We start from the raw sequence: 54,856 nt of genomic DNA, 5'->3' as shown, positions 1-54,856 counted from the left end.
CATCCAGATCGACATGGGCGAGTTCCACGATCGCTTCACCGCGTCGCGGCTGTTCGGTGCCCCTCCGGGCTACGTCGGCTACGAAGAGGGCGGCCAGCTCACCGAGAAGGTGCGCCGCAAGCCGTTCAGCGTGGTGCTGTTCGACGAGATCGAGAAGGCCCACCAGGAGATCTACAACAGCCTCCTGCAGGTCCTCGAAGACGGCCGCCTGACCGACGGTCAGGGTCGCACCGTCGACTTCAAGAACACCGTGCTGATCTTCACCTCGAACCTCGGCACCAGCGACATCAGCAAGGCAGTTGGCCTCGGCTTCACTTCGGGTGGCGGCGAGAACAACTACGAGCGGATGAAGCTCAAGGTGCACGACGAGCTGAAGAAGCACTTCCGCCCGGAGTTCCTGAACCGTATCGACGACATCATCGTGTTCCACCAGCTGACGCAGGAAGAGATCGTTCAGATGGTCGAGCTGATGATCGGCCGGGTCGGCAAGCAGCTCAAGGCCAAGGACATGGAGATGGAGCTGACGCCGAAGGCCAAGGCACTGCTGGCCAAGCGCGGCTTCGATCCGGTGCTCGGTGCGCGACCGCTGCGTCGCACCATCCAGCGCGAGATCGAGGACCAGCTCTCCGAGAAGATTCTCTTCGAGGAGGTCGGCCCCGGTCAGCTGGTCACCGTCGACGTCGAGAACTGGGACGGCGAGAGCAACAACACCGAGGACGCGAAGTTCACGTTCGTCGGTCGGCCGAAGGAATCGGCCGACTTGGCCGAGGCCGCGGCGACTGCTTCCGAATAGCCGGTAACGCAACAGAAGGGCCTTCCCGCTTGTCGGGAAGGCCCTTCTGTTTTATTCGTTGTCCCCGCCCGTTGCCGCAGTGGCGTCGACGGCTGCCGTGTCGCCGGAGCGGCGTGCCGCGGGCCAGACCCAGTCACGTACGGCGGGCACGTCGTCGCCGTGCTCGCGGGTGTACTGGCGTGCGGCCAGCCGGGCGTCGACCATCTGCTGTCGTAGCGTCGCGCACGTCGACCCGAGCTCGGGCACCCGATCGATGACGTCGATAACCAGGTGGTAGCGGTCGAGGTCGTTGAGCATCACCATGTCGAACGGCGTCGTCGTGGTGCCCTCTTCCTTGTAACCGCGGACGTGCAGGTTCTCGTGGCCGGTCCGACGGTAGGTCAGCCGGTGAATCAGCCAGGGGTAGCCGTGGTAGGCGAAGATTATCGGCTTGTCGGCAGTGAAGATGGTGTCGAAATCGCGGTGGGACAGTCCGTGTGGATGCTCGGAATCGTCCTGCAGCCGCATGAGGTCGACGACGTTGACGAACCTGACCTTGAGGTCTGGCAGGTGAGTACGCAAGAGGTCTACCGCCGCCAGCGCCTCGAGAGTCGGCACATCGCCCGCCGCTGCGATCACCACGTCGGGATCGGAACCGAGCACCTCGTTGCCTGCCCATTCCCAGATACCCACACCGCGAGTGCAGTGCGCAATCGCCTGATCCATGGTGAGGAAATTGGGTGCCGGCTGCTTGCCCGAGACCACGACGTTGACGTACTGGCGAGACCGCAGGCAGTGGTCATACACCGACAACAGGGTGTTGGCGTCCGGCGGCAGGTAGACCCGCACGACGTCTGCGCTCTTGTTCACGACGTGGTCGATGAACCCCGGGTCCTGATGTGAGAACCCGTTGTGGTCCTGGCGCCAGACATGGCTGGACAGTAGGTAATTGAGGCTCGCGATGGGACGGCGCCAGGGAATGTGATTGGTGACCTTGAGCCACTTGGCGTGCTGGTTGAACATCGAGTCGATGATGTGGATGAACGCCTCGTAGCAGTTGAACAGACCGTGCCGGCCCGTCAGCAGATAGCCTTCGAGCCAGCCCTGGCACTGGTGTTCGGAGAGCATCTCCATCACCCGGCCGGCGCGCGCCAAGTGCTCGTCGACCTCGGGTGCGATGAACTCGGCGTTCCACTGTTTGTCGGTCACCTCGAACACCGCTTGCAGCCGGTTCGAGGCGGTCTCGTCCGGGCCGAAGACGCGGAAGTTGTCGGGGTTCTGCCGGATCACTTCCGTCAGCCATTGGCCCAGCACCCGCGGAGCTTCGGAGACGCTGCCGCACGGCACCGGCACGTCGACGGCGAAATCGCGGAAGTCGGGCAGTCGCAAATCTCTCAGCAGCAGTCCGCCGTTGGCATGCGGGTTGTCGCTCATCCGGAGGCGGCCTTCGGGCGCCAGTTCAGCGATCGAGGGGAGCAGCCTGCCGTCGTCGTCGAACAGTTCTTCGGCCCGGTAGGACGCCAGCCAGTCGTTGAGCACCTGCAGATGCTCGGGTGTATCGCGGGCATTGGCCAGCGGAACCTGATGTGCGCGCCATGACCCGGTGGTCTTCTTGCCGTCGATGTATGCCGGTCCGGTCCATCCCTTGGGGGTGCGGAACACGATCATCGGCCAGGCGGGCCGCTGCATCTGATCGGGATATTCTTCCAGCGCAACGGTTTTGATGCGGACGATCTCGTCCATCACCTCATCGAGCAGGGTGGCGAACCGCCGGTGCGCGTCCTCGTGATCGGTGTCGCCGTCGGCCACTTCGAAAAAGAACGGCGTGTGGCCGTAGCCGATCATCAGTGCCCGCAGCTCGTCTTCCGGGATACGTGCGAGCACGGTCGGATTGGCGATCTTGTAGCCGTTCAAGTGCAGGATGGGAAGCACCACACCATCTTTGGCCGGATTCAGGAACTTGTTCGAGTGCCAGCCGGTGGCCAGTGCGCCGGTTTCCGCTTCGCCGTCGCCGATCACGGCGGTCACCAGCAGGTCGGGATTGTCGAAGGCCGCGCCGTACGCGTGCGAGAGCACATACCCCAGCTCCCCACCCTCGTGGATCGAGCCGGGGGTTTCCGGTGCGACGTGTGACGGGATACCGCCGGGAAACGAGAATTGCCGGAACAGCCGGCGCAGTCCCTCTGCGTCGCTACTGATGTCGGGGTAGATCTCGCTGTAGGTGCCCTCCAAGTAGGCGTTCGCGACCAGCCCTGGACCGCCGTGGCCAGGTCCGGTGAGGTAGATCGTCGACTGGCCCCGAGCCTTGATGACGCGGTTGAGGTGGGCGTAGATGAAGTTCAATCCGGGGGTGGTGCCCCAGTGTCCGAGCAGCCGCGGCTTGACGTCCTCGCGGCTCAGCGGAGTGCGCAGCAGGGGATTGTCGAGCAGATAGATCTGGCCCACCGACAGGTAATTCGCGGCACGCCACCAGCGGTCGAGCTGGGCCAGCGTGTCGTCGTTCAACGGAGCGTCATCGACTGATTTCCATGAGACCGGCTGCACTGTCATCAAACGTATGTTGGTGCCCACCCGAAAACAAGCGAGGACCTCCGGCCCACGACTCGGCGAACTTCGTGTTACGCCGGAAATTACGCCGGGAATCGCCGGATTGTATTTCCGGTTCCACGTGGAACCGCCGCAGTGTAGATTCCTGTGCGTACGACGGCGCATGGAAGCCGGTGAGAATCCGGCACGGTTGCGCCACTGTGAGCCCTCCGCGGCGAGTCAGATCTTTCGCCGTCGTGCAGAACCGAACAAGTTGGGGCGCGTGACCCCGTAGGAGGTTTGACGATGACGAGTATTGCGGTTTCCAAGCCGGGTGTATCGACCAAGGCGCTCTCGGCCACTCGGGTGGCAGTGCTGCTCGGTGTGACCATCTTTCTGGCGATGCTGGCGTACTACCTCGTCGGCATCGACGAGGGCATGATGTCGATGTTCGGCAAGACCGTCGTGGTTCACGAGTGGGTCCACGACTCGCGGCACTTCCTCGGCTTCCCCTGCCACTGATCCACGGGACTCTTTGTGGAAATCCGCGTCATCGGGCGCGGAGCCCTCGCCGGCCTGATCGCCGGCATCTTGGGGTTCCTGTTTGCCTGGATTTTTGCTGAGCCCACCATCGACAAGGCCATCGACTACGAGTCCGGCCGCATGAATGTGCTGTCGACCGTCCACACGGCCATGGGACATCCCGTCGAGCCGGACGGGCCCGAGCTGTTCAGCCGAGCCATTCAGTCCGGCGTCGGCGCGGCCACCGGAATCATCGCGTTCTCGGTCGCGATGGGCGCCCTGGTGGCCGTCGCCTATCTGGTGCTGCATGGCCGGTTCGGTGTCCGGCCGAAGGTGCTGGGCTGGACCGTCGCAGGTTTCGGCTTTCTCGGCGTCTATCTGCTGCCGTTCGTGAAGTATCCGTCGAACCCACCGGCCGTCGGTCACGAGTTCACGATGGAGGCCCGCGGCTTCCTGTACCTAGGCATGGTGTGGGGATCGTTGACCCTGCTGGGGCTCGCGGTGTTCACGGCGCGCAAGCTTTCCGGCAAGGTCGGCTGGGCGCGTGCGGTCGCGATCGCGGTGGTCGGGTTCTTCGTGGTGTACGGCGGGCTGTTGGCGGCGCTGCCGTCGCTGGGAGACCTGTCGGCCAACGTCGAGCACGCCGGCGAGTTCGGCTTCGCGCGCGCGGCAACCGAGACGCCGCAGCCGATCACCAACACCTTCCCCACTCCGGTGACGGTCGACGGCAAGGCCTACGCCCCCGGCCAGCTCATCTATCCGGGCTTCGACGCCGACCTGCTGTGGAAATTCCGGTGGTACTCGCTGATCGACCAGGCGTTGATCTGGGCGGCCATCGGGCTGGTGTTCGGTGGGCTCGTCGAGCGTTACCTCGGGGGCACCAGCAAGACGGTGCCGGCGACCGATGTGGCAGCCGCCTTCTGACGATCGCGGTCGTTGCGCACTACAGTTCGACCCGTACCGACAGCGAAAGGTTGCAGCATGCTGGTTGTCACGACGAATGACCTGCCCGGGTGGGAGATTCAGCGCGTCTGCGGTGAGGTGTTCGGCCTGACTGTGCGCTCTCGCAACGCCTTCGCGCAGATGGGCGCCGGCTTCAAGGCGATGTTCGGCGGGGAGTTGCAGGGCATGACCAAGAACCTGGCCGAGAGCCGCAACGAGGCCATGGGCCGGCTCATCCAGGAATGTCAGGCGCGCGGCGGCAACGCCATCGTCGCGATGCGGTTCGACACCACCGAGATCGGCGATGTCTGGACCGAGATCTGCGCGTATGGCACTGCGGTGCAAGCGGTTCCGGTCACCGACGCGGCTCGCTACACGGCGCAGCAGTTGGGCTACGGCGGCGGACCGGGTGGTCAAGGCGGCCCCGGCGGCCCGGGCCCGACGGGGTAGTCCTCTCGGGGCCCAGATCTGGGCAATCACCCGACCGCTTGGGGATTGAGCTAGCCGTCGTGGGCCGGTCCGGACTACTTTATTGACGTAGCCGTAGTATTTGATTGTTGCCGAACCGGTTGGTTCGGGTCTACAGTCGGTTTCCGAACCAACTGACTTGGGAGGCTGTTGTGGACGCCGATACCGCCCGTGCTCGTTTCACTGAACTGCGGGGCCAGGCCCATGTCGATCCGGCCGAACTGGACGAAATCTGGGCCTCGCTGGACACCGTCAGATCGGCAGAGATCGTGGGGCACTGGAAAGGCGATGAGTTCGACACTGGGCACAAGATGAATGGCCAACTCCAGGCGGCGCGGTGGTACGGCAAGTTCTTCGACTCGATGAACGAGGTCGAGCCCATCGTCTGCTATGACGAAGCGGGGCAACTGTTTTCGAACCGCGACCTGAGCCGTGGGGGCGCGTCGTTGTGGGACATCGAGTTTCGTGGCGAGGTGACCGGCACCATGGTCTACGACGGACAGCCGGTGTTCGACCATTTCAAGCGGGTCGACGACGACACCCTGATGGGCATCATGAACGGCAAGCGGCAGCGCACCGACGACAAGCTGTTCTACTTTCTTCTCGAACGCGACCAGTGAGGTAGCTGGCTGTTACCCTGTTAGGCGCTATGAGGGCGGCCGGGCATGCAACACGTGAGCGCATCATGGCGGCCGCCAAGGCGGAATTCTCCGCCCTCGGATTTGCCGGTGCCCGGCTGAATCGCATTGCTGCCGAAGCCAACGCCAGCAAGGAACGGCTGTACAGCTACTTCCAGAGCAAGCAGAACCTGTTCGAGGCCGTGGTCGAGCAGTGGATTCAGGACGCTCCGTACGACGCGATCTTCAAGCCTGACGACGTCCCGGCGTACGCCGTGGCGCTCTTCGACTACATGGTGGCCGATCCCGTCGGGGCCCGTTTGCAGCGCTGGATCGAGCTGGAGGCTGCCGACGGGATGTTCGGTGACCACGTGCTGCGCCGCATCTTCCAGTCCAAGCTCGACCGGATCGCCGAAGCCCAGCACAGCGGCATCATCGACGCGTCGTGGCGACCGATGGATCTGCTGGTCCTGCTCAACGACATGACCTACGCGCTCGCCGCGGGCGGTTTCGGTATCGACCGCATCGTCGATCAGCCGATGTCCCCGGAAACCGCCGCGGTGCGTCGGGCCGCCGTCGCCGAAGCTGCCCGCCGGCTGGTTCGGCAACCCGGCGGGTGAATGACCACCTGGCCGCCTTCGGCCCTTTCTTTGCCATTGTGCGGCAGCAGGATTCGCCGGCAGAGCCGTGGCGGCCGATGTCAGAGCTGGCTGACCATCCGGACACGCTCGCCGCTCGCGTGCAGAAGGTGCGGCATGCACTGATGGGCAACGGGGAACCGGAGACTCGTGTCGCCGCGTCGGTCGCGCATCTCGGGCTGGTGGCGCGGTTGATCGCGCCGATGATCGGCGCTGCCGCTCTCGGTGAGCCGGTTTCGTGGTCGCTGGCCGACCTGGCCTGGCAGGACGAACTGGGCGGGCCGTACCCGCTGGCGGTGACGGCAGCGGATAACCCGGGGCCGCCCGCCGTCGACGCCATCACCGAGGCGTTCGGACCATTCGGCGTCAGCCAGAAAGTGCTGTGGGGCAACGTGGGATCAGCGGCCAACAGCGCAGCCCAGCAGGTCGGCCGGGTCCGGCAGGACTTGGCCGAGATGGCTCGACACGCGGCCGACGCGGTGCTCGCAGACCCCAGGGTCGACGGCGGCGCACTGCGGTCGGGGCCGGCTTTCCGGCGTAACAGCTGCTGCCTGATCTACAAGTTGGCGGGCGACCGGGCGGCATGCTGCGGCGACTGTGTGCTCACCGCACCGGAATCAGGTCGAACGCCTGCTTGACGATGCTCAGCAGCCACTGCGCCGCGGTTTGCCCCTTGAACGTCGGCCAGGTCAGCTGAAAGTTCACCACCCACGGCTGGCCCGTGTGGTCGACGGCGTACCAGCTGAATCCAAGGTCACCGGGCAGATTGCCGCCTTTGGAACCGAGGTACGGCCACTTGGTGCGGTCCAGGTCGATGCCGGAGACCTTCGACATGATGTCGCGTACCGGTGCTGCGGGCCCGACAGCGGCAGCCTGCACCGCGACGTGCTCGCGGCAGATGTCTGCGGCGCTGCCGTACCACTCCGCCCCGATGCTGGATGCAGGCGTGCGCGTCCGGTACGGATCCGGCTCGTAGGGGCGGGAACTCACCTGCTGCAGCAGTGCGGTGCGCTGGGCCTTGGTGCCGTTCTTCCACTCGTCGCGGACATCGGGCTTACCCCAGCCGATGGAGAACAGCTCGTGCATGGTCGGGTAGGGCGTCAGGCTCGCCGGATCGTGGTGCCCGGCGACGACCAGAGCCTGATCGACCGCGGCCGGTCCCACTTTGTTGATCAGCATGTCGGTGGCCATGTTGTCGCTGACCGAGATCATCTGCTGCGCGGTCTCGCGGACCGTCACCTGCGTACCCGGCGCCAGGTTGTCCATGCCGGCCGAACCGAGCTTCTTGCCCTCTGCGGTGACAGTGACCTTGTCGTCCCAACTGAGGGTGCCGGCTGACACCGCTCGCGCAACCGCAAGCAGCACATAGATTTTCATGATCGACGCCAGCGGCATCGGCTCGTCGACGTTGGTGCCGGCGACCTTGACGCACTTGCCGTCGACGACCTTGGCCACCTGATACGAGTAGTGGGCTCCGGACTTGGCGATCTGCGCATCGACGTCGGCCCATGACTTGACCGGCGGCGGACGCAGCGAGACCTCCATACGGTCGACGGTGCCCTTGCCGTCGACGTGCAGCTGGATGTCCTGGTTCACGCCATAGGAGTTGCTGACGTGCAAGGTCGACTGCCCGGCGCCGATGTCGATGCCGGTGAGCTTGAACGGCCGGTCCCACCAGATCCACTTCATCCGGTAGGTGATGTCGTCCACCTGGTCGGGCGCGGCAAGGGTCTTCACCCCGGCCGGCTCGATGGACCAGTCCGAGTTGAGCATGTCCATCGTCTGCCGGGACCGCATGCCCTGCGGGGTGCTCATGTCGATCAGCGCACCATAGGCAGCGCTCGATAGCGGCGGGGCGGCGGCGGGCGTGCTGCAGCCACCCAAGACGACGATGACTGCGCCGGCCGTGGCCAGCGCAGTACGGGTCTTACGCCTGCTGGCCCGAACCAGCAACGTCCAACACAACCTCGAATTCGAGCAGGGATGCTCCGGTGGCGACGGGGTTGGCCCGCTGCCCGGCATGAGCCTCGACGGCCGGGCCGGTGGCCCAGGCCTGGAACGCCTCGTCGGACTCCCACTGCGTCACCACGAAGTAGCGGTTCTCGCCCTTGACCGGGCGCAGCAGCTGGAACCCGAGGAAGCCGGGCTGGCCGTCCACAGCGTGGGCGCGGTTCGCGAACCGCTTCTCCAATTCCGGGCCGGCGTTGGGCGGAACTTCGATCGCGTTGATCTTCACCACAGACATGTGGTTCAGGTTACCGCGCTGCCCAGCCGTGCCGGAGGCGCGCAATGGGCACAGTGCGGGAGGGCCCGCCCTCGCAGGCAATATAGGTCTATGACGACGGACCTGCTCACCGCCCGAGGCGGCACCGGCGAGCCGATTGTGCTGGTGCACGGACTGATGGGCCGCGGGACGACGTGGGACCGGCAGTTGCCGTGGCTGACCGATCTGGGCGAGGTCTACACCTACGACGCGCCGTGGCATCGTGGCCGTGGCGTCCACGATGCGGAGCCGACCAGCACCGAACGGTTCGTCGCCGACCTGGCCGACGCGGTCGGCTCACTGGGGCGCCCGGCGCGGATGATCGGGCACTCGATGGGCGGGTTGCACAGCTGGTGTCTGGCCGCGGCCCATCCGGAACTGGTCACCGCTTTGGTGGTCGAGGACATGGCTGCGGATTTCGTCGGCTTCACCATCGGTGCCTGGGAACCATGGGCGCACGCCCTGCCGGTCGAGTTTGATTCGGAACAGCACGTTCTCGACATGTTCGGCCCGATAGCCGGCCGCTATTTTCTGGAAGCGTTCGACCGCACCGAGACCGGCTGGCGACTGCATGGCGAGGCCAGTCGCTGGGTGGCGATCGCCGCCGAATGGGGCACTCGCGACTACTGGCAGCAGTGGGCCGCGGTGCGGGTGCCGACGCTTCTCATCGAAGCCGGCAACTCGGTCGCGCCGCCGGGGCAGATGCGCAAGATGGCCGAGATCGGCTACCAGACAACGTATGTGGAAGTGCCTGGAGCCGGTCACCTCGTGCACGACGACGCTCCCGACGTCTACCGCCGCGCGGTCGCGGATTTTCTCGCGTCCGTCTGACTATTCGAATCGGGAGCGCACCGCGGCGAGGTCGTGCTCGGCGCGGGCCAGGTCCCGGCTGTCGCCGACTCCTGTCCACTCTCGGCTGTCGCCGACGTCGGTCCAAGCGAAATTGCCGAAACCATTACGCGCACCGGGATTTCGGGTGATGGCGCTCAGTGCGGCGCCGAGTGCGAATGGGGCGACCATGATCGCGACCATCGCGAGCAAGGTCAGGACGGTGTTCATACCGATAATTGTCAGATCGGCGGCAACCGAATAAACAGTGGCAGTTCGGACGGTAATCGATAAAATGCTGCCATGATCAAGAGTGTCTCGGTCCTGGTGATGGACGGGGTGGCGCCGTTCGAGTTCGGCGTGGTGTGTGAGGTGTTCGGTATCGACAGATCGGCCGACGGCGTACCGAACTTCGACTTCAAGGTGTGTGGACCGGAGGCCGGACGGCCGGTACGGACGGCAGTCGGCGCGTCACTGATCCCCGACCACGGAATCGACCAGCTCCTGGGGGCCGACCTGGTGGCCATACCGGCGGTGGCGGGTCCCGACTATCCGCAGGCGGCGCTCGATGCCATTCGCGATGCCGCGGACTCCGGCTCGATGATCCTGACCATCTGCTCGGGAGTCTTCGTCGCCGGCGCGGCGGGCCTGCTCGACGGCCGCGCGTGCACCACGCACTGGATGCATGCGGACAAGCTGGCCCGCATGTTTCCCACCGCTCGCGTCGATCGCGATGTGCTCTTCGTCGACGATGGAAATCTGATCACCAGTGCGGGCACCGCCGCGGGTATCGACGCCTGCCTGCATTTGGTGCGTCGCGAATTGGGTAGCGAGATCACCAACAAGATCGCCCGTCGCATGGTGGTGCCGCCGCAGCGCGACGGCGGTCAGCGTCAGTTCATCGAGCAGCCGATCCCGGTGCGGTGCTCGGAAGGTTTTGCGCCCCATCTGGATTGGATTCTCACCAACCTGCGTCAGCCGCACACGGTGGACAGCCTGGCCAAGCGCGCCAGCATGTCGGGCCGGACCTTCGCGCGGCGTTTCGTCGAGGAGACCGGACGAACCCCGATGCAGTGGGTCACCGACCAGCGTGTGCTCTACGCCCGCAGGTTGCTGGAGGAGACGGACCTCGACGTCGACCGGGTGGCCGACAAGGCCGGATTCGGTACCGCGACCCTGCTGCGGCACCACTTCCGGCGCGTTGTCGGCGTCAATCCGTCGGATTACCGACGGCGGTTCTCCTGCCCGCTCGGGCTGGCATCACAACAGGGTGGCTAGCCCTGCGGGCGGCACTGCACGTTGACGTACACGGTGTCGAACTGGCCGGAGTCGATCCGCTGGCCCCTGCCGTCGAAGTTGCTGCCGGACAACCCGTGCACGTCGGTCACCGAGCACGCGGACAGCGGCCCGGAGGTGCTGGTGTTGACCTGGACGTGATAGCCGCGGGACTGCAGCTCGTGGATGGTGTCGACGGCCGAGCCGCCGCCGGTCGGCAGCGCAGACGCGGTGGCCGGGGCGAGGGCCGCGGCGGCCATTGCGGCTGCGGCGGCTCCGGCAATGACGAGGCCGCGACGACGGTTGTTTGCCTTCTGTTCACCTGAAATTCGGTATGCGGTCATGCTTCAGTTCTATCCGAGGATTTCGGCATGTGGTAGCGACTCATGCCGTTCTCATTGGAACGGGCCTGTTTCCATGCCGTTCTCACGTAAACGGAGCCCGGCCTCGCCCGGCGGTCAGTCCGCGCGCTCACCTTCGCCGGCCAGCGCGTACCGGTCATCGGCGGTCTGCTCGACCAGGCCGTCGACCAGCAGCGAGTCCAAAGCCCGGTCACGCTGTGCGGTGTCGGTGAGCCACGCCACGTCCAACTGGGCGCGGGTCACCGGTGTTGCGCTGCCGCGCAACACATCCAGCAGCCGGCCCCGCACCTGGCGGTCGGTGCCGGCGTATTTCTGCACCGGCCGCGTTGGTGTGGCGATCTCGGGGTGCCCGGCGCTCCGCCAGGCGCACGTGGTCAGCGGGCATATGCCGCATTTCGGTGCACGGGCAGTGCAGACGATCGCGCCGAGTTCCATCAGTGCCGCCGAAAACACATGTGCGGTGCCATCTTTCGGCAGCAGTGCGGCGACGTCGTCCAGGTCACGGGTGCGCGCCGGGGTGTCGGCCACGCCACGCACCGTGCGCGCGACCACCCGGCGCACGTTGGTATCGACCACCGGAACGTCCTGCTGGTAGGCGAAACATGCGACGGCCCGTGCGGTGTACGCACCGATGCCCGGCAGTGTCAGCAGGGTCTCGATGTCCCGGGGCACTTCGTCGTCGTGCTGGGTGGCGATGACTTCGGCGCATTCGTGTAATCGCTTGGCGCGGCGCGGATAGCCCAATTTGCCCCAGGCGCGCAGCACGTCCGCGGCGCCGGCCGCGGCGGTCGCGGACGGGGTGGGCCAGCGGGCGATCCACTCCCGCCAGATCGGTTCGACCCGCGAAACCGGGGTCTGCTGCAACATGAACTCGCTGACCAGGATTTGCCATGCGGTCACATCCGGGGCGCGCCACGGCAGGTCGCGCTGCGCCGTGCGATACCAATCCAGGAGCTCGTCGGCGGGTATGAGAATTCGCCCTGAACTCATTGCGCATCCACTATGCGAGCAGGGCACAATGGGCGACATGCCCAACTCGAACCCGATAAGCGCCTGGAAAGCACTCAGAGAGGGTAACGATCGCTTCGTTGCCGGCGAGTCGCTGCACCCCAGCCAGAGCATCGAGCGCCGGACCGAGCTGGCCGGCGGGCAGAAGCCGACGGCCGTGCTCTTCGGTTGCGCCGACAGCCGCGTCGCCGCCGAGATCATCTTCGATCAAGGGCTCGGCGACATGTTCGTGGTGCGTACCGCCGGCCACGTCCTCGATTCCTCGGTGATCGGGTCCATCGAGTACGCAGTGGCGATCCTCGAGGTGCCGCTGATCGTCGTGCTGGGCCACGACAGCTGTGGTGCGGTGCAGGCCACCATCACCGCATTGGACGACGGCTCGGTGCCGGGCGGATTTGTGCGGGACATCGTCGAGCGGGTGACGCCGTCGATCCTGGTCGGCCGCCGAGAGGGACTCACTGAGGTTGACGAGCTCGAGGCCAAGCACGTCAATGAGACGGTGCGCCTGCTGAGCGAACGGTCCAACATCATCGCCGAGCGCCTGGCGTCGGCGAAGGTCGCGATCGTCGGCGCCACCTATCACCTGGCCGAGGGCCGCGTGACCAAGCGCGACCACATCGGCGACATCGGCGAGTAGTCGGCCCGCCGACGTGGCGAGTAGTCGGCCCGCCGACGTGGCGAGTAGCCAGAGGTCCAGTTCACAGACGACACGCCGCACCGGGTCAGGGCGCACCAGGTTTCGTGCCCTTACCGTGACAATGTGCCCGATCTAGAGCCGCATGGCCCGCTGCCATCCCAGATCTATTGGCGACGGCGGATGCTGGCCATCGGTGTCGGCGCGGTCGTCCTGCTCCTGGTCGTGATCATCGGGGTCGTTGTCTTCAGCAACAGCACGGGCGATTCCAAACAGTCTCAGCCCTCCGCGAAGACGTCGACGTCCGCGACCCCGCTGCCGGGTGAGACGCCCGGGGTCAAGAGTCCGATCGTGCCGCCGCCCGGGAACGCGCCGCCGGCCCCGACACCCACCCCGACCACGGCGGTCACCCCGCCGCCCGTGCTCAAGGCCGGTGACGACTGCCCGGACAGCACGCTCGCGGCCAAGGGCATCACCAACCAGCCCACGTACGTGATCGGCGACCAGCCGAAGTTCACCATGGTGGTCACCAATATCGGCCTGGTCGAGTGCAAGCGGGATGTCGGTGCCGCGGTGCTGGCCGCCTACGTCTACTCGCTGGACAACAACCGGCTGTGGTCCAACCTGGACTGCGCGCCGTCGAACGAGACCCTCGTCCGTGCCTTCAAGCCGGGCGAGCAGGTGACCACCGAGGTGACGTGGACCGGCATGGGCTCGGCGCCCAACTGCCCGTTGCCGCGGCAGGCGATAGGCCCGGGCACGTACAACCTGGTCGTCCAGCTCGGCAACCTGCGGTCGGCTCCGGTGCCGTTCGTCCTGTCGGAGGCGCACCAGCCCGGGCCGGGTGAGCCGCCGGCCGGTGAAGCCCCGGCGCCGGCTCCTGCTCCCGCTCCGGCCGCACCTGCGCCCGGCGAGCCGACGCTGCCCGGCCCCGCCAACTGAACTCAGGCCAAGCGGTCGGCGATAGTCGACTCGGCGAGCAACGACAAACCCTCGCGGATGTGGCGGGCCCACATGGACCCGATGCCTTCCACCGACTGTAGGTCGTCGGAGCTGGCGGCCAGCAGGCCCTGCAACGATCCGAACGAGCGCACCAACAGATCGACGTGCGCGAACTGCAGGCGAGGGATGCCGGCCATGGCCCGGTAGCCCCGTGAACTCATCGCCGAATCCTGCGCCTCGGCAGTCGACGGATAGCCGAAAACCCTTGCGAGCGTGGTGAAGTCGAGCAGTTCATTGTCGCTAAGTGCGTCGAGCTCCTCGAGCGTGGCGGTCACCTGGTCGGCGGTCGGCGGGTCGGGGTTGGCGTGGTAGTCGCGGACGATCAGTTCGCGAGCGGCATCGTTGTCGCCGACGAGTTCGTCGAGCTGCAGCTTGAGCTGACGCCCGTCGGTACCGAGCTCGACGACGTCGGCGTCGATCTCGAGGCTGATCCGGCGGACCATCTCCATGCGCTGCACGACGGTCATGACGTCCCGCAGCGTCACGAAGTCCTCGATCTCGGCCATCGACAGCTGCTTGCTGACCTCGTCGAGGCGGAACTTGTACCGCTCCAGCGTGGCGATGGTCTGGTTGGCGCGGGACAGGATGGTGGCCGATTCCGGGACGACGTGCCGCTCACCGGCCACGTACACCGTCACGATGCTCATCGAATGGCTGACCGACACCACCGGGAAACCGGTCTGGATGGCCGCGCGCTCGGCGGACCGGTGCCGGGTACCGGATTCGTCGGTGGGGATGGAGGGATCGGGCACCAGCTGGACGTTGGCCCGCAGGATTCGGGTGAGGTCGCTCGAGAGCACCACGGCGCCGTCCATCTTCGACAGCTCCCGCAGCCGGGTCGGCGCGAAGCGGACGTCCAGCGGGAAGCCGCCGTCACAGATGGACTCGACACTGTCGTCGTAGCCCAGCACGATCAGCCCACCGGTACGGCCGCGCAGGATGCGCTCCAGCCCGTCCCGCAGGGGGGTGCCGGGCGCCAGCTTGCCCAACGTCTCGCGCAATGTCGGTCGGGCCAGGTGCACGACGTTGCCCCGCCCGGCGCGATTCGCTGCTTTCACCGACATCGGTGTACTCCTCGGTGGTTTCCGGCCGGGCTCTACCCGGTCCGGTCCACATTCTCTGTGATCTTGCGCAACACCCGCAACGCCGCGGTGATGTTGTCCGCCGGGAGTACCCGAAGACCTCGCGGCGGCGACTCGATTCCGGTGGGCACCACCGCTGTCGTGAAGCCGAGTCGGGCGGCCTCGGCAAGCCGGCGGTCCATGCCGGTGACCCGGCGCAGATCGCCGGCCAGGCCCACCTCGCCGATCGCGATCGCGGTGGCCGGCAGCGGCAGATCGGTGTACGCCGACGCGATGGCCAATGCGACCGCCAGATCCGATGAGGGGTCGGTCAACCGCATGCCACCCACCGTGGACAGGTAGATGTCGTTGCTGCCGACCGGCAGCCGTGCCCGCTTCTCCAGCACCGCGGTGATCATGGCGGCACGGGCCGAGTCGATGCCGCTGACCGCGCGGCGCGGCGATCCGGCCGAGGGTGAGCCGATCAGGGCTTGCACCTCGCCGATCAGTGGCCGCTTGCCGTCCAGGCTGACCGTCACCGCGGTGCCGGACACCGGGGCCGGCCGCTGGTCGAGGAAGAGCCCCGACGGGTCGGCGACACATTCGATTCCGTTGTCGTGCAACATGAAACAGCCGACCTCGTCGGCCGCGCCGAAGCGGTTCTTGACGCCGCGGACCATGCGCAACGCCGAAGCGCGGTCACCTTCGAAGTGCAGCACCACGTCGACCAGGTGCTCCAGCGAGCGCGGCCCGGCGATGGCGCCGTCCTTGGTGACGTGGCCGACGAGGACCATGGCGATGCCCGTGGTTTTGGCCGCCATGGTGAGCGCGGTGGTGACGGCGCGGACCTGCGTCACGCCGCCGGTGACGCCCTCGGCCTCGGCGGTGGACATGGTCTGCACCGAATCCACCACGACCAACGTGGGCTGGACCGCCTCGATGTGGCCGAGCGCGGTCTGCAGGTCTGACTCGGCAGCCAGGTAGACGTCGTCGTGCGTGCAGCCGGTGCGTTCGGCCCGCAGCCGGATCTGCCCGGCCGATTCCTCGCCGGACAGATAGAGCGCCCGGCGGCCGGACATGGCCCAGCGGTGTGCGACCTCGAGTAGCAGCGTCGACTTGCCGACGCCGGGATCGCCGGCCAGCAGCGTCACCGACCCCGGCACGACGCCGCCGCCCAGCACGCGGTCCAATTCGCTGATCCCGGTGTGGAAGTGCCTGGTGGTGCCCGGATCGATCGAGCTGATCGGCACGGCAGGGGAGGCGGGTGCGACGGCCCGGTGTGTTGCGGGCGTCAGCGAGTTCAGAACCGCGACTTCGGTGACCGTGCCCCAGGTGCCGCAGTCGGGGCAGCGGCCCACCCATTTAGCCGTTGTGTGCTGGCATTCCGAGCACCGAAACTGCGAACGTACTTTCGAACCGGTTCTGGCCATGCCGCGAACTTAGTCGTCGGCACCGACAGAATCGGGCAGGCGCAGCGGAGCGACTCAGTGATGTCCCTCGCCGGCGGCAGGTGCCGCCGCAGCGTCACCGGCCTCGCGACGCGGGGCGTCGCCGGCGGAGATCGGGACGGCGATGGTCTTCTCTCCGGCATTCTGGAACTTGAACGTGAAGTTGTAGTTCAGGCCGTTGCTGATGGGCTTGGTCAGCGCCACCATCGCGATGGAGGTCGTGGCGTCCTCGGACCGCGGCAGGGTCTGCTTCTGGCCGTCCGGGGTGCCGACCAGCAGCACACCGCCCGCGGGCACCGTGGTGCCGCCGTTGATCATCACCTCACCGGCGTCAGAGCTGATGCCGACGAGCTTGTCGGGGTTCTCGAGCGACTTGTTGGTCGCGACGAACAGCAGCTCGACCATGGTGCCGGGCTTGACGAAGTCGCGCGTCTGGGGTGCGCGCAGGTACACGTTGCGCAGGTCCACGCCGGCCTTCTCGTTGCCGATGGTGGTGGCGGTGCCGTTGACCGCAGGCAGCTGGTTCGCGCTCTGTGAGACCTGGCCGCTGCTGCAGCCGGTGAGCGTCACCGCGGTGGCCAGCCCGAAGGCGGCCAGCGTGACGGCAGAAGTGCGCGATTTCATGCGGTTCACTCAAGCCTCCTGCTTGGGCGCCAGCGGCGATGCGCGTGACGGCCTCGGGTATGTCCTGCTGTGCTCCCCGGACTGGTCCGGCGTTCGACTATGCAGAGTAGTAGGTGGCGATGGACGGCGGTAGCGGAGGCCCGTCATCGGCCTGGTTCGAGCGTATTTCCGGCTGGGAACGACCGGTGAATGGGACGTGAATCGGGCGCAATTCGGCCGTATTGTGGCCCTCGCCACTGCACGTAAACGCCACGCTGTCAACCCCTTTCGCGCATCTGCATGGCCCCTGACCTGCATTGTTGATCCGCGGGTGTCTGACGCCCGTGCTAACATTGCTATGTGAAAGGGGCCCGAATCTGATGATTTTCAAGGTCGGAGACACCGTCGTTTACCCACACCACGGTGCAGCATTGATCGAGGCGATTGAAACCCGGACCATTAAAGGCGAGCAGAAAGAATATCTCGTCCTGAAGGTTGCGCAGGGCGATCTGACCGTTCGAGTACCCGCAGAAAACGCTGAATACGTCGGTGTTCGCGACGTGGTGGGTCAGGAAGGCCTCGACAAGGTTTTCCAGGTGCTGCGCGCCCCGCACACCGAGGAGCCGACCAACTGGTCTCGTCGTTACAAGGCGAACCTGGAAAAGCTGGCCTCCGGTGACGTGAACAAGGTCGCCGAGGTCGTTCGTGACCTGTGGCGTCGCGACCAGGAGCGTGGCCTGTCCGCCGGCGAGAAGCGCATGCTGGCCAAGGCTCGTCAGATCCTCGTCGGTGAACTGGCCCTGGCCGAGAACACCGATGACGCGAAAGCCTCCACCATCCTGGACGAGGTTCTCGCCGCGGCGTCCTGAACGCCACCCCAACTCCAGCAGTGAACTTCCGTATCGGTCTCGGTACCGATGTACATCCCATCGAGGCAGGGCGGCCGTGTTGGCTGCTGTGCTTGTCGTTCGAGGAAGCTAACGGCTGTGCCGGGCATTCCGACGGCGACGTGGCCGCGCACGCACTCTGTGATGCCTTGCTGAGTGCGGCCGGCCTCGGTGACCTGGGCAGCGTCTTCGGGACCGATCGTCCTGAATGGCGCGGCGTGACGGGCACCGACATGCTCAAACATGTCTCCACGCTGCTTACCGCTGCCGGTTTCCGGGTGGGTAATGCGGCGGTCCAGGTGATCGGCAATCGCCCGAAAATCGCTCCCCGCAGGGAAGAGGCCCAGCGCGTGCTGTCGGCGCTTCTGGACGCTCCTGTCTCTGTTTCGGCGACGACCACGGACGGCCTAGGGCTCACCGGACGGGGCGAGGGTCTGGCCGCGATTGCGACGGCGCTGGTGGTCTCGCTCGATTAGGCCGGTAAGCTGGCCCGTCGTGACCGAACACCGTCTCGAGGGCCTGCGGCTCTACGACACCATGACCGGTGCCGTGCGGGACTTCACCCCGGTGCGGCCCGGACACGCATCCATCTACCTGTGTGGCGCAACTGTGCAGGGCCTGCCCCACATCGGCCATGTGCGCAGCGGCGTCGCGTTCGACGTGTTGCGGCGCTGGCTGACGGCCAAGGGCTATGACGTCGCATTCATCCGGAACGTCACCGACATCGATGACAAGATTCTGGGCAAGGCCGCCGAGGCCGGCCGGCCATGGTGGGAGTGGGCCGCCACGTTCGAGCGGGCCTTCACGGCCGCGTACGACGCCCTGGGCGTGCTACCGCCGTCGGCCGAGCCGCGGGCGACCGGACACATCACCCAGATGGTCGAGGTCATCGAGAAGCTCATCGAGCGCGGCCACGCCTACGCCGCAGACGGTGACGTCTACTTCGACGTGCTGAGCCAGCCCGACTACGGCAAGCTCTCGGGCCATCGCATCGACGACGTGCACCAGGGTGAGGGTGTCGCGACCGGCAAGCGCGATCCGCGGGACTTCACGCTGTGGAAGGGCGCCAAGCCCGGTGAGCCGTCGTGGCCGACGCCGTGGGGCCGGGGGCGCCCGGGCTGGCACACGGAGTGCGTGGCCATGTGCCAGGAGTACCTGGGCGGCGAATTCGACATCCACGCCGGCGGTATGGACCTGATCTTCCCGCACCACGAGAACGAGACGGCGCAGGCCAACGCGTGCGGTGACGAGTTCGCGCGCTTCTGGCTGCACAACGGCTGGGTCACCATGGGTGGCGAGAAGATGAGCAAGTCGCTGGGCAATGTGCTGGCAATTCCGGCTGTGTTGCAACGGGTTCGAGCTGCCGAGCTGCGCTACTACCTGGGCAGCGCGCACTACCGGTCCATGCTGGAGTTCTCCGAGAACTCGCTGCAGGACGCGGCCAAGGCCTACACCGGCATCGAGGAATTCCTGCACCGGGTCCGCACTCGCGTGGGTGCCGTCGAGGTCGGTACCTGGACCGAGAAGTTCGCGGCCGCACTGGACGACGACCTGGCGGTGCCCGCGGCACTGGCCGAGGTGCACGCCACCCGGGCCGACGGCAACCGGGCGCTGGACGCCGGCGACCACGCCGGCGCGATGGCTGCGGCGACGTCGATCCGGGCCATGATGGGCATCCTGGGCTGCGATCCGCTCGACGAGCGCTGGGAAACTCGCGACGAGACATCGGCAGCCCTGAATGCCGTTGACGCGCTGGTGCAGTGGGCGCTCAAGAGCCGTACCGAGGCCCGCGAGAACCGCGACTGGGCCGCCGCCGACGCGATCCGGGACCAGCTGAAACTGGCCGGCATCGAGGTCACCGATACCGCTGACGGCCCGCAGTGGGCCCTGACTGATGGGGCCTGATTCATATGGCTGGAAACTCCCAGCGCCGCGGCGCGATTCGTAAAGAGGGCACCAAGAAGGGCCCGACCGTCGGCTCCGGCGGGCAGCGTCGGCGCGGCCTCGAAGGTAAGGGCGCGACTCCGCGTGCCGACCAGCGTCCGAACCACAAGGCGTACAAGATCGCGCAGAAGAATGCCCGATCGAATCAGGGCCGCCACAAGAAGACCGACGACGTCGAGGTCGTGGTCGGCCGCAACCCTGTCGTGGAATGCCTGCGGGCGGGCGTCCCCGCCACCGCGCTCTACGTGGTGCTGGGCACCGAGTCCGACGAGCGGCTGACTGAATCTGTCACGCGCGCTGCCGATGCCGGCATCGCGATCATGGAGGTGCAGCGCCACGACCTGGACCGCATCACCAGCAACGGCATGCATCAGGGCATCGCACTGCAGGTGCCGCCCTACCAGTACATGTACCCGGACGATCTGCTGAAGGCCGCGACCAGCGACTCCACTCCTGCGCTGTTGGTCGCGCTCGACAACATCTCGGACCCGCGCAACCTGGGCGCCATCGTGCGCTCGGTGGCGGCGTTCGGCGGCCACGGCGTGGTGATCCCGCAGCGGCGTTCGGCGTCGGTCAGCGCGGTGGCCTGGCGGACCAGTGCCGGTGCGGCGGCCCGGCTGCCGGTATCGCGGGCGACGAATCTCAATCGGACGCTGAAGGATTGGGCCGATGCGGGCCTGACGATCGTCGGGCTGGACGCCGGCGGCGACACCACCCTGGACGAGCTGGACGCGTCTGGACCGATGGTTGTCGTGGTGGGTTCGGAGGGCAAGGGACTTTCGCGCCTGGTGCGGGAGAACTGCGACCACATCGTCTCGATCCCGATGGCGGGCCCCACCGAGTCGCTCAACGCGTCGGTGGCCGCCGGTGTGGTGCTGGCCGAGATCGCGCGGCAGCGAAGGGATTAGCGGTCGGTGCGGGGCCGCGTCAGTCTGAACTTGTCGACCGCTGTTACCTCGCCGAACGGACCACTCACCGCGTAATACGTGGCGTCCATTGACGTATTGCCACCAGGCTGGCCCGGGTCGACATCGAAAGCCACGAAGCCGCAGGGGTTGTCCCAATCACGGAAGACGGACCAGGGTGCCGCTTCCTCGATGTAGTTCGGCGTCTTCCTTCCGGTGCTGGGATTCACTTCTCCCGCGGACATGAGCACCCGGCAGCGCGGCTCGGGGAACAGCATCGTGTTCGACGGAATCGACGTGCCGCCCCCGCCGATGACCAGATGCACCGTGCCTTTGGTGGTATCGATCAAATCGGGTTGTGCCGCAACTGGGTTCGGTGTCAGGGTGTCGGTCGGCAAGGTGCCGCGAATCGCATGGCTACGTTCGTAGTGGTGCTCGTGCCCGCAGACCACGAGGTCGACGTTGAACCGGTCGAACAGGGGCAGCCAGTTCTCCCGGATGCCCAGGTCGGCGCCGTTGGTCTTGTTACCTGTAGAAACCGCCGTCTGGTGCATGCACACCACCACCCAGTCGATGCCCTTGTCTCTGCGGGTTTGTTCGAGTTCTTGTTCGAGCCAACGTTTTTGGGATCCACCCGAATAGCCGCGCACGTATGAGTTGCCGCCGTCCTGGTAGCAGACGTCGTCGTTGGCGAGGATGACTACGCGGACCGAGCCGGCGGTGAAGGCGTACCACAGGCCGCGGAGTTCGGGATCGGAACCGGAAGCCGGCAGCCCGAAGTAGGCCTGGTAGGCGCCGTAGCCGATCGGGCCGTTGCCCAGCTCGTTCTCGTGATTTCCCGGCGCCGGCATCCACGGTCGATGCCGCGCGGAGCGGCTGTTGTTCGCGAACCATTCCGACCAGGTGCGAACCCGGTCATGAGCGAGGTTGGCGTAGCAGAGGTCGCCGTTGACCAGGTGAAACAGCGGGGCCAAGCGCTCCACTGCGGTCGTGATGTCACCGGCAGACGGAGACCCCACGTGGTCGCTGCCGAAGGATGCCGCCACCTTGGCGTCCAGCATGGGGGTCGACTGATCGCCGAAGCTGGTGAAACGGATTGGTGCCCGGCCCCGCGGCGCGGTACGCACTGAACCCAGCTCTGGACCGGTGCCGTCGTGTACGGCGGCGTAGACGTAGTCGGTATCGGGTGCGAGTCCGGTCAATCGCGCATGGTGGACACGAATCTCGCTGCGTGACGCTGCATCTCGGTAGGTGACGGTCTCGGCTGCGACGGCGGTGCCGACCCCGGCGTCGGGAGTACCCACCATGATGCGAGGGTTGTTGACTGCGACCGCGGTGTGCCAGGACACCACGACCTCGGTGGCTGCGTCGGCGCCGAACTGGGTGTGCAATCCGGTGACCGGTGGTGCGCCGTTGCGGTCAGCGCTCTGCCACAGCATCGGACCGGTGCGCTTGGTCGTGACGTACCCGCCGGCGGCGGCTCCGACACCCGCGCCGACGAGAGCCGACGTGCCTCCCACGATCAGCGTTCTACGGCTCACGTCCACGACAGTCATCTTGCCGACGATGTGGCCGTTCGTGTTCCGGCAACACCGCCGGAACCCGAATCGACGTGCGCTGTCCGATTGTTGTTCGCGCCCAGGTAACCGCGCTGATTCAGCGCCGCTGCAGCTCGACCAGCGGGATGACCCGTTCGGTCTTCTTCTCGTATTCGGCGATGATCTGCTCGTTCCGGCTGTCGGCTACGACTTCCAATTCTTCCTCAGGGTGCTCATCGCAGCCCCAGCAGCGAGCAGCCCCACCATAGTCCGGTCACGGCCAGAACCAGGGTGACAGGCACCGTGGCCAGACCGACGGCGGTGAACTCTCGCGCCGGTGCGGGCACCTGCTCGCGGACCACCCTGCGCCACAACAGGTTCGACAGCGATCCAGGATAGGTCAGATTGGGGCCGATGTTCACCCCGATGAGTACCGCCAGCACAGCGATCGGGCCGCCGGCCGCGACGAGCGGCAGCAGCACCAGCACCGCGGGCAGGTTGTTGATCACATTCGACAGCACCGCCGCGACGGCAGCGATGCCGAGCAGCGCGGGCAGTGTGGTGCCGTGCGGCAGCAGCTGCGACACCGCGCGGCCCAGGCCGAGGTCCAGTACCGCGCTCACCAGTACGCCCAGCGCCAAGACGGCGAGGAGGAACGGTACGTTGGCCGCCCGCACGATGCCCATCACTGTCTCGCGGCCGCGCACGACCGCCCGAACCGCGAGCACGGCGGCACCGGCGAAGGCCGCCCACGCCGGAGCGAATCCGAGCAGCGATGTCGCACCGAAGCCGATGAGCGTCAGGATCAGCACGGTCAACACGAAGTAGGGCACCTCCGGCGGGGGAGGGGCCACCCGGTCCGCGGCGCCGATGCGCAGTTCTCGCCGGAAGAGCAGGCGCAGCAGCACATATTCGGCCGCGACGGCCAAGAGCCACGGCAGCGTCATCGCCGCGGTGAACCTGGTGAAACTCAGGCCCGCCGTCGAAAAGGCCAGCAGATTGGTCAGATTCGACACCGGCAGCAGCAGCGACGCGGTGTTGGCCAGGTGGGCCGCGGCGTAGCCGTGTGGTCGCGCCGGTACCCCCAGCGTGCGTGCGGTCGACAGGACGACGGGCGTCAGCAGTACGACGGTGGCATCGAGGCTCAGGACCGCGGTGGTCCCGGCTGCGATGAGGAACACGGTGGTCAGCAGCCGTCGGGCCGCGGATTGTCCTGCGCCCCAACTGTGCCGGGCCATGTAGATGCCGGCGGCGTGGAAGAGCCCCTCGTCGTCGCACAGTTTGGCGAGCACCAGGACCGCGGCCAGGAATCCGACGACCGGCAGCAGTCTGCCGATCTCGTGCAGTGCGGTGTTCACAGCCAGGGGTCGGCGCGTTGCCAGAGCGTCGGAAGGTGCAGCGGCACGCCGTCTTCGGCGGCCAGTCGGCCCAGTATCCGCATCGAGACATCCAGGTCGTCGCCGACGTAGGGCAGCGCGCGCAGCGGTTCATGCAGCGGCCGGAAGAAGTCGTCCCAGTGGGTCAAGATGACGCGCCGCGCATTCACCGTGCGGACCGTCTCCTTCCAGTAGTCGACGAGGTACTTCTCGGGCTGCAGCCCGAGCTGCCCGATCCCGAGGTACACCACCTCGGCGCGCTGCCCGGCCAGGGCACCGGGCACGAACCCGGCGCTGCCGACGGCGAGGAGGCTGCGGCCGCTGGTGCGGTGCGTGATCAGCGTCGACCAGGCCTCGCCGCACTTGTACGCCGATGCCCGCACCGGCGGCACCACCGGCGCGGTGATGGTTCCGGGGAATCGGTCCGGTGGGCAGTGGTGGCCGGTGAACAGGGTTACGTCGAAGGCGCCCAACGTCATCGACTCACCGGGCACGGCAACCGTCAACTGCGAGTCGGTGAGGCCGCCGCCGCGGCCGATGTAGGCGGCCGACGTACCACCCACGAGTTTCGCCCCGGTGCGCGCGGCGACCGCCGCGGAGTCCATCGCGTGGTCGAAATGGGTGTGCACCGGCAGCACCGCGTCCAGTCGGTCGATGCCGAGCCGGTGCAGGCAGCCGTCGATCCGGGGCACCGATGGCGTCAACCGGCCGAGTCCGACCGACAGCAGGCTCGGCCGGGAGAAGAAGCCGTCGGTCAACAGCGCCGACGAACCATCGGCGACCAGCATGGTGGTGACGCCGGCCCAGGTGACCGTCAGCGGTGAGTCAGCGATTGCCGCCGGCTGGTCGAAATGGTGGGCATATGAGGCGAGGTCGGGCCGGCCTGGTTTCAGTCGCATCAGCAGAAGGCCTCGATCTGTACGTTCTCTGCGGCCAGGCGTTCGCGGACCGCGCGGGCGATGTCGATGGCGCCAGGCGAATCACCATGTACGCAGATCGATTTGACGGTGACCTTGATGGTCGAGCCGTCGACGGCGCCGACGCGGCCGGCGGTCACCATGGAGGCCACCCGGTCGGCGATGGTCGAAACGTCTTGCAGCACCGCATTGCGTTGCGTGCGCGGGACCAGCTGGCCGTCGGGGCGGTACGAGCGGTCGGCGAAAGCCTCGGGCACAGTGCGCAGTCCGAGCTCCTCGGCGGCGGTGAAGAATGCCGAACCCGCCAGCCCCAGCACCGGCAGTGCCGGGTCGACGGCGTGCACCGCGGCGGCCACGGCCCGCGCCTGGACGTGGTCGGTGGCGATCGTGTTGTACAGGGCGCCATGGGGTTTGACGTAGCTGACGGCCGACCCGGCGACCTGCGCAAGGGCCTGTAGTGCGCCGATCTGGTAGATCACGTCGGCGGTGAGGTCCTCGGGGGCGACGTCGATGTAGCGGCGGCCGAAGCCCGCCAGGTCGCTGTAGCCGACCTGCGCGCCGATCCGCACTCCGCGCTCGGCGGCCGCGTGGCACACCCGCAGCAGCCCGGCGGGATCTCCGGCGTGGAAGCCGCAGGCAACGTTGGCGCTCGTGACCAGATCGAGCATCGCGTCGTCGTCACCCAGCTGCCATATTCCGAAGCTCTCCCCGAGATCGGCATTGAGATCCACCGCTGACATGCCTGCCAGCCTAGGCTTGCCGCCATGTCCACTCGTGACGACATTCTGATCACCGCCTTCGGTCTCGCCCAGCTGATCGCCGCCGGCGATGTGACGCTGCTCGATGTGCGCTGGCAGCTGGCCAAGCCCGACGGCCGCGACGACTACCGGGCCGGGCACATTCCCGACGCGGTGTACGTCTCGCTGGACGACGACCTGTCGGATCACACCGTGACGGGGCGGGGCCGGCATCCGCTGCCGTCGGGGTCGGCGCTGCAGGAGGCGGCGCGCAGCTGGGGGATGAGAGACGGCGTGCCGACCGTCATCTACGACGACTGGAACCGTGCGGGCTCGTCCCGGGCCTGGTGGGTGTTACGGGCCGCGGGTATCGAGAACGTGCGCATCCTGGACGGCGGCCTGGCGGCGTGGACCGCCTCGGGTGGGCCGCTGGAACGCGGCGACGTCGAACCCGAGCCGGGCGACGTCACGGTGACCCATGAGGACCTCTACGCGGGCGCCATGCCGACCCTGACCGCAGACGAGGCCGCCGCGCTGGGCCCGCGGCTGGGTGACGTCCGCGCACCGGAGCGGTTCCGCGGCGACGTCGAACCGATGGATCCGGTGGCCGGGCACATCCCCGGCGCGGTGAATCTGCCGAGCCTGCTGGCGGCCGACGGCACGCTGCGCACCGATGGCGCCGACAGCTCGGACATCGTCGGCGTCTATTGCGGCTCGGGTGTCACCGCAGCAGTGGCGGTGGCCGCGCTGGCGGCCTCCGGTCGCGACGTGGCGCTGTTCCCCGGTTCGTGGTCGCAGTGGAGCAACGAGCCCGGACGCCCGGTGGGGCGAGCGAAGCATCCCGCTACCGGCGACTGAGCTTCCCGGCGCCCCAGCACAGCAGGTAGATGCCGAACGAGATCGACGTCACGAACACCGACACCGGAACCCCCGGTGCCAGCGACAGCACGATGCCGCCGACCGCGGCGATCTCGGCGAAGACCACCGACGCCACCATGGTGGTGACGGGGGAGCTGAAAACCCGGCCGGCCGCAGCGGCGGGCGTGATCAACAGCGACATCACCAGCAGCGCCCCGACGATCTGCACGCCCTGCGCGGCCGCGACACCGACCAGTGCGGCGAACACGATGCCCAGCGCCCGCACCGGGACCCCGCGGGCCGCAGCCACTTCCGGGTCGGCGGTGGCGAACAACAGCGGGCGGTAACAGGCCGCGAGGACCGCGACCACCAGCACGGTCACCACCGCAAGCAGCGTCAGACCCGAGTATCCGACGCCGACGATCTGCCCGGTGAGCAACGCGAAACTGGTGCCGGTGCGGCCCGGATACAGGTGGATGAACAGCACCGCCAGGCCCAGCCCGAAGGCCAGCACCACGCCGATGGCCGAGTCACGTTCCCGCGACCGCTGCCCGAGAATGCCGAAAACTATTGCCGCCAGGGCACTTCCGACCAGGGCGCCGAGGCCGACGTTGAGCCCGGTCAGCAGCGCGAAGGCGGCGCCGGTCAGCGAGAGCTCGCTGGAGCCGTGCACCGCGAACGACATCTGCCGCATCACGATGAACGGCCCGATCAGTCCGCCGAGCAGTGCCAGCAGCGCTGCGGCCAGCACGGCCTGCTGGACGAAGTCGCGGCTGAGCAGGTCCGCGGTCAGCGTGGGGTTGAAGAACTCACTCATGGAAGTGCCCGCTCGCGTGCTCGGAGTTGTCCACGCATGCGCCGTCCTGGCCGACCACGACGTACTGGCCGCCGATCCGGGCGACCTGGATGTCGGCGCGGTACAGCGCGGACAGCGTCTCGGACGTCATGACCTCGTCGACGGTGCCGATCCGGAAGCGCCCGTCCACCAGGTACAGCACCCGGTCCACGTAGGGCAGCACGGGATTGACCTCGTGGGTGACGAACAGGACGGCGGTGCCGGCGTCCTTGCGGCGCTGGTCGATGAGGTTCGACACGAGTTTCGCGTTGGCCGGGTCGAGGTTGAGCAGCGGCTCGTCACACAGCAGCAGGGCGGGGTCGGAGGCCAGGGCCTGCGCGATCCGGACCCGTTGCAGTTCGCCGCCCGACATCACCGACACCGGAACGTCGGCCAGCCGGGCTCCGTCGACCTGGCTCAGGGCCCGGGTCACCACGGCGCGACGCTGTGCCCGCTTCCGCGGACCGGCGAACCCCCAGCGGTGTCCGTCGCAGCCGAGGCCGACCAGATCACGGCCGCGCAGCGTCAGGCCGGTGTCCAGCGAGCGGTGTTGCGGTACATAGCCGATGGCGCCGGTGGTGGTCATGCGGCCCGCGGTCAGCGGCTGTTGGCGCAGCAGGACCTTGAGCAGTGACGTCTTGCCGGTGCCGTTCGGGCCGAGCACCGCGATGAACTCGCCGCGGCGCACCGTCAGATCCAACCGGTCCCACAGCACGCGGTCGCCGAATGACAATCGCGCACCGGTCAGCTCGGCGACCGCCGTGGTGGGCGAGGGATCGGAAGGCACGGCTACAAATTATCCCGGCTTATCGGGCCGCTACGGGTGCGGTGTCCAACTGGTGTGCCAGTGCCTCGGCGGTCTGGCGCTGCCAGGTCAGGAAGTCCTGTCCGGCGGGCAGCGTCTCGGTGACCTCGACGATGGGCAGCGCGGCTTTCCGGGCGGCGTCCTGCAGTTGCTTGGTCACGGCCGTCTCGGTCTGCTTGTTCACCACCAGCGCGTCGACCTTGTGGCCGTTGATGAGGTCCAGCACCGCGGCGACGTCAGCCGGGGCGGGGTCGTGGCCTTCTTCGGCGGCGGCGGCGAAGCCGTGCGGGGTGCTGTCGACGACGCCCGCGGTGGACAGCAGGTAGTGCGCGACGGGTTCGGTGGAGACCACTGCGGCGCCGGGGTGCTTCTGCCCGATGGCGCGTTCGGTCGCGGCGATGGCGTCGGTCTGCTTGCCGAATTCCGCGGCGTTTGCCCGGTAGGCGTCGGCGTGCGTGGGATCGGAGCCGGCCAGGTCGTCGGCGATCTTGGCGGCGACGGCCTTGGCCACGGTCATGTTGTAGAAGACGTGCTCGTTGGCCTCACCGGGCGTACTGTGCGGCAGCAGCGAGTAGGCGTCCACGGTGGTGACGTTCTTGTGGTTCTTCAGGACGTCGTCGGCCCAGTGGTCGTAGCCGCCGCCGTTGATGACGACCAGGGCGGCGTCGGCGATGGCCGCGGCGTCGGCGGGGGTCGCCTCGTAGGAGTGCGGGTCGTCGACGTCGCTGGTGAGAATGGCCTTGACCTCGGCGTGCCCGCCGGCCACCGCCGTGGCGACGCTGCCCCAGACGTTGGTGGTGGTGACCACCTTTGACGAGCCGGTGGCGTGCCCGGAGTCGCCTTGTGAACCGCAGGCGGCCAGCCCGGTGACGGAGGCCAGCGCGGTGAGGGCGGACAGTGCGATGAGCTGGGTCCGGGTCATGTGTGCTCCTGCGGATTAGTGTTAATGAAAACCGTTTGCAATAAATCTAGTGCACCGTTGGCCCGCGGCGCGAATCGGATGCGCTAGCGTCACCAACATGCCGAGGAGTCCCAACCCGAGGCGTCGGGCCACGCTGGCCTCACTGGCTGCCGAGCTGAAGGTCTCGCGCACCACGATCTCCAATGCCTACAACCGGCCGGACCAGCTCTCCCCAGAGCTCCGTGAGCGGGTACTCGCTGCCGCCAAGGAGATGGGTTATCCCGGTCCCGACCCGGTGGCGCGTTCTCTGCGCACCCGCAAGGCCGGCGCCTTCGGGCTCATCATCACCGAGTCGCTCAACTACTCGTTCCGCGACCCGGCGGCGCTGGATTTCGTTGCCGGCCTTGCCGAGTCATGTGAGGAGGCCGGGCAGGGCCTGCTGCTGGTGGCAGCGGGGCCGAACCGATCGGTCGAAGACGGCGCCGCGGCGGTGCTGTCCGCCGGGGTCGACGGGTTCGCGGTCTACGCCGCATCTGACGACGATCCATACCTGCCGGTGGTGCAACAGCGTGGCGTGCCGATTGTCGTCGTCGACCAGCCGAAGGACCTGCAAGGGGCATCCCGGGTCTGCATCGATGACCGGGCGGCCATGCGCGGCATCGCGGAATATGTTGTCGGCCTTGGGCATCGGGAGATCGGCGTGCTGACCATGCGGCTCGGCCGGGACTGGCCCCACGGTGACGCGCAGTCGGCCATCGCGGATCCCGAGCGGCTCACCTCGCAGCATTTCCACGTGCAGTGCGAACGCATTCTCGGGGTGCGTGACGCGATGGCCGCCGCTGGCCTGAATCCCGCTGCCCTCACGGTGGTCGAGACGTTCGAGCACCTGCCGAGTTCCGGCGGGGCCGCGGCTGCCGTTGCGCTGCAAGCCAATCCGCGCATCACGGCGCTGATGTGCACCGCTGACGTCTTGGCTTTGTCGGCGATGGACCATCTGCGGTCGCGCGGCATCTACGTGCCGGGTCAGATGACCGTCACCGGATTCGACGGCGTCCCCGAGGCACTCGCCCGCGGGCTGACCACCGTGGCCCAGCCGAGCCTGGAGAAGGGCCGGCGGGCCGGATACCTGCTGAACAATCCGCCGCGGTCCGGCATCCCGGTCGTCGAGGTGCTCGACACCGAACTGGTCCGCGGCCGCACCTCGGGGCCGCCCGCCTAGCCGGCGCGGCGTGCCGCGAGATACGCCAACGCCTCCGCGACGTCCTCGGGGGAGTCGATGCGGTACTGCGCGGCCGTCGGTCCCGGGCCGACCTTCACGCCGACGTCGCCGTCGCGCAGCCGGGCGAAGGCCTTCTCGTCGGTGACGTCGTCGCCCAGGTACACCACCGCGCTCACGCCGTCGCGCTCGCGCAGGAGGTCGATGGCCGAGCCTTTACTGGTGGTGATCACCGCGAACTCCAGTACCGCCTTGCCCTCGGTGGTTTCGGCGGGCCACGCCGTACCGGCCGTGCGTGCGGCCGCCAGAGCGGCTTCCCCGTCGTCGGCTGAGGCGTTCCGGACGTGCAGGGCGACGCTGGCGGGCTTGGTCTCGACTTTCACGCCCGGGTATCGACTTGCGATCTCGGTGAGCGAATCGACGATGCGGGCCAGCAGAACGCCGTCGACCGCTTGCGTGAATCCGTCGTCGAACTCGGCGCCATGACTGCCCACCAGTTGCACCGATGCCGGCATGCCGGAAAGTTCGCGTAGGACCTGCAGCGCGCGGCCGGACACCAACGCGACGAACGTGTCAGGGAGCGCCGCCAGATTCAGCACCGCGGCAGACCCGGCGGGCAAGGCTCGCGCGTCGGCAGGGTTGTTGACGATCGGCGCCAAGGTGCCGTCGAAATCGGAGGTGACGAGCAGGCGGGGCGTGGCGGCGACTTTGTCGAGCGCCGCGATCAGATCAGCCGGGAGCACCGGTCAGATTTTAGGGTGCTCCCCGTCGCCGATCAGCAGTCGGACCGCCAGATCGAGCCGCTTGCTCACGTCGGTGGCCGACGCACGCCTGGTCAGCCAGGCGAGCAGGTTCGACAGCCACACATCGGAGATGACGCGAGCGATGTGGTACTGGTCCTCGGTGGGCTCGCCGTCGCTCATGGCGCGGGCGAACATCGAGTCCATGAGCTTTCCGACGTGATCAACCTCACCGGCCGCGGAGGCGTCGGCGAACACGAAAGCGCGCGTCATGGCCTCGGTCAGCAGCGGATTGCGCTGCATGGACCGGTTCAGCTTGCTGACCATCACACTGAGTCGCTGGTACGGGGTCCCGCCGGTGAGCGAGGCGCGGTCGGTCTTGGCATCGATGCGCTCGAACTCCCGGCCCAGCGCGGACACCAGCAGGTGCACCTTGGATGGGAAGTAGCGGTAGAGCGTGCCCACGGCGACGTCGGCGCGTTCGGCCACCGCACGCATCTGAACTGCTTCGTAACCGCCCTTAGAGGCGATGGCGAGGGTGGCATCGAGGATGCGTTTGCGACGCTCGCGCTGAGCTTCGGAACCGAGCTCAGATTCGGTGAGTACGGCCATGTTTGTCACCTCCCGCGGGCGAACGGTGGAAACGGAGTCGGGTGTTGCTGGCAGGGTTGTCTCGCGGGCCATGCGGCCATCAACTCCTTCGGGTAGCGCAGTGGGTGAAAACGATACGCAAAGTGATCGGTAATTTCCCACCTCCAGGCGCCCCGGGACACCCGAGTGTCCTGCTCAAATGGCGATCGACTTGACGTCTGATTGCTGTCACCATTAGAACACGTTCTAGTGAGAAGCGTGTTCTTCTCGCCCAAACGCTAGGAGCGCACGGTGTCCATCACTTCCACAACTATCGACTCCGAGCGGGCCGAGGTCCGCGAAATGGTCCGTAGCTGGGCTGTCGCGTCGGGTTCCATCGCCGCGGTCCGGGCCATGGAAGCCGGAGCGGGGGGTTCCGCTGATTCTTGGCGCGGGCCCTACGACGGTTTGGTCGAACTAGGGACCTTCGGCGTCGCGGTCTCCGAGGACCTCGGCGGCGCCGGTGGCTCCATTGCCGATCTGTGCGTGATGGTCGACGAGGCCGCCGCCGCGCTCGTTCCCGGCCCGGTGGCCACGACCGCTCTGGCAACTCTGGTGATAACCGATGCCGCGCTGCTCGAGGCGCTGATCTCCGGTGAGCGCACCGCCGGCTTGGCGCTGAACTCCGACATCGTCTTCGACGGCCAGTCCGCCACCGGTACCGCCAAGTTCGTGCTGGGCGCCCTGCCCGACGGTCTGCTGATCCTGCCGGCAGGCAATGGGGCGAGCGGAGCGACGGGAAGACATGACACCTGGCTGCTGATCGACGCCACCGGGCCCGGCGTCACCGTCACGCCGCTCGAGGCCACCGACTTCTCCCGCCCACTGGCCCGCGTCGAGCTCAATGGCGCCGCGGCGACCGTCGTCGACGCTCCGGTGGCCGACCTGGCCGTGACCGTGCTGGCCGCCGAGGCCGCGGGTCTGGCCCGCTGGCAGCTGCAAACGGCCGCCGACTACGCCAAGGTGCGTGAGCAGTTCGGCAAGCCGATCGGCAGCTTCCAGGCCGTCAAGCACATGTGCGCAGAGATGTTGCTGCGTTCGCAGCAGGTTGCGGTTGCCGCGAGTGACGCCGCCGAGGCCGCTGTGGACGGGGAGGCGACGCAGCTCTCCATCGCCGCCGCAGTGGCTGCCGCGGCCGCCATCGACGCCGCGAAACACAATGGGCGCGACTGCATTCAGGTGCTCGGTGGCATCGGCTTCACCTGGGAGCACGACGCGCACCTGTACTTGCGCCGCGCGTACGCCACCGCCCAGATCCTCGGTGGCCACGGCAGCTGGTTGCGCCGCGTCGCCGCGCTGACCCGCTCGGGCCTGCGGCGTCAGCTGCACGTCGATACCGGTGAGGCGGAGACGATCCGTCCCGAGATCGCCGTCGTGGTCGCCCAGATCGCCGCGCTGCCCGTCGAGAAGCACCAAGCGGCGCTGGCCGAAGCCGGATTGATGGCGCCGCACTGGCCCGCGCCGTACGGTCGCGCCGCGTCGCCCGGTGAGCAATTGGTGATCGACGACGAGCTGAGCGCGGCAAGCGTTGTGCGCCCGGATATTTCGATCGGCTGGTGGGCCGCGCCGACCATTCTCGGCCACGGCACCCCTGAGCAGATCGACCGCTTCATCCCCGGCACGCTGACCGGCGACGTGTACTGGTGCCAGCTGTTCAGTGAGCCGGGTGCCGGCTCTGACCTCGCGGCCCTGCGCACCAAGGCCATCAAAGTTGACGGCGGCTGGAAGCTGACCGGCCAGAAGGTGTGGACCTCCAACGCGCACCGGGCCAACTGGGGAATCTGCCTGGCGCGCACCAACCCTGACGCGCCGAAGCACAAGGGCATCACCTACTTCGTCGTCGACATGAGTTCGCCCGGCATCGACGTCCGTCCGCTGCGTGAGATCACCGGCGAGGCGCTGTTCAACGAGGTGTTCCTGGACGACCTGTTCGTGCCGGACGACTGCGTGATCGGCCCTGTCGACGGCGGCTGGGCGTTGGCCCGCACCACGCTGGCCAACGAGCGCGTCGCCATGGCCGCCGGTGGCGCCCTGGACAAGGGCATGGAGCACCTGCTGGAGGTGCTCGGCGACCGTGAGCTGGACGCCGCCGACGCGGAACGCCTTGGCGCACTGATCGTTGCAGCCCAAGTCGGTTCGCTGCTGGACCAGTTGACGGCGCAGATGGCCGTCGGCGGCCACGATCCGGGTGCCCCGTCGAGCGTGCGCAAGCTCATCGGCGTGCGCTACCGCCAGACGCTGGCCGAGACCATCATGGACGCGCACGACGGGTCGGGCATCGAGGATTCGCCGGACGTCCGGTACTTCCTCAACACCCGCTGCCTGTCGATCGCCGGTGGCACCGAACAGATTCTGCTCACCGTGGCCGGCGAACGACTGCTGGGCCTGCCGCGCTAGCGGTCCCTGCGGAATTCCCGCGGGGTCAGGCCGACACGCTGCCGGAATGTGGTGGCGAAGTGGTTGGGTGTCGAAAACCCAACCGCCGCACTGATTTCAGTGATCGACAACCGGGTCGAAGACAATAGTGTCTTCGCGCGGTCGATGCGGCGGTCGAGCAGGTACTGATATGGCGTCGTGTGGAACGCGGCCCGGAACGCCTTGATGAACGTCGCAACGGACATCTGGGCAAGGCGGGCAAGCGATTCCAGATGGATGTCGGATTCCATGCCGGTTTCGAGGAATTCGACGATCGATGCGCGCGTAGCCGGGGGTAGGGCATCGCGCTCGGGTTCGGGCGCCGGCGCGGTCGTGTAGGTGTCGCGGATCAGCAATCGCAGTGTCTCGCCGGCGGAATCGCGCAGTAGTCGAGCGAGCGCGTCGTCGCGACTCGCGACACTGCGCATCTTGGTCACCAGCGCCAGGATCAATGGATCGTGCTGCTTACGCCGGGGCACGCGCACGACGTCGCCCAGTGCGTGCGCGGGAATCGAGATCTCGCAGAAGCCCGATATATCTCCGGTGACCACCGACGTACAGCGCACGCCCGCCGGTACCACCCAGGTATCGCCGACGCGCGGCAGTGAGCGGTCGGTCGAGCCCCAATCAAGGTTGGTCTCCATCGACCGGAGTTCGCCGTGACGGTGGACGAAGATGAGGTGGCGGCTCGAATCGTGGCAGCACCAGTCGGTCGTGCTCTCGATCCGCTCGGTGGCGAACCGCAGCGACATACCGCGAGTGTCGACGGATCGCTCGCCCACCACGATGCGTGGCGTCATGGGGCGGTCGTCGTTCCACGGCTTCAGGGTTGGCTTGAGGGCCATGCACAACCTCCGGTTAACCCAGTGCCTGGTGAACATCCTGTGAAAAACCTGCGAGCTCGTCAATAGCCTGACGATAAAAATTGGAACCTGTTGCAGATTTCGAATGTTCCTTTTCGGCTTGGTCACTACCGTCTGCGCCGCCAGAAGTGCTGACACCTCAGAGTCCAAGGAGAACGAATGGCATTCGAGTTGCGCCGATATTCGACGGCGGGAATCGCAGCGGCATCGGCCGGCATCATCGCCTTCAGCCCACTCGCGCTCCCGCCGCCCGCCCTACATCTACCCGTCCCGTCGACCACGGTGGCGACCCGGACCGTGGACCTCACCGCCTTCGTCAACCCGATCGCAGCGTGGGGAGACGTGTTGACGACGACGGTCACCGACATCGGCAAGCTGGGGCAGATGTATGCCGCCGACCCGTTCCCGATCGTGCGTCAGGTCATCGCGAACCAGGTCGGTTACGTGCAGGAGGTCATCTCGATCGGTGAGCAGATGGGCAATGGCCTCCTCTACTGGGCCAACCGCGTGCCAGCGGAACTACAGACTGCTCTCCAACAGTTGGCTGCTGGTCAGTTTGCCGCTGGAGTGGATGGCCTCTACAGCCTGGCCCTCGGCGGAGTGGTCGGCGTGATGTTCCCCCTGCTGCAGTTCGACATTCCCAAGAAGATCGCGCAGAACGTCACCAATGTGATCGGCAGTATCAGCACAGTCGGCATTCAACTGGCGCTTGGTGCGTTGGGGGTCGCGTACGCAGGAGAGCAGGCGTTTTCCAACACCGGTCAGCAGTTCGTCGACGCGGTCAAGGCTGGGGACGCCGCAACGGCCTTCAGTGCGGTGATCAATTTTCCCGCGACCTTGGCCAACGCTGTGCTGAACGGATACGGCGACAGCAAGGGTACGAGCGGCATCTTCGGCAGCTACGGCTTGGTGGCAAGTGTCATCAGAGCTTTGAAGGCGGTGGCGGATGCGATCAAGCCCCCGGCTCCGGAAGCTTCGGTGGCAGCGACCGCGGACGGCGCAGCCGTAGCGACCGCCGTAACTGATACGGCCGCAAAGGCTCTGGCGCCGGCCACCAAGCCGTCGGCGAACGCAGCCCTCAAGACCGGTGTTGTCGACAAACCGTCGACGAGTCCGGTGGCGGCGAAAGAGTCTGTGAAAAAGGAGGATCCGAAGCCGGCCGCCTCGGCACCGTCCGCAGTGGACGCGCCAGAAGTCAAGCCCGAGGCCACCGCGCCGGCGACAAAGGTCGACACGTCCACACCCACTGCGGACCCGGTGTCGACCGAACCGGCCAAGGTCGAGACCACCACGAAGCCGGTTCATCGGGACGGCACCAAGACCGAGTCCGGCGCCAAGCCGTCGGGTTCGACTGCAGCTGAATCCGATTCGGGCACCATGCCCGCCAAAGCCGCCAAGCAAGCCGACAAGGCTCCGAAGGCATCAAAGGACGCGAAGAGCGGCAAGCAGGCGAAGAAGGCGTCGCCCGCGCATCAGTCCGCCAACGCCGGCTGAGGGGGCGAGATCGGCGAAGGCCGTCAACGCCGCATGCGGTGTGCGCCGGCGACGATGGCGTCGTGCAGCGCGACCTCAGCTTCGGAGGGTGTGGTGCGTCGGCGTAGCAGGACGAATTCCAGGTGCCCCAGGTTTGGTAGCCGGACGTCATTGATCGGCCGCAGACCTTGCGGCAGAACCGATTCGGAATGCGCGATGATGCCGAGCCCGGCAAGCGCCGCGGCCTGCAGGCCGAGCAGGCTGTCGCTCACGCACGCGATGCGCCAGCTGCGGCGCTCGCGTTCCAGTTCGCGTAGGGCGATGTGCCGAGTCAGGCTCGGCGGTGGATAGGTCACGATCGGTACCGGGTCGGTGATGTCGGTCAGGCCGGGTCGACCGGCCCAGACGAGGCGGTCTCGCCACAACAGTTCGCCGTGTTGTTCACCGGGTAGCCGTTTGGCGACCATGAGGTCCAATTCGCCTGCGACCATTCGGGTCTTGAGGTTCTCGCTCAGGCCCACCATCAGTTCCAGGTCGACGCCGGGATAGGACTGCCGGAACTCGACCAGCACGTCGGAGAGCATCCGGCCCACCAGATCGTCGGAGGCGCCGAGGCGGATCAGGCCCGTGGGTTGGGATTCGGAGAAGTACCGGTCGGCCTTGGTCTGTGCGTCCAGGATGTCGTGCGCGAAGCCGACCATTGCCGCGCCGTCGGCGGTGAGGGCCAGATTGCGGGTATCGCGCCGAAACAGCTCGCGGCCCACGGCCTGCTCCAGACGGGCGATGTGGCCGCTCACCGTGGACTGGCGGAGGCCCAGGAGCCGCCCAGCCGCGGTGAATCCGCCGGCCCGCTCGACTGCAAGGAAGGTGCGCAGTAACTCAGGATCCAGCATTTAATCACAATATCCGTTTATAGATATCGAATCTATCGGCTGGAGAAATGAGTGGCGGTAGCAGTACGTTTGTCCGGTGAATCTGCTCGCCAAGCTCCGTATCGACGGCTTCCTCCTCGGGCTGTTCGCCGCGATGGCCATCGGTGTGCTGCTTCCGGCTCGCGGCGACGCCGGCGCGGCCGTCGAGACCGCGACCAAGGTTGCGATCGCCGTGTTGTTCCTGCTGTACGGCACCCGGCTGGAGCCGCGCGAGGCCCTCCAAGGGCTCAAGCACTGGCGGCTGCACACCACGGTGCTGGCCGCGACGTTCGTCCTGTTCCCGCTGCTCGGACTGGCGATGAAGGTGCTGGTGCCGTCGGTCCTGACCGACGAGCTCTACACCGGAATGCTGTATCTGTGCCTGCTGCCGTCGACGGTGCAGTCGTCCATCGCGTTCACCTCGATCGCTCGTGGCAACGTCGCGGCGGCCGTCGTGAGCGCGTCGGCGTCGAACCTGTTGGGTATTTTCCTCACCCCGCTGTTGGTGACTTTGTTGATGCAGACCACCGGCGCCGCCACGGTTTCGGCGAACTCGATCCTGGAGATCGTGGTGCAACTGCTGCTGCCGTTCGTCGCCGGTCAGCTGCTGCGGTCCAAGCTGCACCGCGTGTTGTCCCACACCACGCTCACCAAAGTCGTCGACCGCGGCTCGGTCTACCTCGTCGTGTATGCGGCGTTCAGCGCCGGTATGGCCGAACACATCTGGACGGGAATGAAGGTCACCAACGTGCTCGCGGTGATCGCCGTCAGCGTGGTGCTGCTGGCGGTGGTGCTTGGCACCACGGCAGGGGTGGCGCGGCTGTTGAAGTTCGACCGTGCCGACCGCATCGTGATCATCTTCTGCGGATCGAAGAAGAGCCTCGCGACCGGATTGCCCATGGCGACCGTGCTGTTCGCCGGTCACCCCGTGGGTCTGATTGTGTTGCCGCTGATGATCTTTCACCAGATTCAGCTGATCACCTGCGCGATGCTGGCCGGGCGCTGGGGACGGCAGGCCGCCGCCGAAACCGAGCGGCGAGAGCTCGCGGCCGCGCAGAGCTGAACCTGCGCGTCACACCCCGAAAACTCGGGCGGCATTCCCGCCGAGGTAAAGGTCGCGCGCCTCGGTGTCGAGTTCCAGCTCGTCCAGCCGTTCCAGGCAGCGCTGCCCGGACAGCATCGGCCAGTTGGTCCCGAAAAGCACTCGGGTGCGGCCGGATCCGCGCAGGTAGTCCACCAGCGCCGGGGGTAGCCGATGCACGGCGTAGGCCGAGGTGTCGAGGTAGAAGTTCGGAAACTTCTTGGCCAGGAACAGTACTTCGTCCATCCACGGTGCGCCGACATGGCCACCGATGACCACCAGTTCGGGGAATTCGAGAAGCACCGTCTCGAGGTAGGGGATCGGCCGGCCAGGCTCGGAGGGGCACAGCGGACCCGTGTGCCCGATCTGTGTGCAGAACGGGATACCCAGTTCGGCGCAGGTCTGCAGCAATGGATAGTAGCGCCGGTCATTCGGCGGCAGGTTCCATAACCATGGGACGACACGCAGCGCCACCATGCCCAGATCGGTTACCGCACGGCGTAATTCGCGCACGGCCTCGACGGGTCGGGTCAGATCCACGGAGGCGATGCCGGCGAACCGGTCCGGGTGTGCCCGGACGTGCGCTGCCGTCTCGTCGTTGTCGATCAGTGCACCGTGGGGGCCGACCCACGCGCACAACAACGACTTCTCGATGCCGGCGTCATCCATCGCTTTCAGCGTGACGTCAACGGGAAGCGCAGGCAGGTCTTCTTGGCGGGTCCAGCGCAGCAGCGGCCGCAGCCATGGCTGGCGCATGAACAACTCGTTCGGCTGCTGGGCCCATGCGTCGATCACTCGTGTCATATCCCAATTACTTCACTAGTGAAGTAATAATGCAAGGGTGGCTTCGAATAACAGGTCGCCGGCGGGCCGGCGGCGCGCGTATTTCCATCTGCAAACGGTCGCGCAGCGGCTGCGCACCACCGCCGACCGGTTGTTCCTCGAAGCAGCAGGCATTTCGACGGCACAGGCCGCGGCGCTGACACTGATCGCGAGTAATGCCGGCTGCCGTCAGTCGCTCATCGCGGCGCAGCTCGGCCAGCGCGAGTCCGCGGTCACGGCAATGGTCGGGCGCCTGGAGAAGGCCGGGTTCGTCGAGCGCAGAACGAGCGAGAGCGACGGTCGCGCCTGGGAGTTGTGGCCGACCGAATCCGGGACCGACGCGCTCCGACGCCTGGATGCCGCGCTGGCGACCGTCAATGGGTACGTCGATCAAGCCATCGGCGCGGACGGCATGAACGAATTCGTCGACGCGCTGCAGCGCCTCGGGGATCTGCTGGACGCGGCAGATCGTCGAAACTGAACGAGACGGCCAAGAAATCGCGAAAGTTCGCGATCTCCTTCACGTCCGGCGGCAGGATCAGTAGTGAGTCGTTGCGCAGGCTGTCGGCGTCGTGAGGTTCACGCCGGGGTAGGTGACCTGAATATCCGCGCACGCGATGAAATTGGCATCGGTGTTCGGTCGGCCGGTCCGCACGTCGAGCGTCTGCGAGGTGCCGTCGACCAGGAACTCTTCGAACGAGCCTCCGCCGTTGAAGGTGACCGACACCAGCGCGCTGTTCTGCGATTTGAGCTGCCGCGAGTTGACCGGCCCGTTCCACGAGCCGCGGTTGACGGGCGGCGCACCCGTCGGTGCGCTGTACGAGACATCTTGGTACACATCGCGATTGGAGCTGCGCAGCGTGATGTTCTCGCGGGCCCAGGTGCCGGGCGGCAGCGGCACCGGGTCGCCGCCGACCACCAGGTTGGAGGCGGTGTTGAACGTGCACGTGGTGCCCGCGCAGTTCGCAGTCACGTGGATCTGAATCTTGGTGCCGTCGTCGACAGGCACGAAAGCGTCGGCCGAATTGACCGCGGCAGCAGCCGTCACGGGGGACATGAGGGCGGTCGCGGTCAGCACAGCGGCCGCACTTGCTGCAGTAAGCCGGTTCACAATCAAGAAACTAATCCGTTCGCTACTCGTCGTAGGTGACTTCGACGGAATCCGTCTTCGGCACCGCTTGGCAACCCAGGATGAGGCCCTCCGCGAGGTCGGACGGCTCCAACACGTCGTTGATCGCCATGTCGACGTCGCCCTTCTTCATCAGAACCGCACAGGCTCCGCAGTGTCCCTCGCGGCAGGAGAACGGTGCGTCCAGTCCCTTGTCGAGCAGCACGTCGAGCAGCACGGCATTGCGCGGCCACCGCAGCTGGTGCGTCTCACCGTCGAGCGTGACGATCGCGGTGGCCGGGCCCTCATCACTGTCATCTTCGGCCAGCACGACAGCGGCGAACGGGTCGGAGTCCAGTGACTGGAACACCTCGAGATGGACGTTCTCCCTGGCGGCGCCGGACTTGAGCAGCGCCTCTTCGGCGGCGGCCATGAACGGCGCCGGGCCGCAGATGAAGGTCTCGCGCTCGACGTAGGGCGCCAGCTGGGTGGCCAAGATGCTCGGGTTGGGCAGGCCCTGCACCGACTCCAGCCAGTGCACGACGGACAGCCGGTCGGGGTGCAGCGAGGTCAGCTCGCGCAGCGCCTTGCTGAAGATCACCGACTTCTCGTCGCGGTTGGCGTAGAACAGCGTCACCTTGCCGGTGCCCTCGGACAGGGCGGACTTGAGGATCGACAGCATCGGGGTGATGCCGCTACCGCCGGCGAGCAGTAGGAAGTCGGTGTCCAGGTTCTTGGGCACGAAGTTGCCGGACGGTGCCAGCACGTGGATCCGCATACCCACGTGCGCGTTGTCGCACAGCCAGTTGGACGCGTAGCCGTCGGCGGTGCGCTTGACCGCGACAGTCAGCGCCTCGTCGGCATACGGCGAGCTGCACAGCGAGTAGCAGCGGGCGACCGACCCGGTGCGGGTACTCGGGACGCGCAGCGTCAGGAACTGACCGGGGGAGTACTTCAGCCGGTCGGGCGGGATCACAGGGTCGCCGGCTCCGTTCGGCGCCGTGAACACCAACACGCGGGCGTCCGCGGTCTCGGCGACGACGTCGGCCACCACAAGTTCCAGCACGTGGCTGCCCAGCGGCTCGTCCACACCCATCACCCTTCTTTCAATCCGGCCAGTGGTCGGTAACTAGAACAGGTTATAGATGGCCACTTTTGTGGGTCTACCTGCTGCAGGACTACCGTGCTCGACACAAATCGTAACGTGTTCTAATCTTCTGTCTAGACGACCACTCTCTGGAGGCAACCCGTGACGTCCATTGAACAACGCGACGTGCAGACCGTGCTGGCCGGTATTGACGACCTGTTGCCGGTGCTGCGTGAACGCGCACAGTTAACCGAGGACCTGCGTCAGGTGCCGCAGGAGTCTATCGACAGTCTCAACGAGATCGGCTTCTTCAAACTGCTGCAGCCCGCCCAGTGGGATGGTCTGGAGGCTGACCCCACGCAGTTCTACGAGGCGGTCCGCCGCATCGCCAGCGCCTGCGGTTCCACCGGTTGGGTCGCATCGATCATCGGCGTCCACAACTGGCACCTGGCCCTGTTCGACCAGCAGGCGCAGGAAGACGTCTGGGGCGACGACGCCACCGTGCGCATCTCGTCGTCCTACGCTCCGATGGGCGCGGGCGTCGTGACGGAGACCGGCGACGGCTACATCGTCAACGGCGCGTGGAACTGGTCCTCCGGTTCGGAGCACGCCACCTGGGCGTTTCTTGGTGGCCCCGTGATCAAGGATGGTCGCCCGGTCGACTTCGGCAGCTTCCTGATCCCGCGCACCGAATACACCATCGACGACGTATGGAACGTGGTCGGTCTGCGTGGCACCGGCAGCAACACCATCGTGGTCAAGGACGTGTTCGTGCCGCGGCACCGCTTCCTGTCCTACAAGTCGATGAACGACGGCACCGCCGGCGGCTACCTCACCAACACCGCCCCGGTCTACAAGATGCCGTGGGGCACCGTGCACCCCACCACCATTTCGGCACCGATCGTCGGTATGGCCTACGGCGCCTACGAGGCGCACGTCGAGCACCAGGGCAAGCGGGTCCGGGCCGCGTTCGCCGGTGAGAAGTCGAAGGACGACCCGTTCGCCAAGGTCCGCATCGCCGAGGCTGCCAGCGACATCGACGCCGCCTGGCGTCAGCTGATCGGCAACGTCGGAGACGAGTACGCACTGCTGGTCGCCGGCAAGGAGATCCCGTTCGAGCTGCGGGCCCGCGCCCGTCGTGACCAGGTGCGCGCCACCGGTCGCGCCATCGCGTCGGTCGACCGGCTCTTCGAGGCCGCCGGTGCCACCGCCCTGGCCAACGGCACTCCGCTGCAGCGCTTCTGGCGTGACGCCCACGCCGGTCGCGTGCACGCTGCCAACGAGCCCGAGCGTGCCTACCTGATCTTCGGCAACAACGAATTCGGTCTGCCGCCCGCAGACACCATGGTCTAAGGGAGACACCTGTCGATGACTGTGATCAAAGCCCTCGGCTACATGCGCATCGAGGCCACCGACATGGCCGCGTGGCGCGAGTTCGGGCTCAAGGTGCTCGGCATGATGGAAGGCGAAGGCACCAACCCGGACGCGCTCTACCTGCGGATGGACGACGTCGCGGCTCGCCTGGTGATCGTGCCGGGCGAGAAGGACCGGCTGCTGGCCCCGGGCTGGGAGGTCGCCGATGCGCCTGCCCTCGAGCAGGTCAAGGAAAGCCTGACCGCCCACGGCGTCGCGTTCACCGAGGGCACCAAGGACGAACTGCTCGACCGCAAGGTCGAGGGCATGATCAGCTTCCAGGATCCGGCCGGCAACACCCTCGAGGTGTTCTACGGCATCCAGTACCTGGGTCGTCGTTTCGTCAGCCCGTACGGCCACAAGTTCGTCACCGCTGAGCAGGGTCTCGGTCACGTCGTCCTGACCTGTGACGACGATGCCGCGGCGCAGGCGTTCTACCAGGACGTCCTGGGCTTCCGGCTGCGTGACTCGATGCGGCTGCCGCCGCAGATCGCGGGCCGCCCGGCCGATGGTGACCCGGTGTGGCTGCGCTTCTACGGCTGCAACCCGCGGCACCACGCGCTGGCGTTCATGCCGATGCCCAACCCGACGGGCATCGTGCACCTCATGGTCGAGGTGGAGAACTCCGACGACGTCGGCCTCTGCCTGGACCGCGCCAACCGCAAGAAGGTCAAGATGTCGGCCACCCTCGGCCGGCACATCAACGACAAGATGCTGTCCTTCTACATGAAGACGCCGGGTGGCTTCGACATGGAATTCGGTTGCGAGGGACTGGAAGTCGAGGACGAGAACTGGATCGCCCGCGAGAGCGTCGGCATCAGTCTCTGGGGCCACGATTTCAGCGTCGGGTTCAAGTAGGCTCGCGCGGCATGACCCAGACACCGCAGATCGACCCGCGCACATTCCGCAATGTGCTCGGTCAGTTCTGTACCGGCATCACCGTCATCACCACCGTGAATGACGGTGTGCCGGTAGGTTTCGCCTGCCAGTCGTTCGCCGCGCTGTCGCTGGACCCGCCGCTGGTGCTGTTCTGCCCGACGAAGCATTCGCGGGCTTGGAAGGCCATCGAGGCCAGCGGCAAGTTCTGCGTGAACATGCTGCATGAGAACCAGCAGCACGTCTCGGCGCAGTTCGGCTCGAAAGCCGAGGACAAGTTCGCCGGCATCGATTGGCGCCCTTCGGAATTGGGTTCCCCGGTGCTCGACGGCACGCTGGCGCACATCGACTGCACGGTGCACTCGGTGCACGACGGTGGCGACCATTTCGTGGTGTTCGGTGCGGTGCAGTCGATGTCCGAGCCGCAGGCCATCAAACCTCGCCCTTTGCTGTTCTACCGCGGCGAGTACACCGGGATCGAGCCGGACAAGAACACCCCGGCGCACTGGCGCGATGATTTGGAAGCGTTCTTGACCACGACAACCGAGGACACCTGGCTATAGTCGCGCCATGAGTGCGCCGATCCGGTCCGGATTGCGTCGGGTCGTCCTGGCCTCCATGGCCGGCACCGTCGTGGAGTGGTACGAGTTCTTCCTGTACGGCACCGCTGCCACGATCGTGTTCAGCAAGGTGTTCTTCGCGCAGAGCGGCAGTGACCTCGACGCCATCTTCGCGGCCTTCGTCACCTACGCGGTGGGCTTCGTCGCGCGCCCGCTCGGTGGCGTGGTGTTCGGCCACTTCGGCGACAAGTTCGGCCGCAAGACGCTGCTGCAGTTCTCGCTGCTGCTGGTCGGCGCGTCCACCTTCCTGATGGGCTGCCTGCCCACCTATGGCCAGATCGGCTACTGGGCGCCGGCCCTGCTGGTGGTGCTTCGGTTCATCCAGGGCTTCGCGGTCGGCGGGGAGTGGGGCGGCGCGGTGCTCCTGGTCGCCGAGCACAGTCCGGCGCCGAGCCGAGGGTTCTGGTCCAGCTGGCCGCAGGCCGGGGTACCGGTCGGCAACATCCTGGCTACCGTCGTGCTCCTCACGTTGACCGGGACATTGCCCGAGTCGGCGTTCCTGTCGTGGGGCTGGCGGGTGGCGTTCTGGCTGTCGGCGGTGGTGGTGCTGGTCGGTTACTACATCCGGACCAAGGTGACTGATGCGCCTATTTTCGTTGCCGCGCAACAGGAAGCCGAGCAGATAAAGGCGTCGTCGCTGAGCGTCATCCAGGTGCTCCGGTACTACCCGGGCAAGGTGCTGACCGCGATGGGCCTGCGGTTCGCCGAGAACATCATGTACTACCTGGTGGTGACGTTCTCGATCACTTATTTGAAAGTGCATGCGGGCGTGGGCACTTCGCTGATTCTGTGGTATCTGCTGGTGGCCCACGCTGTGCACTTGGTGGCAATACCGTTGGTGGGCAGGCTTTCTGACCGTATGGGCCGCCGGCCCGTCTACCTGATCGGGACGCTGCTGACCGCCGTCTGGGGCTTCGTGGCGTTCCCGATGATGGACAGCAAGCACTACTTCGTCATCATGAGCGCAATCACCGCCGGCCTGGTGGCGCACGCGTTCATGTACGCGCCGCAACCCGCCCTGATGTCGGAGATGTTCCCGACCCGCATGCGCTATTCCGGTGTGTCCCTTGGCTATCAGGTGACGGCGATCTTCGCCGGATCACTCGCGCCGATCATCGCGGTGCGGTTGCTGAAGGAATACCACTCGTCGGTGCCGATCGCGATCTATCTGGCGGGGGCCTGCGTGGTGACGCTGGTGGCGTTGGCGTTCGCGCACGAGACCAAGGGGGTCGACCTGGCCGACGTGGATCGCGCGGACAGTGAGCGCGCCCTGGTCAGGTGAGTCAGGACTCGTCCTGCATCGCCGCTTCCCACAGCCCGCGGCCCAGTTCCGAGAGCTGCAGCGCAAGCTTCTCGACGCGTGCCGGGAAGGGGCCCCGTGACGCGTCCTTGATGGCCTTCAACACCATCGACTCCGCGCTGAGGATTTCGTAGTCGGCCTTCAGGTCCGGGTCTTCGGGGACGGTCTCGACCAACCCGAGGGCCAGTAGGTGGCTGACGTACTGCGGCACCATCTGCGGCAGCGCGACGTTGGCGGTGCGGCCGATGAGGCACGCGTTCTCCAGGGTCGCGACGCTGCGGTTTCGCGGGTAGATGTTCACCAGTGGTGACAACTCGTTGTCGGACAACGCGCCGATGATGCGGGCCTCGTCGGCGACCAGCTGATCGAGCAGCCGGTGGTAGAGCTCGGTGCGGCCATCGGCGGTGCTCTGGTCGAGGGCGCGGTCGAGCAGTCCACCGAGCTTGCCGTGCAGGGACTGCGCGGCGGGCTGTTTCTGTGGTGCCGGAGCGGGCGTGCGCTCGGGGGTCATCTCGATGGCTTCGACGGTGGTCTTGGTGGCGATCGCAATCTGCTCGCCACCCCAGGCGGCCAGCTTGAAACCGAACTTCGCGACGCCGAGGGCGCGGTTGGCCAGGCCGAGCGGGTCGAATCGCTTCGGGATCGCCAAACCCCCGCGCGGCGTCGAGATCGCGATGGCGATCTCACCGATGGGCGTGGACACCTTGATGCCGTGTCGTTCGAGGCCCTCGCGGTTCACCGGTAAGTCGTCGGTAACTTCCGGTTCGGGGTTGTCGGTTTCCTGGGACATTGCGGACCGATGGTACCGGCCTGCTCCTTGATGTTGCCGTTTGTGTGGCAAACGCGACAGCTACCCCTGCCGGTAGGCGGCGAGCCAGGGGCCCAGCCGGCGCAGCGCTTCTTCGATGTCGGACTTCGGCCCGGCGAACGACAACCGCACGAACGATCCGCCGTGCTGGGTGTCGAAGTCCACGCCGGGGGCGATCGCCAGACCGGTGTCGGCCAGGAGCTCCTCGCAGAACGTGAGCGAGTCCGTCGAGTACTTCGAGATGTCGGCGTACACGTAGAACGCACCGTCGGCGGGTGCGAGTTTGTCGAGCCCCACCTCGGCCAGTCCGGCGAGCAGCAGCGACCGGTTCTCCGCATAGTGGTGCACAAGTGAATCGGCTTCGGCGATGGCCTCAGGCGTGAACGCCGCGACGGCCGCGTACTGCGGCAGCGTCGGTGGGCAGATGGAGAAGTTGCCGGTCAGACAATCGATTGCCCGGCGCAGCGGCTCGGGCACCAGCAACCAGCCCAGCCGCCATCCGGTCATGGCGAAGTACTTCGAAAAGCTGTTCACCACAATGGCGTTGCGCGAGGTCTCCCAGGCGCAGCTGGTCGCGGGCGCGTCGTCGTAGATGAGCCCGTGGTACAGCTCGTCGCTGATGAGCTGCACGGAGTTGTCGTCGCACCAGGTGGCGATGGCGGCCAGATCCTCGGCCGGCAGCACGGTGCCGGTCGGGTTGTTCGGGCTGGCGATGATCAGGCCCTTCACCGGCGGGTCCAGCTGTTCCACCATGGAAATGGTTGGGTGGAAACGGGTTTCGGGCCCGCACGGCACCTCGACGACCTCGCAGCCCAAGGCCGACAGGATGTTCCGGTAACAGGGATAGCCCGGGCTGGCGACGGCGACGCGGTCGCCGATGTCGAAGCACGACAGGAATGCCAGCAGGAAGCCGCCGGTGGATCCGGTGGTGATGACGACCGCGTCCGGCTCGACCTCGACGCCGTATCGGTCGAGGTACGACTTGGCGATGGCCTCACGCAGCTCAGGGATGCCGAGCGCGACGGTGTATCCGAGATTGTCGCCCGCCAGCGCCTCGGCGGCGGCCGCGCGGATGGGCGCCGGTGCCTGTGCGGCGGGTTGTCCCGCCGACAGGTTCACCAGGTCGCCGTGGCTGCGCTGGCGCTCGGCCGCGGCCAGCCACACGTCCATCACATAGAACGGTGGGATTCCTGCGCGCAGCGCTACCGGATTGGTCATGCTGTGACGTTAGACGAGGTCGAAGTCAGCCCAGTACTTCGGCTTCAAGGCGACGCAGGTGCTCCCGCGACGACCCGAGCAGCTGCGCACTGCCGTGCGCCCGCTTGAAGTAGAACTGGATGTCGCTCTCCCAGGTGATGGCGATGCCGCCGTGCATCTGGATCGCTTCGCCGGCAACGGCATTGAACGCCTCGGTGGCCATGTACCGGGCCAGTGACGCATTCGTGGGCGTCGGGTCGGCGATGGCGTCGTTGACGATCGAGCGGGCGGCCGACACCTTGACGTACAGGTCCGACATGCGGTGCTTGAGGGCCTGGAAGCTGCCGATCGGCCGGCCGAACTGCACGCGGTCCTTGGAGTAGGCGACGGTCAGGTCCAGGCAGCGGCTCGCGGCGGCCACCTGCTCGACCGCCATCAGGATGGCCGCGGTGTCGGCCACGCCGGGGTCGGCGCCGAGGACGGCGGTGCTGCCGGCGTTGAGCGCGGCGAGCCGACGGGTCGGGTCCATGGCGGAGGCCGGGGTCACGGTGTTGTCGGTCCAGCGGCTGAGCTGGCCGTCCTGCGCCGCGATGACCACGTCGGCGACGTCGCCGTTGATGACGTAGCCGGCATCGAAAACGACGGTACCGATGGACGTTCCCTCGGCCAGACCTTCCAGCGGCTCTTCCTCGCCGACGGCGAGGAGGGCCAGTTCGGCCAGCGTGGTGCCGAGCAGCGGCGTCGGGACCAGACCCTTGGCCAGCTCTTCGAGAACGACTGCGGCGTCGCCCAATTCGCCACCGGCGCCGCCGAGTTCTTCGGGCACGACCAACGCCGCGGCGCCGACCTGCTCGCACAGCATCTGCCAGAGCTTCTCGTCGTAGCCCTTCTCGGACTCGATGGCGGCCCGCACGGCCTCAGGGCCCGCATGCTTCTCGACCAGCGCTGCGACGGTGGCGCGCAGCATCTCCCGTTCTTCGCTCACAGTCACAGCCCTTCCAGTACGCGGGTCCGGTGCCACGCCGAGTCACCCCACGCCGAGCGCAGCGCCTGCGTGCGCAGCAGCAACAGCGACAGGTCGTGCTCCTGCGTGAACCCGATGGCGCCGTGGGTCTGCAGCGACGAGCGGGCGGCCAACAGCGCGGCTTCGCCCGCGGCCACCTTGGCGGCGCTGACGTCGCGGGCCACCGTCGGCGAACCGTCGGCCAGGGCGAGGGCGGCGCCGTAGACCAGCGGGCGGGCCAGTTCGACGGCGATGTGCACGTCGGCCAGCTTGTGCTTGATGGCCTGGTAAGAGCCGATCACGGTGCCGAACTGGGTGCGCTGCTTGGCGTACGCGACAGCCATGTCGAGCATCGCCTGGCCGGCGCCCACCAGCTGTGCGGCGGTGGCCAGCGCACCGAACTCGAAAGCCTTTGCAGTGTCCGCAGTTTGGGCCTCGCCGCTGGCGGTTACGTCGAACAGGTGACGGGCCGGGTCGACGGACTGGTGCTCTTCGCCGGCGGTAGCGTCCTGTACCTGACCATCGCCGGCAAGCAGAATCAGGCCGGCGGTGTCGGCGTCGACGGCCCGCGGGGCCAGCGGCGGCAGGGCGACGGTGGCGATGAGCTCACCGGAAGCCAATTCTGCGGACCGCTTGGCTCCGGCTTGTGATGCGAGCAGCACCGGAGCGACGGCGATGGACTCGGTGACCGGACCGGGCACGGCCCAGTAGCCCAGACGCTCAAGGGCGACAACCAGATCCACCGGATGCGCGCCGATGCCGTCGAACTCTTCCGGCACGTTCAGCGCGGTGACACCGAGGTCGGCCAGCGTCGACCAGATCTTGCGGCCGGGAGCGGCGTCGGCCGCCTTCTCGACCCCGCCCCATGCGCGCACCGCGGCGGGGACGTCAGCGGCACCCAACGCGGCATCGATGCTCGCAGCGAAGTCACGCTGCGATTCGTCCAATTCAAAGAACACGTCTGATCTCTCTTATTTGCGGGGCAGGCCCAGCAGGCGCTCGGCGATGATGTTGCGCTGAATCTCGTTGGTACCGGCGTAGATCGGACCGCCCAGGGCGAACAGCAATCCTTCGGTCCAATGGTCGTACAGCTCGGCGTCGGCGCCGCGCAGGTCCAGTGCGGTCTGGTGCAGAGCGACGTCCAGGTCGGACCAGAACACCTTGGTGACCGAGGACTCGGCGCCCAGTTCGCCACCATTGGCCAACCGGGTGACGGTGCCGAAGGTGTGCAAGCGATAGGCCTGGGCCTTGATCCAGGCGTCGGCGACGCGCTCGGCGTAGGCCGGGTTCTGGTCCACTTTCCATTGCGCGACAAGGCGTTCGGCCGGAGCGACGAAGCGGGCCGGGCTGCGCAGCGACATACCGCGCTCGTTGCTCGAGGTGCTCATGGCGGCGGTCCAGCCGCCATGCACCTGACCGATGACGTCCTCGTCGGGGACGAACACGTCGTCGAGGAAGATCTCGCCGAAGCCGGTCTCACCGCCCAGCTGGGCGATGGGCCGGACGGTGATGCCCGGCGCCTTCAGGTCGAACATGAAGTAGGTGAGGCCCTTGTGGCGCTGCGCTTCCGGGTCGGAGCGGAACAGGCCGAAACCGCGCTCGCCGAACGGGGCACGCGAGCTCCAGATCTTCTGGCCGTTGAGCTTCCAGCCGCCGTCGACCTTGGTCGCGGTCGAGCGCAGCGAGGCCAGGTCGCTGCCGGACTCGGGCTCGGACCAGGCCTGCGCCCAGATCTCCTCGCCGGAAGCCATTTTCGGCAGCACGCGCTGCAGCTGCTCCTTGGTGCCGTGCGCGAACAGCGTCGGCGCCAACATCGCGGTGCCGTTGGCGGAGGCCCGGCCCGGTGCGCCGGCTTTGAAGTACTCCTCCTCGTACACCACCCACTGCAGCATGGTGGCGTCGCGGCCGCCGTACTCCTTGGGCCACGCGATGACCGACAGGCCGGCGTCGAAAAGCACCTTGTCCCAGACCCGGTGCTGCTCGAAACCTTCGAGGGTGTCGTAGGACTTGGTAGGGAACTTGTCCCTGTTCGATGCCAAGAAGTCGCGGACCTCGGCCCGGAATTCTTCTGTCTCGTCGTCGAATGTCAGGTCCATCTATCGACTCATCTCATCTCTCGAAGCGAAGGTTTGACCACTTTTCCTCCAGGGTTGCGCGGCAGGGCGTCCAGGAACGCCACCGATCGCGGGGTCATGAAGTTCGCCAGATGTTCTTTGGTGTAGGTCCGCCGACCGGGCTGCTGGGTGCCGTCGGACCCACTCATCGGAACTCCCTCTAACAAAGCAAGTGCTTGGTAGGTTAGCCTACAAGGGTGATAGAGGTCCAGACGTTCCGGGCTGAGGTCCGGCAATGGCTCGCAGACAATCTCGTCGGTGAATTCGCAGCTCTCAAGGGCCTGGGTGGCCCCGGTCGTGAGCACGAGGCTTATGAAGAACGACGTGCGTGGAACCAGCATCTGGCTGCGGCGGGGCTGACCTGCCTGGGCTGGCCGGAGGAGCATGGTGGCCGCGGCCTGTCGGTCGCGCACCGCGTCGCCTTCTATGAGGAGTACGCCAAGGCGGACGCCCCGGACAAGGTCAACCACCTCGGTGAGGAACTGCTCGGGCCGACGCTCATCGCATACGGCACTGAAGAGCAGAAGAAGCGCTTCCTGCCGAACATCCGGGGCGTCACCGAGCTGTGGGCCCAGGGTTACTCCGAGCCCGGCGCCGGTAGCGACCTGGCCAACGTCTCGACGTCGGCTGAACTGGTCGGCGACGAATGGGTCATCAACGGCCAGAAGGTGTGGACCTCACTGGCGCACTGGGCGCAGTGGTGCTTCGTGGTGGCCCGCTCCGAGAAGGGCTCCAAGCGCCACCACGGCCTGTCGTATCTGTTGGTGCCGCTGGACCAGCCGGGCGTCGAGATCCGTCCGATCGTTCAGCTGACCGGTGACTCCGAGTTCAACGAGGTGTTCTTCGACGACGCCCGTACCGACGCGTCGCTGGTGGTCGGTGAGCCCGGGCAGGGCTGGGGCGTGGCGATGGCCACCCTGACGTTCGAGCGTGGCGTTTCGACGCTGGGCCAGCAGATCCGCTACAAGCGTGAGCTTGAGGGCCTGATCGACGTGGCCAAGCGCTCCGGCGCCATCGACGACCCGCTGATCCGCACCAAGTTGACCGAGTCCTGGACCGGCCTGCAGGCCATGCGGTCCTACGCGATGGCGACCATGGACGTCGAGCAGCCCGGCCAGGACAACGTGTCAAAGCTGTTGTGGGCCAACTGGCATCGTGAACTCGGCGAGATCGCCATGGAGGTTCAGGGCATGGCCGGTTTGACGCTGCCGGGTGGCGAGTTCGACGAGTGGCAGCGGCTTTTCTTGTTCTCGCGTTCGGACACCATCTACGGCGGGTCGAACGAAATTCAGCGCAACATCATCGCCGAGCGGGTGCTCGGCCTACCCCGAGAGGCCAAGGGCTGATGGATCTGTCTGTAGCTCCCACCGAGGTTGAGGGTCACGGCCTGCTGAAGGGCAAGGTCGTCCTGGTCACGGCCGCCGCCGGCACCGGCATCGGCTCGTCGACCGCGCGTCGTGCGCTTCTCGAAGGTGCCGATGTTGTGGTGTCGGACTACCACGAGCGTCGTCTGAACGAGACCCGCGACCAGCTGGCCGCACTCGGCCTGGGCAAGGTCGAGGCCGTCGTCTGCGACGTGACGTCGACCGAGGCCGTTGACGCGCTGATTGCGTCGGCCGTCGAAAAGATGGGCCGCCTGGACGTATTGGTCAACAACGCCGGCCTCGGTGGCGAGACACCGCTGGTCGACATGACCGACGACGAGTGGGATCGCGTCCTGAACGTCACGCTGAACTCGGTGATGCGCGCGACCCGGGCGGCGCTGCGGTACTTCCGCAGTGCTGAGCACGGTGGTGTGATCGTCAACAACGCCAGTGTCCTGGGCTGGCGCGCCCAGCACTCGCAGTCGCACTACGCCGCCGCCAAGGCCGGGGTGATGGCCCTGACCCGTTGCAGCGCAATCGAAGCCGTCGAGTACGGGGTGCGGATCAACGCGGTGTCCCCGAGCATCGCGCGGCACAAGTTCCTGGAGAAGTCGGCCGATGCCGCGCTGCTGGACCGGCTGTCCTCCGACGAGGCATTCGGCCGTGCCGCCGAGCCGTGGGAAATCGCCACCACCATCGCGTATTTGGCCAGCGACTACTCCAGTTACCTGACCGGTGAGATCATTTCGGTGTCGAGCCAGCGGGCGTAGTTTTCATCCGGCCTCGAGGTTCGGATATACGCACTTGCCCGCCCAATTGCGGCAACGTTGTCGCAATTAGGCGGGCATTTTCATGTGTGGCTGGATCGCGATCTCGCGAGCCTGACCTGGTGGCGGACCCTCTCGATCAGATGATCGCCTGCTCCTGCAAGCTCGCGATCCGCGCCGCGTCATAGCCCAGTTCGCCCAGTATCTCTGCGTTGTGCTCGCCGATCAGCGGCGGCGGGCGGCGGATCGTCGCAGGCGTCGCGCCCATGCCCGCCAGCGGGCTGCCGATCAGGTCGACCGATCCGGCGGCGGCCCACATGTGCGGAGTCGTGGCGCGCAGGCCCCGGTGCTGCACCTGCGGATCATCCCAGACCTCCGCTAGATCGTTATAGCGCGCGGCCGGGATGCCCACGCTGTCGAACTTCGCTTGAAGCTCCTCCGTCGTGAACTGCCGGCTCCACACGTTGATGATGTCGATCAACTCCGCGCGATTGATCTTGGCCCGCTTGGCGTTGGTGTCGAAGCGCGGGTCGTCGTAGAGCTCGGGCTGGCCCATCAACTCCGACATGCGCCGCCAGTGGGCGTCGCTGCCGGCCGTTATGTACGTCATGCCGTCGCTCGCATGGATGAGGTCAGCGGGGCCGCCGCCGTTGCCGCCATTGCCCAGCCGCTCCGCCTGGACGCCGTTGATGAGATAGTCCTGCATGATGTGGCAGATCATCGCCACGGAACTGTCAAGCAGCGCCATGTCGATGTGCTGGCCCTCGCCCGTGCTGTTGCGATGGTTCAGCGCGGCGAGGATCGCGATGGCGCTGTTGTGGCCGGTCACGAAATCGACCAGGCTCGGACCGGCCTTCACCGGACCCGCGCCGGGCTGGCCTTCGGGGATTCCGGTCACGGCCATCATGCCGCCGCTCGCCTGGAACAACCCGTCGTAGCCCGCGCGCGCCGCCATCGGCCCGGTCTGGCCAAAGCCGGTGATCGAGCAATAGATGAGGCGAGGATTGATCGCCTTCAGGCTCTCGTAGTCCAGCCCGAACCGCTTGAGGTCGCCGACCTTGTAATTCTCGATCAGGATGTCCGCGGTCTTGACCAGGGCACGCAGGATGTCCTGCCCCTCCGGCTTGGAGTGGTTGACCGTGATCGACCGCTTGTTGCGGTTCGACGCGGTGAAGAAGCCGGACTGGCGAAGGTCCTTGCCATCCTTGCCCTCGACCGAGGCAAGACCGTAACCGCGCCCTTCGTCACCGCTGCCCGGTCGCTCCACCTTGATGACGTCAGCGCCGAGGTCGCCCAGTATCTGCGCGCTGATCGGGCCGGCGAAGACGCGGGTCATGTCGATGACCCGGATACCTTCCAGGGCAAGCTGTGTCGTGCTCATGATCTCCTGATCCTCATCCATTTCACATGGTGCCCCATCTATCGGTCGCGGTCGAGAACCGCGCGCGTGACCTCGCCCGCCCTCAGGGCCGCGATCGCCTCAACGTGCGCGACCCAGGTGAGCACTCGATCTGTGTGTACGTAGTGGCCAAGTCAACACCGGCCCGACATACCCTAGCAAGCGCTTGGTTGCTATGCTGTGACGATGGCGCCCGAATCGCCCGGCCAACCCGCGAGCAGGCGCGACGAGCTTCTGGAGCTCGCCGCGGCGATGTTCGCTGAGCGCGGGCTGAAGGCAACCACAGTCCGCGACATCGCAGACTCCGCGGGAATCCTCTCCGGAAGTCTCTACCACCACTTCAAATCGAAGGAACAAATGGTGGAGGAGATCATGCGTGATTTCCTCGACTGGCTGTTCGAAAAGTACCGGCAGATCATCGACACCGAGTCCGATCCGATGGAACGGCTCAAGGGTCTGTTCATGGCCTCCTTCGACGCCATCGAGCACCGGCATGCCCAGGTTGTCATCTACCAGGACGAGGCGAAACGGCTGGGTTCGCTGCCGCAGTTCGATTTCGTCGATGAGCGCAATCGCGAGCAGCGCAAGATGTGGGTCGACATCCTCAACGAGGGTGTGGCGCAAGGAGCCTTCCGCCCCGACCTCGACTTCGATCTGGTCTACCGATTCATCCGCGACACCACCTGGGTATCTGTTCGTTGGTATCAGCCAGGCGGGCCGTTGAGTGCGCGCGAGGTCGGTGAGCAGTACCTGGCCATTGTGCTCGGGGGCATCGCCGATCCCGCCAAAAGCATTGCGAACAAATAGATTTCTGAAACAAGGGAGATGAGACATGGCCGCATCTGAGGCGTACGTCATCGATGCCGTGCGCACCGCCGCCGGCAAGAAGGGCGGTGCCCTCGCCGGCTACCACCCGATCGACCTCGGTGTGGAGGCGTACCGCGGGATCTTCGCCCGCAACGACATCGACCCCGGTG

58 protein-coding genes, 1 pseudogene and 1 riboswitch (2 of these 60 cut by a window edge) are annotated in these 54,856 nt (G+C 66.7%); of the genes and pseudogenes, 29 read left to right on the top strand and 30 right to left on the bottom strand.

From position 1 onward, the window contains the following. On the top strand, window positions 1-793 hold the 3' end of the coding sequence (gene clpC1 / locus AC3WTE_RS12710) for an ATP-dependent protease ATP-binding subunit ClpC (RefSeq protein WP_492437894.1). It extends 1,730 nt beyond the left edge of the window; 793 of the gene's 2,523 nt are visible here — the last part of the coding sequence; the start codon falls outside the window, past its left edge; its stop codon occupies window positions 791-793. A gap of 51 nt (window positions 794-844) precedes the next feature. Here the strand turns inward: clpC1 and AC3WTE_RS12705 are convergent, their stop codons facing one another. Beyond that, window positions 845-3,322, bottom strand: coding sequence for a phosphoketolase family protein (locus AC3WTE_RS12705; protein WP_492437893.1), 2,478 nt, complete (start codon window positions 3,320-3,322; stop codon window positions 845-847). Between the two features lie 148 nt (window positions 3,323-3,470). Next, window positions 3,471-3,559, top strand: a riboswitch (adenosylcobalamin (AdoCbl) riboswitch). Between the two features lie 45 nt (window positions 3,560-3,604). Between AC3WTE_RS12705 and AC3WTE_RS12700 the strand changes: the two genes are divergently transcribed. The 6 genes from AC3WTE_RS12700 (at window position 3,605) to AC3WTE_RS12675 (ending at window position 7,123) form a co-directional block, all read left to right on the top strand. Then, window positions 3,605-3,820 (top strand): CbtB domain-containing protein, encoded by a 216-nt coding sequence (locus tag AC3WTE_RS12700; RefSeq protein ID WP_020100912.1) that lies wholly within the window; start codon window positions 3,605-3,607, stop codon window positions 3,818-3,820. 15 nt (window positions 3,821-3,835) lie between these two features. Further along, window positions 3,836-4,744: a CbtA family protein gene (locus AC3WTE_RS12695; RefSeq protein ID WP_492437892.1), complete on the top strand. Its 909-nt coding sequence runs from the start codon at window positions 3,836-3,838 to the stop codon at window positions 4,742-4,744. Window positions 4,745-4,801: 57 nt separating this feature from the next. Next, window positions 4,802-5,212, top strand: coding sequence for a YbjQ family protein (locus AC3WTE_RS12690; protein WP_492437890.1), 411 nt, complete (start codon window positions 4,802-4,804; stop codon window positions 5,210-5,212). Between the two features lie 170 nt (window positions 5,213-5,382). Further along, complete coding sequence (locus tag AC3WTE_RS12685; RefSeq protein ID WP_492437888.1) at window positions 5,383-5,850, top strand: DUF4334 domain-containing protein; 468 nt, start codon at window positions 5,383-5,385, stop codon at window positions 5,848-5,850. A gap of 65 nt (window positions 5,851-5,915) precedes the next feature. Next, window positions 5,916-6,467, top strand: coding sequence for a TetR/AcrR family transcriptional regulator (locus AC3WTE_RS12680; RefSeq protein ID WP_492438262.1), 552 nt, complete (start codon window positions 5,916-5,918; stop codon window positions 6,465-6,467). Between the two features lie 77 nt (window positions 6,468-6,544). Next, the gene (locus AC3WTE_RS12675; RefSeq protein WP_492437886.1) at window positions 6,545-7,123 is read left to right on the top strand and encodes a (2Fe-2S)-binding protein; all 579 of its coding nucleotides are present in this window, start codon (window positions 6,545-6,547) and stop codon (window positions 7,121-7,123) included. Here the strand turns inward: AC3WTE_RS12675 and AC3WTE_RS12670 are convergent. Both AC3WTE_RS12670 and mhuD read right to left on the bottom strand, forming a co-directional pair. Then, entirely contained in the window at window positions 7,089-8,438 is a 1,350-nt protein-coding gene (locus tag AC3WTE_RS12670; RefSeq protein ID WP_492437885.1) for a serine hydrolase, read from the bottom strand. The two genes, AC3WTE_RS12675 and AC3WTE_RS12670, sit on opposite strands and share 35 nt — an antisense overlap. Then, the gene (gene mhuD, locus AC3WTE_RS12665) at window positions 8,413-8,730 is read right to left on the bottom strand and encodes a mycobilin-forming heme oxygenase MhuD (RefSeq protein ID WP_459367141.1); all 318 of its coding nucleotides are present in this window, start codon (window positions 8,728-8,730) and stop codon (window positions 8,413-8,415) included. The genes AC3WTE_RS12670 and mhuD overlap by 26 nt, the downstream gene beginning before the upstream one ends. 90 nt (window positions 8,731-8,820) lie before the next feature. Between mhuD and AC3WTE_RS12660 the strand changes: the two genes are divergently transcribed. Then, window positions 8,821-9,579 (top strand): alpha/beta fold hydrolase, encoded by a 759-nt coding sequence (locus AC3WTE_RS12660; protein WP_492437883.1) that lies wholly within the window; start codon window positions 8,821-8,823, stop codon window positions 9,577-9,579. Here AC3WTE_RS12660 and AC3WTE_RS12655 read toward each other — a convergent pair whose 3' ends face one another. Next, on the bottom strand, window positions 9,580-9,807 hold the full coding sequence (locus tag AC3WTE_RS12655) for a hypothetical protein (protein WP_492437882.1): 228 nt from the start codon (window positions 9,805-9,807) through the stop codon (window positions 9,580-9,582). It lies immediately after the preceding gene. 72 nt (window positions 9,808-9,879) lie between these two features. On the opposite strand from AC3WTE_RS12655, the gene AC3WTE_RS12650 reads away from it, so the two are divergent. Continuing rightward, window positions 9,880-10,854: a helix-turn-helix domain-containing protein gene (locus AC3WTE_RS12650; RefSeq protein WP_492437881.1), complete on the top strand. Its 975-nt coding sequence runs from the start codon at window positions 9,880-9,882 to the stop codon at window positions 10,852-10,854. On the opposite strand, the gene AC3WTE_RS12645 is transcribed toward AC3WTE_RS12650, so the two are convergent. Continuing rightward, a complete protein-coding gene (locus AC3WTE_RS12645) occupies window positions 10,851-11,195 on the bottom strand; it encodes a hypothetical protein (RefSeq protein ID WP_492437880.1) in 345 nt (114 codons plus the stop codon). The genes AC3WTE_RS12650 and AC3WTE_RS12645 overlap by 4 nt on opposite strands. Window positions 11,196-11,309: 114 nt before the next feature. Then, window positions 11,310-12,203: an HhH-GPD family protein gene (locus AC3WTE_RS12640; protein WP_492437878.1), complete on the bottom strand. Its 894-nt coding sequence runs from the start codon at window positions 12,201-12,203 to the stop codon at window positions 11,310-11,312. A 37-nt stretch (window positions 12,204-12,240) separates the two neighbouring features. On the opposite strand from AC3WTE_RS12640, the gene AC3WTE_RS12635 reads away from it, so the two are divergent. Both AC3WTE_RS12635 and AC3WTE_RS12630 read left to right on the top strand, forming a co-directional pair. Then, window positions 12,241-12,858 (top strand): carbonic anhydrase, encoded by a 618-nt coding sequence (locus AC3WTE_RS12635; RefSeq protein ID WP_492437877.1) that lies wholly within the window; start codon window positions 12,241-12,243, stop codon window positions 12,856-12,858. Window positions 12,859-13,038: 180 nt separating this feature from the next. After that, entirely contained in the window at window positions 13,039-13,797 is a 759-nt protein-coding gene (locus AC3WTE_RS12630) for a hypothetical protein (protein ID WP_492438260.1), read from the top strand. Between the two features lie 2 nt (window positions 13,798-13,799). Here the strand turns inward: AC3WTE_RS12630 and disA are convergent, their stop codons facing one another. From disA to AC3WTE_RS12615, 3 genes are all read right to left on the bottom strand, one after another. Next, the gene (gene disA, locus AC3WTE_RS12625) at window positions 13,800-14,879 is read right to left on the bottom strand and encodes a DNA integrity scanning diadenylate cyclase DisA (protein WP_492438258.1); all 1,080 of its coding nucleotides are present in this window, start codon (window positions 14,877-14,879) and stop codon (window positions 13,800-13,802) included. 74 nt (window positions 14,880-14,953) lie between these two features. After that, window positions 14,954-16,348 (bottom strand): DNA repair protein RadA, encoded by a 1,395-nt coding sequence (radA, locus tag AC3WTE_RS12620; protein ID WP_459367132.1) that lies wholly within the window; start codon window positions 16,346-16,348, stop codon window positions 14,954-14,956. 54 nt (window positions 16,349-16,402) lie between these two features. Next, window positions 16,403-16,990 carry a copper chaperone PCu(A)C domain-containing protein gene (locus tag AC3WTE_RS12615; RefSeq protein ID WP_492437875.1) on the bottom strand — a complete coding sequence of 196 codons (588 nt, stop codon included), beginning with the start codon at window positions 16,988-16,990 and terminating at the stop codon, window positions 16,403-16,405. Window positions 16,991-17,349: 359 nt separating this feature from the next. Here AC3WTE_RS12615 and carD point away from each other — a divergent pair, with 359 nt between their 5' ends. Genes carD through rlmB form a run of 4 tightly spaced genes read left to right on the top strand, consistent with a single transcriptional unit; the run spans window position 17,350 to window position 20,708 of the window. Further along, window positions 17,350-17,838 (top strand): RNA polymerase-binding transcription factor CarD, encoded by a 489-nt coding sequence (gene carD / locus AC3WTE_RS12610; RefSeq protein WP_043400059.1) that lies wholly within the window; start codon window positions 17,350-17,352, stop codon window positions 17,836-17,838. Window positions 17,839-17,858: 20 nt separating this feature from the next. Further along, window positions 17,859-18,332 carry a 2-C-methyl-D-erythritol 2,4-cyclodiphosphate synthase gene (ispF, locus tag AC3WTE_RS12605; protein ID WP_492437873.1) on the top strand — a complete coding sequence of 158 codons (474 nt, stop codon included), beginning with the start codon at window positions 17,859-17,861 and terminating at the stop codon, window positions 18,330-18,332. 19 nt (window positions 18,333-18,351) lie between these two features. After that, a complete protein-coding gene (gene cysS, locus AC3WTE_RS12600; RefSeq protein ID WP_492437871.1) occupies window positions 18,352-19,761 on the top strand; it encodes a cysteine--tRNA ligase in 1,410 nt (469 codons plus the stop codon). Window positions 19,762-19,766: 5 nt separating this feature from the next. Continuing rightward, window positions 19,767-20,708 carry a 23S rRNA (guanosine(2251)-2'-O)-methyltransferase RlmB gene (rlmB, locus tag AC3WTE_RS12595; RefSeq protein ID WP_492437869.1) on the top strand — a complete coding sequence of 314 codons (942 nt, stop codon included), beginning with the start codon at window positions 19,767-19,769 and terminating at the stop codon, window positions 20,706-20,708. Here rlmB and AC3WTE_RS12590 read toward each other — a convergent pair. The 4 genes from AC3WTE_RS12590 to AC3WTE_RS12575 form a co-directional block, all read right to left on the bottom strand. Further along, window positions 20,705-22,261 (bottom strand): purple acid phosphatase family protein, encoded by a 1,557-nt coding sequence (locus AC3WTE_RS12590; protein ID WP_492437867.1) that lies wholly within the window; start codon window positions 22,259-22,261, stop codon window positions 20,705-20,707. The two genes, rlmB and AC3WTE_RS12590, sit on opposite strands and share 4 nt — an antisense overlap. A 215-nt stretch (window positions 22,262-22,476) precedes the next feature. Next, window positions 22,477-23,625, bottom strand: a complete 1,149-nt coding sequence (locus AC3WTE_RS12585; RefSeq protein ID WP_492438256.1) for an SLC13 family permease — start codon at window positions 23,623-23,625, stop codon at window positions 22,477-22,479. Then, on the bottom strand, window positions 23,598-24,518 hold the full coding sequence (locus tag AC3WTE_RS12580) for an MBL fold metallo-hydrolase (protein WP_492437865.1): 921 nt from the start codon (window positions 24,516-24,518) through the stop codon (window positions 23,598-23,600). The genes AC3WTE_RS12585 and AC3WTE_RS12580 overlap by 28 nt, the downstream gene beginning before the upstream one ends. Continuing rightward, the gene (locus AC3WTE_RS12575) at window positions 24,518-25,276 is read right to left on the bottom strand and encodes a LamB/YcsF family protein (protein WP_492437864.1); all 759 of its coding nucleotides are present in this window, start codon (window positions 25,274-25,276) and stop codon (window positions 24,518-24,520) included. Before AC3WTE_RS12575 ends, AC3WTE_RS12580 begins: the two co-directional genes overlap by 1 nt. 24 nt (window positions 25,277-25,300) lie before the next feature. Between AC3WTE_RS12575 and AC3WTE_RS12570 the strand changes: the two genes are divergently transcribed. After that, window positions 25,301-26,131 (top strand): sulfurtransferase, encoded by an 831-nt coding sequence (locus AC3WTE_RS12570; protein WP_492437863.1) that lies wholly within the window; start codon window positions 25,301-25,303, stop codon window positions 26,129-26,131. Here AC3WTE_RS12570 and AC3WTE_RS12565 read toward each other — a convergent pair. Genes AC3WTE_RS12565 through AC3WTE_RS12555 form a run of 3 tightly spaced genes read right to left on the bottom strand, consistent with a single transcriptional unit; the run spans window position 26,118 to window position 28,693 of the window. Continuing rightward, window positions 26,118-26,948, bottom strand: a complete 831-nt coding sequence (locus AC3WTE_RS12565) for a metal ABC transporter permease (protein ID WP_459367124.1) — start codon at window positions 26,946-26,948, stop codon at window positions 26,118-26,120. The two genes, AC3WTE_RS12570 and AC3WTE_RS12565, sit on opposite strands and share 14 nt — an antisense overlap. Beyond that, the gene (locus tag AC3WTE_RS12560) at window positions 26,941-27,753 is read right to left on the bottom strand and encodes a metal ABC transporter ATP-binding protein (protein WP_492437862.1); all 813 of its coding nucleotides are present in this window, start codon (window positions 27,751-27,753) and stop codon (window positions 26,941-26,943) included. Before AC3WTE_RS12560 ends, AC3WTE_RS12565 begins: the two co-directional genes overlap by 8 nt. 19 nt (window positions 27,754-27,772) lie before the next feature. Further along, window positions 27,773-28,693, bottom strand: coding sequence for a metal ABC transporter solute-binding protein, Zn/Mn family (locus tag AC3WTE_RS12555; RefSeq protein WP_492437860.1), 921 nt, complete (start codon window positions 28,691-28,693; stop codon window positions 27,773-27,775). A gap of 97 nt (window positions 28,694-28,790) precedes the next feature. Between AC3WTE_RS12555 and AC3WTE_RS12550 the strand changes: the two genes are divergently transcribed. Then, window positions 28,791-29,891 carry an Rv3575c family transcriptional regulator gene (locus tag AC3WTE_RS12550; RefSeq protein ID WP_492437858.1) on the top strand — a complete coding sequence of 367 codons (1,101 nt, stop codon included), beginning with the start codon at window positions 28,791-28,793 and terminating at the stop codon, window positions 29,889-29,891. Here the strand turns inward: AC3WTE_RS12550 and otsB are convergent. Both otsB and kstR read right to left on the bottom strand, forming a co-directional pair. Continuing rightward, on the bottom strand, window positions 29,888-30,631 hold the full coding sequence (gene otsB / locus AC3WTE_RS12545; RefSeq protein WP_492437857.1) for a trehalose-phosphatase: 744 nt from the start codon (window positions 30,629-30,631) through the stop codon (window positions 29,888-29,890). The two genes, AC3WTE_RS12550 and otsB, sit on opposite strands and share 4 nt — an antisense overlap. A gap of 3 nt (window positions 30,632-30,634) precedes the next feature. After that, window positions 30,635-31,240 (bottom strand): cholesterol catabolism transcriptional regulator KstR, encoded by a 606-nt coding sequence (gene kstR, locus AC3WTE_RS12540; RefSeq protein WP_459367119.1) that lies wholly within the window; start codon window positions 31,238-31,240, stop codon window positions 30,635-30,637. A gap of 270 nt (window positions 31,241-31,510) precedes the next feature. On the opposite strand from kstR, the gene AC3WTE_RS12535 reads away from it, so the two are divergent. After that, complete coding sequence (locus AC3WTE_RS12535) at window positions 31,511-33,655, top strand: acyl-CoA dehydrogenase family protein (protein ID WP_492437856.1); 2,145 nt, start codon at window positions 31,511-31,513, stop codon at window positions 33,653-33,655. On the opposite strand, the gene AC3WTE_RS12530 is transcribed toward AC3WTE_RS12535, so the two are convergent. Further along, the gene (locus AC3WTE_RS12530; RefSeq protein WP_492437854.1) at window positions 33,652-34,674 is read right to left on the bottom strand and encodes a helix-turn-helix transcriptional regulator; all 1,023 of its coding nucleotides are present in this window, start codon (window positions 34,672-34,674) and stop codon (window positions 33,652-33,654) included. The genes AC3WTE_RS12535 and AC3WTE_RS12530 overlap by 4 nt on opposite strands. Before the next feature lie 21 nt (window positions 34,675-34,695). Between AC3WTE_RS12530 and AC3WTE_RS12525 the strand changes: the two genes are divergently transcribed. Next, the gene (locus tag AC3WTE_RS12525; protein ID WP_492437853.1) at window positions 34,696-36,030 is read left to right on the top strand and encodes a hypothetical protein; all 1,335 of its coding nucleotides are present in this window, start codon (window positions 34,696-34,698) and stop codon (window positions 36,028-36,030) included. Window positions 36,031-36,053: 23 nt separating this feature from the next. Here AC3WTE_RS12525 and AC3WTE_RS12520 read toward each other — a convergent pair whose 3' ends face one another. Continuing rightward, the gene (locus AC3WTE_RS12520) at window positions 36,054-36,902 is read right to left on the bottom strand and encodes a LysR family transcriptional regulator (protein ID WP_492437852.1); all 849 of its coding nucleotides are present in this window, start codon (window positions 36,900-36,902) and stop codon (window positions 36,054-36,056) included. Between the two features lie 76 nt (window positions 36,903-36,978). On the opposite strand from AC3WTE_RS12520, the gene AC3WTE_RS12515 reads away from it, so the two are divergent. After that, the gene (locus AC3WTE_RS12515; protein ID WP_492437850.1) at window positions 36,979-37,983 is read left to right on the top strand and encodes a bile acid:sodium symporter family protein; all 1,005 of its coding nucleotides are present in this window, start codon (window positions 36,979-36,981) and stop codon (window positions 37,981-37,983) included. Window positions 37,984-37,992: 9 nt separating this feature from the next. Here AC3WTE_RS12515 and AC3WTE_RS12510 read toward each other — a convergent pair whose 3' ends face one another. Next, window positions 37,993-38,805, bottom strand: a complete 813-nt coding sequence (locus tag AC3WTE_RS12510) for an amidohydrolase family protein (RefSeq protein ID WP_492437849.1) — start codon at window positions 38,803-38,805, stop codon at window positions 37,993-37,995. Window positions 38,806-38,842: 37 nt separating this feature from the next. Between AC3WTE_RS12510 and AC3WTE_RS12505 the strand changes: the two genes are divergently transcribed. Continuing rightward, window positions 38,843-39,304 carry a MarR family winged helix-turn-helix transcriptional regulator gene (locus tag AC3WTE_RS12505; RefSeq protein ID WP_492437848.1) on the top strand — a complete coding sequence of 154 codons (462 nt, stop codon included), beginning with the start codon at window positions 38,843-38,845 and terminating at the stop codon, window positions 39,302-39,304. Window positions 39,305-39,361: 57 nt separating this feature from the next. On the opposite strand, the gene AC3WTE_RS12500 is transcribed toward AC3WTE_RS12505, so the two are convergent. Together AC3WTE_RS12500 and AC3WTE_RS12495 are read right to left on the bottom strand one after the other, a co-directional pair. After that, window positions 39,362-39,934 (bottom strand): hypothetical protein, encoded by a 573-nt coding sequence (locus tag AC3WTE_RS12500; protein WP_492437847.1) that lies wholly within the window; start codon window positions 39,932-39,934, stop codon window positions 39,362-39,364. A 22-nt stretch (window positions 39,935-39,956) separates the two neighbouring features. Beyond that, window positions 39,957-41,027, bottom strand: coding sequence for a 2Fe-2S iron-sulfur cluster-binding protein (locus AC3WTE_RS12495; protein ID WP_492437846.1), 1,071 nt, complete (start codon window positions 41,025-41,027; stop codon window positions 39,957-39,959). 153 nt (window positions 41,028-41,180) lie between these two features. On the opposite strand from AC3WTE_RS12495, the gene hsaA reads away from it, so the two are divergent. Genes hsaA through AC3WTE_RS12475 form a run of 4 tightly spaced genes read left to right on the top strand, consistent with a single transcriptional unit; the run spans window position 41,181 to window position 45,209 of the window. Next, on the top strand, window positions 41,181-42,371 hold the full coding sequence (gene hsaA / locus AC3WTE_RS12490) for a 3-hydroxy-9,10-secoandrosta-1,3,5(10)-triene-9,17-dione monooxygenase oxygenase subunit (protein WP_492437845.1): 1,191 nt from the start codon (window positions 41,181-41,183) through the stop codon (window positions 42,369-42,371). Between the two features lie 15 nt (window positions 42,372-42,386). Beyond that, on the top strand, window positions 42,387-43,289 hold the full coding sequence (gene hsaC / locus AC3WTE_RS12485) for an iron-dependent extradiol dioxygenase HsaC (protein ID WP_492437844.1): 903 nt from the start codon (window positions 42,387-42,389) through the stop codon (window positions 43,287-43,289). 11 nt (window positions 43,290-43,300) lie between these two features. After that, window positions 43,301-43,870 (top strand): 3-hydroxy-9,10-secoandrosta-1,3,5(10)-triene-9,17-dione monooxygenase reductase subunit, encoded by a 570-nt coding sequence (gene hsaB / locus AC3WTE_RS12480; RefSeq protein WP_492437843.1) that lies wholly within the window; start codon window positions 43,301-43,303, stop codon window positions 43,868-43,870. 7 nt (window positions 43,871-43,877) lie between these two features. Beyond that, a complete protein-coding gene (locus AC3WTE_RS12475) occupies window positions 43,878-45,209 on the top strand; it encodes an MFS transporter (RefSeq protein WP_492437842.1) in 1,332 nt (443 codons plus the stop codon). A 1-nt stretch (window position 45,210) separates the two neighbouring features. Here the strand turns inward: AC3WTE_RS12475 and AC3WTE_RS12470 are convergent, their stop codons facing one another. The 6 genes and pseudogenes from AC3WTE_RS12470 to AC3WTE_RS12445 form a co-directional block, all read right to left on the bottom strand. Next, the gene (locus AC3WTE_RS12470) at window positions 45,211-46,017 is read right to left on the bottom strand and encodes an Abi-alpha family protein (protein ID WP_492437840.1); all 807 of its coding nucleotides are present in this window, start codon (window positions 46,015-46,017) and stop codon (window positions 45,211-45,213) included. 60 nt (window positions 46,018-46,077) lie between these two features. Continuing rightward, window positions 46,078-47,253: a pyridoxal phosphate-dependent aminotransferase gene (locus AC3WTE_RS12465; protein ID WP_492437838.1), complete on the bottom strand. Its 1,176-nt coding sequence runs from the start codon at window positions 47,251-47,253 to the stop codon at window positions 46,078-46,080. A gap of 25 nt (window positions 47,254-47,278) precedes the next feature. Next, the gene (gene ipdE2 / locus AC3WTE_RS12460) at window positions 47,279-48,217 is read right to left on the bottom strand and encodes an acyl-CoA dehydrogenase IpdE2 (protein WP_492437836.1); all 939 of its coding nucleotides are present in this window, start codon (window positions 48,215-48,217) and stop codon (window positions 47,279-47,281) included. A gap of 2 nt (window positions 48,218-48,219) precedes the next feature. Next, window positions 48,220-49,194 carry an acyl-CoA dehydrogenase family protein gene (locus tag AC3WTE_RS12455; RefSeq protein ID WP_492437834.1) on the bottom strand — a complete coding sequence of 325 codons (975 nt, stop codon included), beginning with the start codon at window positions 49,192-49,194 and terminating at the stop codon, window positions 48,220-48,222. Between the two features lie 12 nt (window positions 49,195-49,206). Next, on the bottom strand, window positions 49,207-50,331 hold the full coding sequence (locus AC3WTE_RS12450; protein ID WP_492437832.1) for an acyl-CoA dehydrogenase family protein: 1,125 nt from the start codon (window positions 50,329-50,331) through the stop codon (window positions 49,207-49,209). An 8-nt stretch (window positions 50,332-50,339) separates the two neighbouring features. Then, window positions 50,340-50,456: pseudogene (locus tag AC3WTE_RS12445) on the bottom strand (hypothetical protein); the annotation flags it as partial. A gap of 90 nt (window positions 50,457-50,546) precedes the next feature. Here AC3WTE_RS12445 and ipdE1 point away from each other — a divergent pair. Together ipdE1 and ipdF are read left to right on the top strand one after the other, a co-directional pair. Beyond that, entirely contained in the window at window positions 50,547-51,695 is a 1,149-nt protein-coding gene (gene ipdE1, locus AC3WTE_RS12440) for an acyl-CoA dehydrogenase IpdE1 (RefSeq protein WP_492437830.1), read from the top strand. Then, window positions 51,695-52,483, top strand: coding sequence for a (5R,7aS)-5-hydroxy-7a-methyl-1-oxo-2,3,5,6,7,7a-hexahydro-1H-indene-carboxyl-CoA reductase (gene ipdF / locus AC3WTE_RS12435; RefSeq protein WP_492437829.1), 789 nt, complete (start codon window positions 51,695-51,697; stop codon window positions 52,481-52,483). Before ipdE1 ends, ipdF begins: the two co-directional genes overlap by 1 nt. Before the next feature lie 136 nt (window positions 52,484-52,619). Here ipdF and AC3WTE_RS12430 read toward each other — a convergent pair whose 3' ends face one another. After that, a complete protein-coding gene (locus tag AC3WTE_RS12430; protein ID WP_492437827.1) occupies window positions 52,620-53,882 on the bottom strand; it encodes a CaiB/BaiF CoA transferase family protein in 1,263 nt (420 codons plus the stop codon). 183 nt (window positions 53,883-54,065) lie between these two features. Between AC3WTE_RS12430 and kstR2 the strand changes: the two genes are divergently transcribed. Together kstR2 and fadA6 are read left to right on the top strand one after the other, a co-directional pair. Then, window positions 54,066-54,686, top strand: a complete 621-nt coding sequence (kstR2, locus tag AC3WTE_RS12425) for a TetR family transcriptional regulator KstR2 (RefSeq protein ID WP_138232737.1) — start codon at window positions 54,066-54,068, stop codon at window positions 54,684-54,686. Window positions 54,687-54,711: 25 nt separating this feature from the next. Then, window positions 54,712-54,856 carry the start of a steroid 3-ketoacyl-CoA thiolase FadA6 gene (gene fadA6, locus AC3WTE_RS12420; RefSeq protein ID WP_492437826.1) on the top strand. 1,010 nt of this gene lie beyond the right edge of the window, so 145 of the gene's 1,155 nt are visible here — the first part of the coding sequence; the start codon lies at window positions 54,712-54,714; its stop codon lies off the right edge, out of view.

Source organism: Mycobacterium sp. FW102-FHT13B02 (assembly GCF_058790275.1).
Note: the sequence above shows the minus strand (reverse complement) of the source record. Positions and strands in the feature narration are given on the sequence as shown.

Bases quoted from the DNA above. Each gene is read 5' to 3' on its own strand.
- AC3WTE_RS12570 (WP_492437863.1), top strand. From the start codon at position 25,301: ATGTCCACTCGTGACGACATTCTGATCACCGCCTTCGGTCTCGCCCAG.
- carD (WP_043400059.1), top strand. From the start codon at position 17,350: ATGATTTTCAAGGTCGGAGACACCGTCGTTTACCCACACCACGGTGCA.
- AC3WTE_RS12520 (WP_492437852.1), bottom strand. From the start codon at position 36,902: ATGCTGGATCCTGAGTTACTGCGCACCTTCCTTGCAGTCGAGCGGGCC.
- AC3WTE_RS12660 (WP_492437883.1), top strand. From the start codon at position 8,821: ATGACGACGGACCTGCTCACCGCCCGAGGCGGCACCGGCGAGCCGATT.
- AC3WTE_RS12690 (WP_492437890.1), top strand. From the start codon at position 4,802: ATGCTGGTTGTCACGACGAATGACCTGCCCGGGTGGGAGATTCAGCGC.
- hsaB (WP_492437843.1), top strand. From the start codon at position 43,301: ATGACCCAGACACCGCAGATCGACCCGCGCACATTCCGCAATGTGCTC.
- AC3WTE_RS12580 (WP_492437865.1), bottom strand. From the start codon at position 24,518: ATGCGACTGAAACCAGGCCGGCCCGACCTCGCCTCATATGCCCACCAT.
- kstR2 (WP_138232737.1), top strand. From the start codon at position 54,066: ATGGCGCCCGAATCGCCCGGCCAACCCGCGAGCAGGCGCGACGAGCTT.
- AC3WTE_RS12450 (WP_492437832.1), bottom strand. From the start codon at position 50,331: ATGGACCTGACATTCGACGACGAGACAGAAGAATTCCGGGCCGAGGTC.
- AC3WTE_RS12645 (WP_492437880.1), bottom strand. From the start codon at position 11,195: ATGACCGCATACCGAATTTCAGGTGAACAGAAGGCAAACAACCGTCGT.
- AC3WTE_RS12705 (WP_492437893.1), bottom strand. From the start codon at position 3,322: ATGACAGTGCAGCCGGTCTCATGGAAATCAGTCGATGACGCTCCGTTG.
- AC3WTE_RS12655 (WP_492437882.1), bottom strand. From the start codon at position 9,807: ATGAACACCGTCCTGACCTTGCTCGCGATGGTCGCGATCATGGTCGCC.
- AC3WTE_RS12470 (WP_492437840.1), bottom strand. From the start codon at position 46,017: ATGTCCCAGGAAACCGACAACCCCGAACCGGAAGTTACCGACGACTTA.
- AC3WTE_RS12495 (WP_492437846.1), bottom strand. From the start codon at position 41,027: ATGGGTGTGGACGAGCCGCTGGGCAGCCACGTGCTGGAACTTGTGGTG.
- AC3WTE_RS12615 (WP_492437875.1), bottom strand. From the start codon at position 16,990: ATGAAATCGCGCACTTCTGCCGTCACGCTGGCCGCCTTCGGGCTGGCC.
- AC3WTE_RS12575 (WP_492437864.1), bottom strand. From the start codon at position 25,276: ATGTCAGCGGTGGATCTCAATGCCGATCTCGGGGAGAGCTTCGGAATA.
- AC3WTE_RS12635 (WP_492437877.1), top strand. From the start codon at position 12,241: ATGCCCAACTCGAACCCGATAAGCGCCTGGAAAGCACTCAGAGAGGGT.
- ipdF (WP_492437829.1), top strand. From the start codon at position 51,695: ATGGATCTGTCTGTAGCTCCCACCGAGGTTGAGGGTCACGGCCTGCTG.
- AC3WTE_RS12565 (WP_459367124.1), bottom strand. From the start codon at position 26,948: ATGAGTGAGTTCTTCAACCCCACGCTGACCGCGGACCTGCTCAGCCGC.
- AC3WTE_RS12700 (WP_020100912.1), top strand. From the start codon at position 3,605: ATGACGAGTATTGCGGTTTCCAAGCCGGGTGTATCGACCAAGGCGCTC.
- radA (WP_459367132.1), bottom strand. From the start codon at position 16,348: ATGGCCAGAACCGGTTCGAAAGTACGTTCGCAGTTTCGGTGCTCGGAA.
- rlmB (WP_492437869.1), top strand. From the start codon at position 19,767: ATGGCTGGAAACTCCCAGCGCCGCGGCGCGATTCGTAAAGAGGGCACC.
- AC3WTE_RS12475 (WP_492437842.1), top strand. From the start codon at position 43,878: ATGAGTGCGCCGATCCGGTCCGGATTGCGTCGGGTCGTCCTGGCCTCC.
- hsaC (WP_492437844.1), top strand. From the start codon at position 42,387: ATGACTGTGATCAAAGCCCTCGGCTACATGCGCATCGAGGCCACCGAC.
- AC3WTE_RS12525 (WP_492437853.1), top strand. From the start codon at position 34,696: ATGGCATTCGAGTTGCGCCGATATTCGACGGCGGGAATCGCAGCGGCA.
- AC3WTE_RS12680 (WP_492438262.1), top strand. From the start codon at position 5,916: ATGGCGGCCGCCAAGGCGGAATTCTCCGCCCTCGGATTTGCCGGTGCC.
- AC3WTE_RS12630 (WP_492438260.1), top strand. From the start codon at position 13,039: ATGCTGGCCATCGGTGTCGGCGCGGTCGTCCTGCTCCTGGTCGTGATC.
- AC3WTE_RS12465 (WP_492437838.1), bottom strand. From the start codon at position 47,253: ATGACCAATCCGGTAGCGCTGCGCGCAGGAATCCCACCGTTCTATGTG.
- AC3WTE_RS12510 (WP_492437849.1), bottom strand. From the start codon at position 38,805: ATGACACGAGTGATCGACGCATGGGCCCAGCAGCCGAACGAGTTGTTC.
- AC3WTE_RS12650 (WP_492437881.1), top strand. From the start codon at position 9,880: ATGATCAAGAGTGTCTCGGTCCTGGTGATGGACGGGGTGGCGCCGTTC.
- AC3WTE_RS12640 (WP_492437878.1), bottom strand. From the start codon at position 12,203: ATGAGTTCAGGGCGAATTCTCATACCCGCCGACGAGCTCCTGGATTGG.
- mhuD (WP_459367141.1), bottom strand. From the start codon at position 8,730: ATGTCTGTGGTGAAGATCAACGCGATCGAAGTTCCGCCCAACGCCGGC.
- kstR (WP_459367119.1), bottom strand. From the start codon at position 31,240: ATGGCCGTACTCACCGAATCTGAGCTCGGTTCCGAAGCTCAGCGCGAG.
- AC3WTE_RS12550 (WP_492437858.1), top strand. From the start codon at position 28,791: ATGCCGAGGAGTCCCAACCCGAGGCGTCGGGCCACGCTGGCCTCACTG.
- AC3WTE_RS12675 (WP_492437886.1), top strand. From the start codon at position 6,545: ATGTCAGAGCTGGCTGACCATCCGGACACGCTCGCCGCTCGCGTGCAG.
- AC3WTE_RS12590 (WP_492437867.1), bottom strand. From the start codon at position 22,261: ATGACTGTCGTGGACGTGAGCCGTAGAACGCTGATCGTGGGAGGCACG.
- AC3WTE_RS12430 (WP_492437827.1), bottom strand. From the start codon at position 53,882: ATGGATGAGGATCAGGAGATCATGAGCACGACACAGCTTGCCCTGGAA.
- AC3WTE_RS12555 (WP_492437860.1), bottom strand. From the start codon at position 28,693: ATGACCCGGACCCAGCTCATCGCACTGTCCGCCCTCACCGCGCTGGCC.